This is a genomic window from Roseomonas genomospecies 6, assembly GCF_008365375.1.
GTDB lineage: Bacteria > Pseudomonadota > Alphaproteobacteria > Azospirillales > Azospirillaceae > Azospirillum.
Genome location: NZ_QOKW01000018.1, coordinates 1 through 57,671, shown reverse-complemented (window position 1 = coordinate 57,671; position 57,671 = coordinate 1). Strand labels below are relative to the sequence as shown.

Annotated in this window: 38 protein-coding genes and 4 pseudogenes (1 of these 42 running past the window's edge); 30 read left to right on the top strand and 12 right to left on the bottom strand. The window is 68.5% G+C overall.

Annotated features, from left to right (window positions below):
• The 5 genes from rfbG to DS843_RS20600 all read left to right on the top strand — a co-directional run.
• Nucleotides 1-721, top strand: the 3' portion of a protein-coding gene (gene rfbG, locus DS843_RS20620) for a CDP-glucose 4,6-dehydratase (RefSeq protein WP_149470715.1). 359 nt of this gene lie to the left of the window's left edge; the window shows 721 of its 1,080 coding nt (coding positions 360-1,080); the start codon falls outside the window, past its left edge; its stop codon occupies nucleotides 719-721.
• Between the two features lie 20 nt (nucleotides 722-741).
• Complete coding sequence (gene rfbF, locus DS843_RS20615) at nucleotides 742-1,530, top strand: glucose-1-phosphate cytidylyltransferase (RefSeq protein WP_149470714.1); 789 nt, start codon at nucleotides 742-744, stop codon at nucleotides 1,528-1,530.
• Between the two features lie 98 nt (nucleotides 1,531-1,628).
• Nucleotides 1,629-2,876, top strand: a complete 1,248-nt coding sequence (locus DS843_RS20610; RefSeq protein ID WP_149470713.1) for a class I SAM-dependent methyltransferase — start codon at nucleotides 1,629-1,631, stop codon at nucleotides 2,874-2,876.
• Entirely contained in the window at nucleotides 2,876-3,805 is a 930-nt protein-coding gene (locus DS843_RS20605; protein WP_149470712.1) for a Gfo/Idh/MocA family oxidoreductase, read from the top strand. The genes DS843_RS20610 and DS843_RS20605 overlap by 1 nt, the downstream gene beginning before the upstream one ends.
• Before the next feature lie 1,247 nt (nucleotides 3,806-5,052).
• The gene (locus DS843_RS20600; RefSeq protein WP_149470711.1) at nucleotides 5,053-9,663 is read left to right on the top strand and encodes a glycosyltransferase family 2 protein; all 4,611 of its coding nucleotides are present in this window, start codon (nucleotides 5,053-5,055) and stop codon (nucleotides 9,661-9,663) included.
• Here DS843_RS20600 and DS843_RS20595 read toward each other — a convergent pair.
• From DS843_RS20595 to DS843_RS20585, 3 genes are all read right to left on the bottom strand, one after another.
• On the bottom strand, nucleotides 9,651-12,206 hold the full coding sequence (locus DS843_RS20595) for a glycosyltransferase (protein WP_149470710.1): 2,556 nt from the start codon (nucleotides 12,204-12,206) through the stop codon (nucleotides 9,651-9,653). The two genes, DS843_RS20600 and DS843_RS20595, sit on opposite strands and share 13 nt — an antisense overlap.
• Nucleotides 12,207-12,237: 31 nt before the next feature.
• Entirely contained in the window at nucleotides 12,238-13,320 is a 1,083-nt protein-coding gene (locus tag DS843_RS20590) for a glycosyltransferase family 61 protein (protein WP_149470709.1), read from the bottom strand.
• An 86-nt stretch (nucleotides 13,321-13,406) separates the two neighbouring features.
• Nucleotides 13,407-14,849 (bottom strand): mannose-1-phosphate guanylyltransferase/mannose-6-phosphate isomerase, encoded by a 1,443-nt coding sequence (locus tag DS843_RS20585; RefSeq protein WP_149470708.1) that lies wholly within the window; start codon nucleotides 14,847-14,849, stop codon nucleotides 13,407-13,409.
• 189 nt (nucleotides 14,850-15,038) lie between these two features.
• On the opposite strand from DS843_RS20585, the gene DS843_RS20580 reads away from it, so the two are divergent.
• From DS843_RS20580 to DS843_RS20570, 3 genes are read left to right on the top strand one after another with little or no spacing between them, the layout of a single operon-like run.
• On the top strand, nucleotides 15,039-16,049 hold the full coding sequence (locus DS843_RS20580; RefSeq protein ID WP_167525384.1) for a glycosyltransferase family 2 protein: 1,011 nt from the start codon (nucleotides 15,039-15,041) through the stop codon (nucleotides 16,047-16,049).
• 45 nt (nucleotides 16,050-16,094) lie between these two features.
• Nucleotides 16,095-18,965 carry a glycosyltransferase family 4 protein gene (locus DS843_RS31845; RefSeq protein WP_149470706.1) on the top strand — a complete coding sequence of 957 codons (2,871 nt, stop codon included), beginning with the start codon at nucleotides 16,095-16,097 and terminating at the stop codon, nucleotides 18,963-18,965.
• 8 nt (nucleotides 18,966-18,973) lie between these two features.
• Entirely contained in the window at nucleotides 18,974-20,089 is a 1,116-nt protein-coding gene (locus tag DS843_RS20570; RefSeq protein WP_167525383.1) for a glycosyltransferase family 4 protein, read from the top strand.
• 19 nt (nucleotides 20,090-20,108) lie between these two features.
• Here DS843_RS20570 and DS843_RS20565 read toward each other — a convergent pair whose 3' ends face one another.
• From DS843_RS20565 to DS843_RS20545, 5 genes are all read right to left on the bottom strand, one after another.
• Entirely contained in the window at nucleotides 20,109-20,978 is an 870-nt protein-coding gene (locus DS843_RS20565; RefSeq protein WP_167525382.1) for a glycosyltransferase family 2 protein, read from the bottom strand.
• Between the two features lie 163 nt (nucleotides 20,979-21,141).
• Entirely contained in the window at nucleotides 21,142-22,188 is a 1,047-nt protein-coding gene (locus DS843_RS20560; RefSeq protein WP_149470703.1) for a rhamnan synthesis F family protein, read from the bottom strand.
• A 27-nt stretch (nucleotides 22,189-22,215) separates the two neighbouring features.
• Nucleotides 22,216-24,045: a class I SAM-dependent methyltransferase gene (locus tag DS843_RS20555; RefSeq protein ID WP_286192219.1), complete on the bottom strand. Its 1,830-nt coding sequence runs from the start codon at nucleotides 24,043-24,045 to the stop codon at nucleotides 22,216-22,218.
• A gap of 100 nt (nucleotides 24,046-24,145) precedes the next feature.
• Nucleotides 24,146-25,246, bottom strand: coding sequence for a hypothetical protein (locus DS843_RS20550; RefSeq protein ID WP_149470702.1), 1,101 nt, complete (start codon nucleotides 25,244-25,246; stop codon nucleotides 24,146-24,148).
• 109 nt (nucleotides 25,247-25,355) lie between these two features.
• Complete coding sequence (locus DS843_RS20545) at nucleotides 25,356-26,801, bottom strand: DUF2142 domain-containing protein (protein ID WP_149470701.1); 1,446 nt, start codon at nucleotides 26,799-26,801, stop codon at nucleotides 25,356-25,358.
• A 123-nt stretch (nucleotides 26,802-26,924) separates the two neighbouring features.
• Between DS843_RS20545 and DS843_RS20540 the strand changes: the two genes are divergently transcribed.
• From DS843_RS20540 to DS843_RS20500, 9 genes are all read left to right on the top strand, one after another.
• Nucleotides 26,925-27,917, top strand: a complete 993-nt coding sequence (locus tag DS843_RS20540; RefSeq protein WP_149470700.1) for a glycosyltransferase family 2 protein — start codon at nucleotides 26,925-26,927, stop codon at nucleotides 27,915-27,917.
• 15 nt (nucleotides 27,918-27,932) lie between these two features.
• The gene (gene cysD / locus DS843_RS20535) at nucleotides 27,933-28,946 is read left to right on the top strand and encodes a sulfate adenylyltransferase subunit CysD (RefSeq protein WP_475849261.1); all 1,014 of its coding nucleotides are present in this window, start codon (nucleotides 27,933-27,935) and stop codon (nucleotides 28,944-28,946) included.
• Nucleotides 28,946-30,898, top strand: coding sequence for an adenylyl-sulfate kinase (gene cysC / locus DS843_RS20530; RefSeq protein WP_286192218.1), 1,953 nt, complete (start codon nucleotides 28,946-28,948; stop codon nucleotides 30,896-30,898). The genes cysD and cysC overlap by 1 nt, the downstream gene beginning before the upstream one ends.
• Before the next feature lie 149 nt (nucleotides 30,899-31,047).
• Entirely contained in the window at nucleotides 31,048-32,007 is a 960-nt protein-coding gene (locus DS843_RS20525; RefSeq protein WP_149470699.1) for a UDP-glucuronic acid decarboxylase family protein, read from the top strand.
• Between the two features lie 517 nt (nucleotides 32,008-32,524).
• A complete protein-coding gene (locus DS843_RS20520; RefSeq protein ID WP_149470698.1) occupies nucleotides 32,525-33,463 on the top strand; it encodes a replication protein RepA in 939 nt (312 codons plus the stop codon).
• A 104-nt stretch (nucleotides 33,464-33,567) separates the two neighbouring features.
• The gene (gmhB, locus tag DS843_RS20515) at nucleotides 33,568-34,107 is read left to right on the top strand and encodes an HAD family hydrolase (RefSeq protein WP_149470697.1); all 540 of its coding nucleotides are present in this window, start codon (nucleotides 33,568-33,570) and stop codon (nucleotides 34,105-34,107) included.
• A gap of 196 nt (nucleotides 34,108-34,303) precedes the next feature.
• Nucleotides 34,304-34,663: a hypothetical protein gene (locus DS843_RS20510; protein WP_149470696.1), complete on the top strand. Its 360-nt coding sequence runs from the start codon at nucleotides 34,304-34,306 to the stop codon at nucleotides 34,661-34,663.
• Between the two features lie 67 nt (nucleotides 34,664-34,730).
• On the top strand, nucleotides 34,731-37,355 hold the full coding sequence (locus DS843_RS20505) for a glycosyltransferase family protein (protein ID WP_149470695.1): 2,625 nt from the start codon (nucleotides 34,731-34,733) through the stop codon (nucleotides 37,353-37,355).
• Between the two features lie 83 nt (nucleotides 37,356-37,438).
• The gene (locus DS843_RS20500; protein WP_149470694.1) at nucleotides 37,439-39,016 is read left to right on the top strand and encodes a class I SAM-dependent methyltransferase; all 1,578 of its coding nucleotides are present in this window, start codon (nucleotides 37,439-37,441) and stop codon (nucleotides 39,014-39,016) included.
• A 185-nt stretch (nucleotides 39,017-39,201) separates the two neighbouring features.
• Here DS843_RS20500 and DS843_RS20495 read toward each other — a convergent pair whose 3' ends face one another.
• On the bottom strand, nucleotides 39,202-40,185 hold the full coding sequence (locus DS843_RS20495) for an SDR family NAD(P)-dependent oxidoreductase (protein ID WP_149470693.1): 984 nt from the start codon (nucleotides 40,183-40,185) through the stop codon (nucleotides 39,202-39,204).
• Between the two features lie 386 nt (nucleotides 40,186-40,571).
• On the opposite strand from DS843_RS20495, the gene DS843_RS20490 reads away from it, so the two are divergent.
• From DS843_RS20490 to DS843_RS20465, 6 genes and pseudogenes are all read left to right on the top strand, one after another.
• Nucleotides 40,572-40,997 carry a hypothetical protein gene (locus DS843_RS20490; protein ID WP_149470692.1) on the top strand — a complete coding sequence of 142 codons (426 nt, stop codon included), beginning with the start codon at nucleotides 40,572-40,574 and terminating at the stop codon, nucleotides 40,995-40,997.
• A complete protein-coding gene (locus DS843_RS20485; protein ID WP_149470691.1) occupies nucleotides 40,997-41,284 on the top strand; it encodes a hypothetical protein in 288 nt (95 codons plus the stop codon). The genes DS843_RS20490 and DS843_RS20485 overlap by 1 nt, the downstream gene beginning before the upstream one ends.
• 7 nt (nucleotides 41,285-41,291) lie before the next feature.
• Nucleotides 41,292-42,703: pseudogene (locus DS843_RS20480) on the top strand (IS3 family transposase); the annotation flags it as partial.
• A 320-nt stretch (nucleotides 42,704-43,023) separates the two neighbouring features.
• The gene (locus DS843_RS20475; RefSeq protein ID WP_149470690.1) at nucleotides 43,024-44,028 is read left to right on the top strand and encodes a Mu transposase C-terminal domain-containing protein; all 1,005 of its coding nucleotides are present in this window, start codon (nucleotides 43,024-43,026) and stop codon (nucleotides 44,026-44,028) included.
• Nucleotides 44,025-44,957, top strand: coding sequence for a TniB family NTP-binding protein (locus DS843_RS20470; protein ID WP_208852282.1), 933 nt, complete (start codon nucleotides 44,025-44,027; stop codon nucleotides 44,955-44,957). The genes DS843_RS20475 and DS843_RS20470 overlap by 4 nt, the downstream gene beginning before the upstream one ends.
• Nucleotides 44,958-44,959: 2 nt before the next feature.
• A complete protein-coding gene (locus DS843_RS20465) occupies nucleotides 44,960-46,468 on the top strand; it encodes a TniQ family protein (RefSeq protein ID WP_167525381.1) in 1,509 nt (502 codons plus the stop codon).
• Here DS843_RS20465 and DS843_RS31840 read toward each other — a convergent pair.
• Nucleotides 46,398-47,084: pseudogene (locus tag DS843_RS31840) on the bottom strand (recombinase family protein); the annotation flags it as partial. The gene DS843_RS20465 and the pseudogene DS843_RS31840 overlap by 71 nt on opposite strands.
• A gap of 485 nt (nucleotides 47,085-47,569) precedes the next feature.
• Complete coding sequence (locus DS843_RS31835) at nucleotides 47,570-48,469, bottom strand: hypothetical protein (RefSeq protein ID WP_286192217.1); 900 nt, start codon at nucleotides 48,467-48,469, stop codon at nucleotides 47,570-47,572.
• Here DS843_RS31835 and DS843_RS32065 point away from each other — a divergent pair.
• The 3 genes and pseudogenes from DS843_RS32065 to DS843_RS31825 form a co-directional block, all read left to right on the top strand.
• Nucleotides 48,440-48,514 (top strand): annotated as a pseudogene (locus DS843_RS32065) (hypothetical protein); the annotation flags it as partial. The gene DS843_RS31835 and the pseudogene DS843_RS32065 sit on opposite strands and share 30 nt — an antisense overlap.
• Nucleotides 48,515-48,764: 250 nt before the next feature.
• Nucleotides 48,765-49,520, top strand: a pseudogene (locus tag DS843_RS31830) (TniB family NTP-binding protein); the annotation flags it as partial.
• Complete coding sequence (locus DS843_RS31825) at nucleotides 49,517-50,524, top strand: TniQ family protein (RefSeq protein ID WP_286192215.1); 1,008 nt, start codon at nucleotides 49,517-49,519, stop codon at nucleotides 50,522-50,524. The pseudogene DS843_RS31830 and the gene DS843_RS31825, both read left to right, overlap by 4 nt.
• A gap of 3 nt (nucleotides 50,525-50,527) precedes the next feature.
• Here DS843_RS31825 and DS843_RS20450 read toward each other — a convergent pair whose 3' ends face one another.
• A complete protein-coding gene (locus DS843_RS20450) occupies nucleotides 50,528-51,472 on the bottom strand; it encodes a recombinase family protein (RefSeq protein WP_149470686.1) in 945 nt (314 codons plus the stop codon).
• A gap of 1,017 nt (nucleotides 51,473-52,489) precedes the next feature.
• On the opposite strand from DS843_RS20450, the gene DS843_RS20445 reads away from it, so the two are divergent.
• From DS843_RS20445 to DS843_RS20440, 4 genes are all read left to right on the top strand, one after another.
• Complete coding sequence (locus tag DS843_RS20445) at nucleotides 52,490-53,851, top strand: hypothetical protein (RefSeq protein ID WP_149470685.1); 1,362 nt, start codon at nucleotides 52,490-52,492, stop codon at nucleotides 53,849-53,851.
• A 328-nt stretch (nucleotides 53,852-54,179) separates the two neighbouring features.
• Nucleotides 54,180-54,311 carry a hypothetical protein gene (locus DS843_RS31820; protein ID WP_286192214.1) on the top strand — a complete coding sequence of 44 codons (132 nt, stop codon included), beginning with the start codon at nucleotides 54,180-54,182 and terminating at the stop codon, nucleotides 54,309-54,311.
• A 42-nt stretch (nucleotides 54,312-54,353) separates the two neighbouring features.
• Entirely contained in the window at nucleotides 54,354-54,482 is a 129-nt protein-coding gene (locus tag DS843_RS31815) for a hypothetical protein (RefSeq protein ID WP_286192213.1), read from the top strand.
• A gap of 588 nt (nucleotides 54,483-55,070) precedes the next feature.
• Nucleotides 55,071-57,671, top strand: a 2,601-nt coding sequence (locus DS843_RS20440) for a DUF4347 domain-containing protein (RefSeq protein ID WP_149470684.1), incomplete at its 3' end; no start/stop codon positions are given.

Genomic DNA, 57,671 nt, shown 5'->3' with positions numbered 1-57,671 from the left:
GTCCGAGACGGTCCGGGCCTTCGTCTGCGTCACCACCGACAAGTGCTATGAGAACAACGAGTGGGTATGGGGGTACCGGGAAACCGACCGCCTGGGCGGCAAGGACCCCTACAGCCTCAGCAAGGCTGCCGCGGAACTCGTCGCCAAGGCTTATTACGAGCGGAAGTTTGTCTGCAACGGCATGAACATCGCAACCGCGCGGGGCGGAAACGTCATTGGCGGCGGCGACTGGGCGGAAGACCGGATCATCCCTGATCTGGTGCGGGCGATCCAGGCCGGAAAGCCGCTCGTCCTGCGCAATCCCAAGGCGATCCGCCCGTGGCAGCATGTCCTGGAGTTGGTCCGGGGCTACATCGTCCTTGCCAAGGCTCTGCTCGGCGATCGGGCGGACGGCGCGGCCGGGGCTTGGAATTTCGGGCCGCGCCGCGGCAACGAGGTCGAGGTGGGAACGCTCGTGGCCGATTTCTGCCAAGTCTGGGGGGGCCTGCAGACTCCGGTGGTCGTCGAGCCGAGCGGTCTTCCGGAATCGCACTTCCTGAAACTTGACATTGCCAAGGCGGAAGCCGGCCTCGGCTGGCAGCCCGCCATCGATTTCAAGACGACGCTGGAGCTGACCGCCGGCTGGTACAGGGATTATCTGGCCGATCCATCCATCGCCAGCCAGCTCGTCAACCGGCAGATCGCACAGTATCGGCAACTGTGTTCCGCTGCCGGTCAGTGACCAATTTATAGGAGATTGATATGAAGGCAATGATTCTCGCCGGCGGTCTTGGTACTCGTCTTGCCGAGGAAACCACTATGCGGCCCAAGCCAATGGTCGAAATCGGCGGCCGCCCAATTATCTGGCATATTCTGAATATGTATTCGGCCCACGGCATCAATGATTTCGTGATTTGTGTCGGATACAAGGGGTATATGATCAAAGAGTATTTTGCAAACTACGCCCTCCATATGTCTGACCTGACGATCAGCAACAAGGACAGGGCGATCACCTATCACGCCAGCTACGCCGAGGACTGGCGCATCACGGTGGTCGACACCGGCGAGACGACGATGACCGGCGGGCGCATCAAGCGCGCCCTGCGCTACGTCGCCGACGACGAGGCGTTCTGCATGACCTATGGGGATGGCTTGTCCGACGTCAACATCTCGGAGCTGGTCGATTTCCACCGCTCCCGGAACCGGTTGGCGACGGTCACCGCCGTCCACCCCACGGCGCGCTTCGGCCGATTGGAGATCGTCGACGACGAGGTTCGCAGCTTCGTCGAAAAGCCCGTCACCGAGGGCGGCTGGATCAACGGCGGCTTCTTCGTGCTGTCGCCGAAGGTGGCCGAATGCATCGACGGCGACGAGACGATTTGGGAATACGGGCCGCTCGACAAGCTTGCGCAGAGCGGGCAGCTCAACGCCTACCGCCATGAAGGGTTCTGGCAACCGATGGACACGCTGCGGGATCGCCAGCACCTCGAGGAACTCTGGAAAGGCGGCAAGGCTCCGTGGCAAATCTGGCAGAAATCCACCGGCCGGTGATCCCGGCGTTGTCTTAAGCCAAGCGCGAACACATCGACGATCGCAGCGGTGCCGTGGACAGCATCGGTCGGTCTTCAATCATTCAGGAGTTTACAGACATGGCCGGATCGATCCCCGAAATCACAAGCTGCGAAGTCTGCGGCAACACACGACTTGAGGCCGCCATCGACCTTGGCCTGCATCCGATGTGCGACGACCTCGTGAAGGTGGGCGACGGCCGGATTTGCCGCGAGTACCCGATCGACATCCTCTTCTGCGACGTCTGCCGGACCGCTCACCAGCGTTTCCAGGTTCCCAAGCGCGAGCTTTTCCCGCAGGACTACCATTACCGCTCGCGTTTCACGGCCGACGTCCTGCGCGGAATGGAGCAGCTCGCGCAGTCGGTCGAGCAGGAACTCGGCTCACTCAAGGGCCTCAAGGTGCTCGACATCGGCTGCAACGATGGCAGCCTGCTCGGCATGTTCCAGGCGCACGGCGCCTCGACGATTGGGATCGAACCGACCGGGGCGGCGCAGGACGCCATCGAACGGGGGCACGCGGTCTACAACGACTATCTCGGCGACGCCGTCGCAGAGCGGATCGTGGCGGAACACGGCAAGCCCGACATCATCACCTTCACCAACGTCTTCGCCCACATCGAGAATCTCGGCGAAGTGATCGGTTCGCTCAAGCTTCTGATGAAGCCCGAGACGCTGCTGGTGATCGAGAACCACTATCTGGGCGCTGTTCTGGACGGCAACCAGTTCGACACCTTCTACCACGAGCACCCGCGCACCTACAGCATGACGTCGTTCGAGCACATCGCCCGCTCGCTCGGCGTCGTGGTGGCGAAGGCCGAATTCGTCGTCCGCTACGGCGGCAACATCCGGGTGTTCATGCGCGCGGCCCCGCTGCCGGGAACCGCCAACGCCAGCAACCTCGACGAGGTGCGGCAGCGCGAGGCTGGCTTCGGCGCGCGGTTCGAACAGATGCGGGCGAACGTCCTGAACTGGCAGACCCGCAAGAAGCGGGAGATCGAGGCGCTGGTCAAGGAGCACGGCCCGCTGTACGGCAAGGCGTTCCCCGGGCGGGCCGCCATCCTCGTCAAGCTGCTCGGCCTCGACGAGACCGTCATCGCCGGGGTGTTCGAGAAGCCGGGCTCGCTGAAGATCGGCCATTATCTGCCCGGCACCCGCATCCCCATCCTCTCCGACGACGACCTGTTCGCCATGGCCAAGCAGCCGCCCGTCCTGGTGAACTTCGCTTGGCACATTCCCGCCGAGATCCACGGCTACCTGAAGAACAATGGCTTCAGCGGGACGGTGGTCGACATCATCTCGGCGGACGACTTCAAGACGGTTGATTGATGCGGCGGGTCGGCATCTTCGGGGCGGGTTTCGGTCTCTACGGCTATCTGCCGGCCATGATCCGGGCGGGGGCTGACCGCATCGTCATGCCCTCCCGCTATCGTGAGACCTTTGCCAGACGTTCCGAACTGCAACCCTTCGCTTCCTGCATCGACTGGGCAGAGAGCGACGACGCGGTGCTGCACGGGGCCGACGCGGTGGTGATCGCGCGGGTTCCGGTGCAGCAGCCGCGCATCGTGGAAAGGGCGTTCGCGGCTCACGGTGTGCGCCGTTTCATTCTGGAAAAGCCGCTCGCCCCGTCTCCCGCCGCCGCCCTCGCTCTGCAAGAGACGTTGCGCGCCTCCGGCAGCCGCTGGCGGATCGCCTATGTCTTCCGCTTCACCCGGTGGGGAAAAAGCCTCCGGACGCTCTGCCACGCGACGGAGGCTGGTGAAAAGGCCGAGCGGGTCCGCCTGCAGTGGACCTTCCACGCGCATCACTTCCGGCACAATCTCGACAATTGGAAGCGGCATCACGAGGAAGGAGGCGGCGTCCTTCGCTTCTACGGAATCCATGTGATCGCCCTTCTGGCGGAGCTTGGCTACGACGATGTCCTCCGCTCGCACATGACTGGCTCGCCTGGGCAGCCGGAGCGCTGGTCCGCGGCGTTCTCCGGCCCGGGAATGCCGCTCTTCGAACTCGAAGTCGATACGCGTGCTGAATCCACCTGCTTCGAAGTGATGGCGGACGGCGGCGGCCGCTCTCACGTCATCGCGCACCTGCCCGATCCCTTTGCGGAAGTCGCCGGCGAGGGAGACCTCGACCCGCGGATCACCCCCCTGGCTGAGCTGTGCCGCTCGCTGTGGGACGAGCAGGCCGCTCCCGTCGCTTGGTACGGGGCTGCGCTGGATCTGTGGTCTCGCACCGAGGCGGCAACCCTCGCCGAATGAACCGCGCTGCTGCTTCTTGAAAGTCATCCGGCTTGAGGGCATGCCGCCGAAGCTCTTGATCCTGACGGCTTGGGATCAAGAGCCGCTGCTGCAACAGCGCAAGATCTGCGGCGCCGGATCACTCCGATCCCGGAGGGGCTGTTGCTCGTCGCGGCCAAAGCGCTGCTCCCCGCAAATGCGGAGCAGAGACTTTTGTCCTTTTATCAGCTTATAATCCCCGAGGAAGCGGGAAAAATTTTCCCCAATTGCAGACTCAATGGTGCTTTGCTAAGAATATCGAAATATTGATCCACCAAGGTGGTGGCATGGCAACAAGCATATTTCATTAATGGAATATTTTGCGCGGGGCATCGCCTAAAATTTGCTATCGCGCAAGCCGATTCCCTCTGTTTCTGGCGAATACGGTGGATGTCTAACATTTTGTACTCCTCAGGTGTAGGCTATCGCTCGACAACACCCGTACCACCGCACCAACTTCAACCGGCAGGCTCATCCCGACATGATGCGAACCCCTCTCGCTCCAGGCAGTGGCGCCCTATTCCGCGCTGTTTGTGCAAAGGCGGATCGGCACGCGCTCACATCTGGCCCCAGGCGACAGGCCGGACGACACATCGCGTCGTATGACAGTGCTGTGGAAGCTTGCCACTGAAATGAACAAAGCTTTCAAGTTTCGAGGAGCGGCGGTGCTCCCGCACGCACCGAACCATTGGAATGCATGATGTACCATCGCATCTCCGGCTCTCCTTCAAAGCGTGCAGAGACGGCATACTTAGCAGGCATATAGGCTCTGAAATGTCCCGGATATCTATGAATATTTCTGCATTCATTGCTCACTTCACTTGCAAGAATCAGCATGAACTTTCTGAATATTCATGATGATCCAAGGACCCATACATCATCGGCAGGAAGGTTTCCGGAACACGTTCCACCCACCCCACCTTGATGGATCTAAGGCTCGGAAACCAGGAAAGCTGAACAGAGCCATCTCCATCACGACAGAAGACGAACAGCGACATGTATAATCACTGCACTTTTATAGAAAAATACGGCTGATTTGAACTACAGAAGGCGCACACCCAGTGGCCTTCTCGACCAAGACCCGTGGACTTTTCAAGAAGAAGGTTAAGCTTTCTCGTTAATCTTTGGATTTTCATGGACTGACCCCAATGTAAACGTCAGTCAAAAAATCTATCCAAGCAACGGGAAAATACCAACGCTCGTTTTTTTAAGAAAAAAGGTGAAAACAGATGGCCCAGCGCAGGACCGTGACCGGCAACTTGGACAGTGTGGATCTCAACAACGGCTTCGGCTACGTCCTGTCCGGTTGGGCCGTCTCCAACAACGACACCAACCATAAGACTAGCATAACCATCGTCGCCGACGGGCAACGGGTTGCGGCCTCGTCGGCACGCTATTACCGGAGCGACCTGTTCCATGCGGGGAAGGGCTGCGGCTTCAATGCCTTTTCCATCCTGATCCCCGTCGAGTGGGTGCCCGATCAGGAGGCGCGGCTCTTCCACGTCCTTGCCGACGGGGAACTGATCGGCGGCGCCTCGATCGGCCCGTCCCCCCGGCTCTCCCCGCTCCGCGCGCTGTTCGGCGGGCAGGCCCGGTGCCCGGCGTCCCTGTCCGAGGCGGGAATCGCCCCGGAGGACCAACCGGTCGACGTCATCGGCGATGTGGCCATGCTGGCGGGCGGCGGGATATTCGACGCCCACTGGTATTCCCAGATCTACCCCGACGCCGCCGAATGGTGCCATGGAACCGGGGGGTCTCCCCATCTGCACTATCTGTTCATCGGCCGCGCCCAGGAACGTCTGCCCCACATTCCCATAAACGAGTCGTGGTATGTGGAGCGGTACGGGACCATCATCCGCGGCATGCGCGGGGTTCGCGCGGCCAACCCGGTCGATCATTACTATGTCGCCGGGAGCGTGTTCGGCTTCGACGCGGTTCCGGGGTTCGACGAACAGACCTACCTGCGCATCAACGACGACGTCGCCGATCTGGTGGAAGACCGCCATCTGATCAGCGGCTACCGCCATTACGTCATGTTCGGCGCCGCCGAAGGCCGCTGCACGGCGCCGTGGAGCGCGCTGCCGCGGCTCCACGCCCATGAACTACCGAGCCGCCCCGAATTCGCCGCCATGATAAGCGGCGAACTCATCGGTGCCCCGGCAGCACCCGGCCCGACCGGACGGGACTGGGCGATGATCAACGCCAGGAGCTTTTCCGCGGGCCCGGCGACGGGCAGCTTCGCCGAGGGACTCTACCGCGCCCACCGCCCCGACGTGGCCCACGTCATCGCGGGCCGGCAGCTTCCCTCCGCCGCCGTGCACTGGCGCGACCACGGGCTGATCGAAGATCTGGCCGGAACCGCGCCCCGCATCCCCGGCTATTGCGAGAACCGCTACCTTTCGAACAATCCCGACGTGTCGGAGGCGGTGTCGAACCGCGCGATTCCCTCGGGATATCACCACTTCCTCAGCCACGGTCATCTGGAGACGCGCAAGGGCGGGATCGATCACGGCGAGCCGGCCCCGCGGACCATCGCGACCAACGACATCCTGCGGCGGATCGCCGCCCGGGACGGCTGGCCGACGATCTCCATCGTCATGCCGGTCTATCAGACGCCGGAACGCTGGCTGCGGGCGACGGTCGATTCCGTGCTCGCCCAGCTCTACCCGTTCTGGGAGCTGTGCATCGCCGATGACGCCTCGCCCGGCCCCCATGTCCAGGAACTGCTGGCCGAGTTCGCCGCGCGCGACCCCCGCATCCGCGTCACGACCCTGCCGGCCAACGGCGGCATCTCCGCCGCGTCGAACGCCGCCCTGTCTCTGGCCAAGGGCGAATGGATCGCGCTGCTCGACCATGACGACCTGCTGACGCCGGACGCGCTCTACGAGATCGCCGCGGCCGTCGTCGAGCACGACCCGGACGCCGTCTATTCCGACGAAGACAAGATGAGCGTCGACGGGCGCTTCTACGACGCGACGCACAAGCCCGGCTGGTCGCCCGACCTGCTGCGCGGCACGATGTACATCGGGCACCTGACCTGCTACCGCGCCTCCGTCGTCCGCTCGGTCGGCGGCTTCCGCAGCGCCTATGACGGGACCCAGGACTACGATCTGGCGCTCCGCGTCGCGGCGGTGACCGACCGCTTCGTCCATGTGCCGAAGATCCTCTACCACTGGGTGGCCATTCCGGGCTCCACCGCCGAGGTCCTGTCGGCCAAGAGCTACGCGGTGGAGCGGCAGAGGAAGGCCATCGAGGAGACCCTGGCCCAGCAGGCGGCCACGCCCTTCGAGGTGCACCCCCACTGGTCCACGGGCAACTGGCGCGTGGTCTACGCACCGCCCGAACAAGCCCCCTCCGTCAGCGTCGTGATCCCCACGGCGGGCCGCAAGGGTGAGATCTTCGGGATGACCGTCGATCTCGTGACGAACTGCGTGATGAGCCTCTTCGGCAGCGAATGCTACGGCAACTTCGAGGTCGTCGTCGTGCACAACGGCGAACTGGAGGATTCCACGCTGCGCTTCCTGCGTGCCTTCCCGAACGTGCGCGAGTTCAACGCCCAGCGCCCGCTGTTCAATTTCTCCGAGCGCGTGAACATCGGCGTGGAGCAGGCGCGCGGCGACTATGTCCTTCTGCTCAACGACGACATCCAGGCCATCTCCAAGCATTTCCTGCGCGACATGGTCGGGCTGGCCTCGCAGCCGGGGGTCGGCATCGTCGGCCCGCGCCTGCTGTTCGCCAACGGCACGATCCAGCATGTTGGGATCACGCTGCTGAACGGCAGCCCGACCCACGCCATGATCGGCGAGCACCGCCTGTCGCCGGGTCCGCAGGGAATCGCGCAGCTCACGCACAACGCCGCCGCGACGACCGCCGCCTGCCTGCTGGTCTCCCGCAGGCTCTACCAGGAGGTGGGGGGCTTCGACACCGGCCTCTGGCTCAACTACAACGACGTCGATTTCTGCAACAAGGTGCGGGCGAAGGGGCTGCGGATCGTCGTCGATCCCGCCATCGAGCTGTATCACTTCGAATCCCTGTCGAAGGAAGGAACCTTCAACTGGGAACTGCAGAACTTCATCCGGCGCTGGGGCATCGAACGGGACCCGAACGTCAACCCGAACTTCTCCACCGCCAACCCCTTCTACGAGATCGCGCGCACCCCCGCGGACCGGCCCGTGCGCGACGTGGAGGAGCAGATCATGACGCGCATCGCAGCGTCGCGCACCCGGCCGCCCGTCGATGAGTCGATCCGCTTCTCCTTCTTCATGAGCACCTACAAGCAGCCGATCCGGTTCCTGCGCGAGATCGAGAAGACGATCCTCAACCAGTTCTACCGGAACTTCGAATGGGTGATCGTCAGCGACGGCGACCACCGGCCGGAGCTTCTGGACTGGCTGCGCAGCGTCGCCGTGCACGACAATGTGAAGGTCATCGTCAGCCCGGAGAACCGCGGCATTATGGCCGGATACGGGCTGGCCTTCCGGGAGACGTCCGGCGATTACGTCCTGCCGGTCGATGCCGACGATTTCCTGACGCTCGACGCGCTCCAGGTGATGGCGGAGCACATCCACGCCCACGGCTTCCCCGCCGTGCTCTATTCCGACGAGTTCAAGAGCAACCCGCAGTCCCGGCTGTTCTCGCCGTTCCACAAGCCGGACTTCGACTGGGTCCTGCACATGAACATCTGCTTCACCTGCCACCTCTGCGCCCTGCGGCGCGACGTGGCGGTGGAGATCGGCGCCTACACCGACCTGCGGGCGACCTGGAGCCACGATTGGGACACCTTCACCCGCGTCGAGCGGGCGGGCCACACGATCGTGCATGTCCCGCATCTGCTCTACGCGTGGCGGATCAACCCCGGCTCGACGGCATCCGTCGAAACCAGCATGAAGCCGGAGGCGCTGGACAGCCAGCGGCACGTCCTGGAACAGCATCTGGCCCTGACCGGGCGCGACCGGACGCTCGCCGTCGTCGAGAACACGCTGTTCCCCCATCCCGGAATCTGGCGGCTGGCCCCCGTGGACGGGACATCCCTCCCCATGACGATGGTGATCGAGGCCGGACGGGTCGACGAGACGGCGGCGGAAGCCATCACCGCCATCCTGGTACGGCGCAGCCAGTCGTCCGGCCCGATCCGGGTTCGGGTGGCTTCCCCCGAGGACGCGGAGCGGCTGAAGTATGATCTCGATCGGCGGGGGGCCGGCTGGGTCCTGGCGAACCTGACCCTGCACGACGCTCCGCTCGTCTCCCTGCTCGCCGACGCCTGCGCGGAGAGCGATTTCGTCGCCTTCGCCCAGGCCGGCTGCATGCCGGAAAAGGCAGGGACCCTACGCGAACTCGCGGGGCTGCTGAACGGGGTGGAGGACGCGGCGGCCATCGGTGGGCGCGTCCTGGACCCGGATGGCCGCGTCGCCTGGGCCGGCGGCTTCTTCGGGTTCGGCGGGTTCCTGGCCACCGCGGATTACGGGCGCGACGCGGACGACGGCGGTTATCACGGCATGGCCTTCTGCCAGCGGACCGTGGACGGCGTCTCGCCCAGTCACTGGCTGGCCCGCAGCGGCTTCCTGAGCGGCCTCCTGCGGCGGATTCCGCGCGATGCCACCGCCGGACAGATCGCGAGCGCCATCGCGCTGCGCGCCCACGGAGACGGCAAGCGGGTTCTCTACACACCGTTCAGCACCTGGAAACTGACGAAGCGCTCCTGCGTCCAGCCGCCGCCGCCCGGCGGGGCGCTGCTGGCCGCTCTCGACGTGGCGGTGCCGCCGCGAGCGAGCCGCTGGTACAACCCCCGCCTCCACCCGCAGACGGAGCGGAGCTACCTGCCCCGCGGCTACGACACCTGAAGCGGTATGAAACCGTCGGCGCCCTCAGGCGCCGACGGTTTCATACCGCCGTACGGCGTGGGCGCCGCTCCCCCGCCACTCACGGAGTTCGCCGGCATCGCATGGCCGGTCACGCGCAGCAGGGCGGACAAGGCCGCCTCCGGGGTGATGGAGGAGACGATGAAGCCGTTCGGCCAGTGGCGCAGCCGCTCGGCGGGCGCGCCGATGTCGAAGACGCCGACCGGCAGCCCCAGCCCGACCACCTCGTCCAGCACGTAGCAGTGGGTTTCCGGCCAGACCGACGGTAGGAAGATAGCGTTGCAGCCGCGGGCGGCGAGCAGGCCGGCCAGCCGCTCCGGCTCGTAGCGGCCGTTGTCGCGCAGGTGCGGGGAAACGATCGGCTGGTCGCTGTCGCCGAACAGCTCGAACAGGACCGGCAGCCGCTGCGTCTCCGCCAGCCGCACCATGGCCTTCAGGATTCCCGACCCCTTGGCGACGTTGATGCCGCCGACCACCGCCACGCGGGCGAACCGGTCCGGAGCGGGCGGCGGCAGGGGCGTCACGGTCACATGGTCGGCCAGATGCGGGATGATCCGCAGACGGTCGTCGCGCAGGGAGAAGGCCCGCCGGAGCGTGGCGAGCGCGCTCCGGGAAAAGGTGACGTGGCGGTCGGCAAGGTCGAACAGCGCCTGCCACGCCCGGCGGTGCTCCGCGATGTCGAAGCCCTCGACGGGAACGCCTTCCCCGTCGGGCCGGCGGAAATGCCGGTTGGCCGGCGCGCAGGTCCGGCAGCGTGCCGGCTCCGGCACACCGCAGAACCGGTCCTCCGCGTCGATCAGGTTCAGCGAGGGGCAGACCGGGAAATAGTCGTGGTGCATCAGGCGCAGCGGCACCCCATGGTCCCGCCGCAGGGTCCGCAGGAAGACCATCACCGCGTCCGGCGCCGCGTGGCCGACCAGCGAGTTGACCACCACCTCCGCCGGCGGCAGGGCGGAGACGAGGGCGCCGAGATCGGACAGGTCGTTCGCGGGAAAGCGGAAGGTGGCCTCGCGGTGCAGAAGCTCGATGTCGAGCGCATGTTCCGGCATCGCCAGAGCCGGTTCCGTGGAGGGCCGCACCAGAAGCACCGTCCGTCCCTGCGCGTGCAGGCGCGCGATCTCCTTGACGCGGAAGGCGGCGGCCCCGCCGCGCCCGGCATGGTCGAAGAGAAGCACCGTCTGCGGACGGCCTGCCGCCGCCGCGCCCAGGATGCGGACCGCCGCCGCGGCGCGGATGGGGCGCAGCGGGTCGGCGCGGATGAAGTCCTGCACCTCCGCGTCGAACTCCGGGTAGCGCTGCCGGATGATGTCGCCCGACGCCTGGATCTGGGCCTGCTTCTCCTCGCTGGAGAAACTGCCGCCGTGCCGGTGGTGGACGTAGAGGTTGGGCACCACGGCGTTGGTGAAGCCGCGCCGCATGGCGCGCCGGCACCAGTCCACCTCCTCCCCATAGCCGCGCCCGAAGGCCTCCAGATCGAAGACGCCGACCTCGCGCAGCGCCCGCCGGTTCAGCGCCATGCAGAAGCCGACGCCCGTCGGCACCTCCACCGGGGGCAGATCCCCCAGGGCCGCGAAGCCCATGTCGATCTCCGCCGCCGTGGCGCCGAGGAAGGGCTCGTTGTCCTCCGGCATGGCCGGGAAGCCGCAGATGGTGCCGGCGTTGGTGAAGGGGGTGGTGCTGGCGATGGACGGCGTCGCCTCGATCGGCCCGACCAGCCGCTCCAGCCAGCCCGGCGGCACCTCCACATCGGTGTTCAGCAGGACGACATGCCCGTCGGAATTCAGCCGCTCCGCCACCTCCAGCCCGGTGAGCACGGCCTTCAGATACCCCTCGTTGCGCGGCTTGGCGACGACCGTCACATGATCGAGCGCGGTGCCGAGCGCCACCAGGAAGGCCGAGATGCTGCGGTCGGGATTGCCGTCGTCGATGAAGACGATGCGGTGCCGGGGATCGACCGTCTCGATCAGCGCGTGCACCAGCGGGGTCAGGAAGTGTTTTCCGCCATAGACCGGCACGATGATCGTTACGGGGGCGATCGTAACCGGAGCGACCGTGACGGGAGGACCACCACCCACCGCGTTCCGCGCCCGTGTCAGCGGCGCCGGCAGGGCGGCGGCGTAGCGCAGGCCGCGTTCGGTCAGGAAGCGGTACTCGACCGCCGCCGGGGCGCGGTCGCAGGCGACCTGCCAACTGCGCAGCGACAACCCCTCGCGCAGCATCAGGGGAATGATGCACTCCTCCCCCCCGGCGGTCAGCCGCAGGACGACCGCCGACGTGCTGAGCGGCACGGCCGCGGCCACCACGAAGCCCGAACGGTCGGCCAGAGGGTTGCCGAGGGCGAGGCCGACGTCGTGCCGGTCGATTCCCCTCCGGACATGGAGAGCGGACGGGGGATTCCCCCGGTCGATCACCACGCCAAAGCCGCACAGGCCGTGCGTCCGGTGAAAGGCCCAGCCCTCGATCCGAAGCTCGCTGCCGACCTCGATGCGTTCGATGTAGTAGTCGAATGGCTCAGGCGTCGTCATCCCCGCATCCCCCGTCGTTCCGCGTCCGGCGTCAGCCGCCAAAGATGATGTCCCGGTCGTCCGGGGAAAGGATCAGGTCGGTGTCCCAGGGCATGACGCCGCGGACCGGGCCGTCCTGCGCGCAGCGGACCTCGGTGTAGTCGAGGCCGCGCAGGGTCGCGATGAACCAGAAGAAGGTGTCCGGCATGCCCGCGGGCGCCAGATTGACCACGCGCGCGCCGGGCGGGGCGAAGGCGATGTTGGTCATCGCCGCCCCCATCACCCCGACGATCCGCGAGGCCCCCTTGAACAGGGCGACCTGCTCCGGCAGGGACAGCATCCCCGGTTCGACCAGCCGGTAGCCGCAGGCCTCCGCATGGGCGGCGAGCGCGTCCTCGTCCACGACGCGGCGGAAGCCGGTGGAGCGGCGGGTGACGAACAGCCGCTCCGCGCCGGCGGGCGCCGTATCCCGGGCCACGGCGTCCACCCCCTCCAGGACGAGCGGCGACATGTATCCTCCATGCTCGCTCAAGCCGTCCACCACAAGCAGGTCGGCGAAGCGGCGCGGCGTGTCGTCGGCGACGATGGTCCGGGCGAGGTCGATCCCCAGCATCGACAGGGAGAAGGCCATGGCGTTGTTCAGATGCTCGGGCGCCTGCGCCACGAGGAACCGCGCGTCCAGCTCCGGCAGCCGGCTGTGGACGAGATGCGCCTTGGGCAGCATCTCCATCATCCAATGCCCGTAATTGCCGACGCCGCGCTTCTTGCACAGCAGGACCGGCCCCTTGCCGCCGGTGTTCTCCCCCCGCTCCGGCCCGTCCGCCATGGCGGCCAGAACGGCGGCGTGGGCCTCCTCGATCTCCGCGCCGGAATGCTGGGTGATGGTTTCGTGGTAGAGATTGCCGTCGCGGTCGAAGACCAGCCCCTCCTTGGCCACCCAGACGTCGGACAGGCGCGCCACGCGCACCGGCCGTTCGGGAAAACGCGGCGTTCTCCACGCCCATTCCATGACGTCGAGGACGGGCGGGGGGATCAGGTACTTGTGGAGAATCCGGGGATAGCCGGCGTCGAAGCCCGGCGAGGCGAGGGTCAGGATGACGGAATCATCGGGCAGGCTGATCTGTGTCGGAGACATCCGGGAGGCATTCCGTCGCAGGCCGTGCGCCGCGCCATCCGATGGAAGAGCCCCCCGGCATGGCGCCGGGGAGCCTCCGGATGGGGCTAGGAGCGGCCGTAATGGTCGTCGAAACGGACGATGTCGTCCTCGCCCAGATAGGAGCCGGACTGCACCTCGATCAGGTTCAGCGGCACCTTGCCGGGATTCTCCAGCCGGTGCGGGGTGCCCAGCGGGATGTAGACGGACTCGTTCTCGCGCAGCAGGATCTGCTCGTCGCCGCGGGTGACCAGCGCGGTGCCGTTCACCACCACCCAATGCTCGGCGCGGTGATAATGCTTCTGCAGCGACAGGCGGGCGCCCGGCGCCACCGTCAGGCGCTTCACCTGGAAGCGATCGCCGGCGTGCAGCGACTGGTAGAAGCCCCAGGGGCGGTGCACCCGGCGGTGCAGCAGCGGTTCGCTGCGGCCCTGCGTCTTCAGATGCTCGACCAGCGGCTTGATGTCCTGCGCCCGGTCCTTGGCGGCGACCAGGATGGCGTCCTCGGTGGCGACCACCACCGCGTTCTCCATGCCGAGCAGGGCGACGAGCGCGCCGTCCTCGCTGCGGACGTAGCAGCCGCGGCTGTCCCAGGCGACGGCGTCGCCGTGGCAGACGTTGCCGCCCTGGTCCTTCTCGCCGATCTCCCACAGCGCCGACCAGGCGCCGACGTCGGTCCAGCCGATGCTGCAAGGCACCACGGCGGCGGCCTCGGTGCGCTCCATCACCGCATAGTCGATGGAGATGTTGGGGGAGGCGGCGAAGGCCTCCTCGTCCAGGCGGAAGAAGTCGAGGTCGGAGCGGCCGCGGGCGAGCGCCGCCCGGCAGGCGTCCAGGACCGCCGGCGCCCAGCGTTCCAGCTCGGCTAGATACTGGCGCACCGGCAGCAGGAACATGCCGCTATTCCAGAAGAAGTCCTTCTCCGCCAGATAGCGCTCGGCCTGCTCGCGCGGGGGCTTCTCCACGAAGGCGGCGACGCGGAAGGCACCATCGTGGCCGGCCACCGCGTCGCCGCGCCGGATGTAGCCGTAGCCGGTCTCCGGCGCGGTCGGGACGATGCCGAAGGTGGTCAGAAGCCCGGAGGACGCGGCGGCGGACGCCGTGGCGATGGCCTGGAGGAAGGCGTCCCGGTCCTGGATCGCGTGATCGGCCGGCAGCAGCAGGATCTGCCCGTCGGGGTCCTGCTCCGCCACGATCAGGGCGGCGACCGCGGCGGCGGGGGCGGTGTTGCGCCCGACCGGCTCCAGGACGATCCGGGCCGCGCCGCGCCCGGCCTGGCGTATCTGCTCGGCGATGACGAAGCGGTGTTCCTGGTTGCAGACGATCAGCGGATCGGCGAAGCGCGCCGCGTCCGAGACCCGCCCGGCGGTGTCCTGCAGCATCGAGCGTTCCGAGCAGAGCGGCAGGAACTGCTTGGGATACTGCTCCCGCGACATCGGCCAGAGCCGGACCCCGGCACCACCGGACAAGATCACGGGGTGTATCCGGCTGTTCTGGGAGGTGTTCGTCATGGCTGGCGAAACTGCACCATTGGTTAAGGAATCAACTCCCTGTGTAGAGGTTTTGCCGCAGGCATGCTAGAGCGAAATCCGGCACCCCGCGCCCGCGCCGGCGGCAGGGCCGCCGCGTCCGCGGGCCGGCGTTCCGGAGCCCGAATCCAGGGGGAAGCGACAATCACGGGCATGCTTGGAGGACGTCCTATGGAGACCGGCGGCGGAGAGTCCGCGCCGGGCGTGCCGGAACAGGACGCCACCCCCCTCTTCACCATCATCACCCCCTGCCTGAACCGGGCCGCCCTGGTCGCGGAAGCCGTGGACAGCGTGCTGGCCCAGGACGGAGTGGCCCAGGACGGGGTGACGGTGGAGCACATCCTGGTGGACGGCGGCTCCACCGACGGCACGCTGGAGGTGCTGGCGCGCTACCCGCACCTGCGCGTGCTCAGCGGCCCCGACCGGGGTGTCTACGACGCCATCAACCGCGGGCTGGCCATCGCGCGCGGGGCGGTCATCGGGCATCTCAACAGCGACGATCTGCTGCTGCCGGGGGCGCTGTCCGCCGTGGCCCGCGCCCTGGCCGCGGCACCGGACGCCGACGCGGCCTGCGGGGGCGCCACCGTCGTCGAAGCCCACGGGACCGGACGGATGCGCACATCCTGCGGCTACGACGATCCGGGCATGAAGACGCTGCGCCCGGCCGACCTGTGCCGCGGCGTGCCGATCATCAACGCCCGCTTCTTCCGGCGCGGCCTGTACGAGCGGGTCGGCCTCTACGACCCGTCCTACCGTTACGCCGGGGACCGCGAGTTCCTGATCCGCGCCTGGACCGCCGGCATGAAGACCGTTCCGGTGCCGGAGCGCGTCTACGTCTACCGCCAGCATGCCGGTTCGATGACCATCGTCGGCGGCATGCGGCAGATGGTCCCGTGGCTCGACGAGCATCTGCGGCTGGCCCGCCGGGTGATGGACGATCCGGCCAGCCCGCCGGCCCTGCGCCGCGAGGCGCGGAACTGGCACGCCTTCGAGGTGGGGCGGGCCGCCGGGCGCGCCCTGGCCGCGGGCGCTCCCGGGCAGGCCGCCCGGCTGGCGCTCGGCGGGGCCGCCACGGACCCCGTCTGGCCGGCCCGCTTCGCCTGGCAGGCAACCGGCTATTGCGTTCGCCACTATTGCCTTCCCCGTCTTGAACGGGCAAAGGAACGCTCCGGTACACCCTGATACCCCCCGATACCCCTTGTGCGCCCTTCCAGCCGAGTCCTGTCCATGTCCTCATCCCAGTCCGCGCCCGCCCCCGGCTTCGCCGATTTCGTCGAGCGGCTTGCGAGCACCGAGCCGGTCGCCCGGATTCTGGCGGTCGGCTCCGGGCCGGGCCGGGACGCCCTGCGGCGCGGGCTGGAACGCAACCCGCTGCGCCCGTCCCTGGCGGAGGCCGAGGCTGGGGCCGAGAGCGGGAGCGGCATCGCCCTTCCGCTCCCCAACGCCCACGAGATCGGTGAGACCTGGCTGCGGTTCCGCAACGACGCGGACCTGCCGCCGCTCGCCGGCCTGCTCGCCGAACTCGAAGAGGATCTGAAGCGCCATCCCGCCGCATCGCCCGAGCCCGGCGCGCGGCGGGCGCGCGGCGGCTTCGGGCTGCTGCTGATCGAGGACGCCGGCTTCGCCGGGCTGCGCGCGCTGGACCGGGCCGACGACACCGCCACCGTCGTGATCGCCGCCCCCGCCGGCAGCGGCAGCGGCTGGCTGATGCGCCGCCGCCTGCGCGACGAGCCGGGCTGGGAGCCGGTCGCGGAGGGCGAGGGCTGGATCGCCTTCCGGCGCCGCCCGCTGGAGTCCGGGGCGGGGCTGCCGATCCATTTCTTCACCATCGTCCTGAACGGCGAGCCCTTCATCCGCTACCACGAGGCGGTCTTCGCCTCGCTGCCCCTGCGGTGGCACTGGCACATCGTGGAGGGCGTGGCCTCGCTGTCCCACGACACCGGCTGGAGCCTGGCGTCGGGCGGGCGGGTGCTGGACAGCGTGCACGACCGGGGCCGCAGCAACGACGGCACCTCCGCCTATCTGGACGAGCTGGCCGCCCGTCACCCCGACCGCATCACCATCCACCGCAAGCCGCTGGACTCCTTCTGGGACGGCAAGCGCGAGATGGTCAACGCCCCCCTGCCCCACATCCGCGAGCCCGGGCTGCTGTGGCAGGTGGACGCCGACGAGCTGTGGACGGCGGAGCAGATCCGCACCGTCCACGCCATGTTCCAGGCCAACCCGAAGCGCACCGCCGCCTTCTACTGGTGCGACTACTTCGTCGGGCCGGAGCGGATCATCAGCACGCGGCACAACTACGCCCAGAACCCGCGGCAGGAATGGCTGCGCACCTGGCGTTTCGAGCCCGGCATGGCCTGGGCGGCGCACGAGCCGCCGACCCTCGTCGGCGCCGACGGCAAGGACCTCGCCCAGATCGACCCCTTCACCCAGGACGAGATGGAGGAGGCCGGCGCCGTCTTCCAGCATTTCGCCTACGCGACCGAGGCGCAGGCCGCCTTCAAGGAAAGCTATTACGGCTACAAGGACGCCCGCGCCCACTGGCGCCGCCTGCAGGAGGAGGTGACGGGGTCGGCGCTGCTGCGCGACTACCTGCCCTGGGTGAGCGACGAGACCCTGGCCGACACCGCCGCCGCCCGCGGCGTGGTGCCGATCGCCGTGCCGGACGATGCGGCGGGCAACGGGGCCTGGCGCTTCCTCGACCCCGCGGAGGCCGCCGAGCGGCGCAAGGCCCTGGCGCCGGTGCGCCCGAAGATCCTGGTGGACGGGGTCTTCTACCAGCATCTCGGCTCCGGCATCGCGCGGGTCTGGACGGCGGTGCTTCAGGCCTGGGCGGCTTCCGGCTTCGCGGAGCATGTCGTCCTGCTCGACCGCGCCGGCACCGCGCCGCGCATTCCCGGCATCCACACCCGGACCATCCGCGCCCACGACAAGGCGTCCCCCGGCGCCGACAGCCTCTATCTGGAGCGGATCTGCCGGGAGGAAGGGGCCGACCTCTTCGTCTCCACCTACTACACGGCGCCGACCGCCACGCCCTCCGTCTTCATGGGCTACGACATGATCCCGGAGGCGCTGGGCTTCCCCCTCGCCGACGAGACGTGGCGGGAGAAGCACCGGGCGATCCTGCACGCCTCGGCCCACATCATGATCTCGAAGAACTCCGCCCGCGATTTGGAGCGGCTGTTCCCCTCGGTGCCGGCGGGCAGCACGGCGGTGGCCTATTGCGGGGCGGGCGACGCCTTCCGCCCGGCGGACGCGGCGGAGGTGGACGCCTTCCGCAAGGCGCACGGGCTGACCGGCCCCTATGTGCTGATGGTGGGCGAGCGGTCCGGCTACCAGGGCTACAAGAACGGCCTGCTGCTGTTCCGCGCGCTCGGCCTGAGAGATCCGACGACGGGCGGCCCGGCGGCGCGCGATCTGATCGTGCTGTGCGTGGGAGGCGGCAAGGATGTGGAGCCGATGTTCCGCGCCCTGGCTCCCGACACCCGCACGCTGCGCCTGTCGCTGAGCGACGAGGAGCTGCGGCTGGCCTACGCCGGGGCGGAGGCGCTCGCCTACCCGTCGCGCTACGAGGGCTTCGGCATGCCGGTGGTGGAGGCGATGGCCTGCGGCTGCCCGGTCATCACCTGCGCCAACTCCTCGCTGATCGAGGTGGCCGGCGACGCCGCGCTGTTCGTGGACGAGGACGACGCCGCGGGCATGGCGGCGGCCATCGCCGCGGCCCGCGATCCGGAGCGCCGCGCCGAGCTGGTCCGCCGCGGGCTGGCCCAGGCCGCCCGCTTCACCTTCGGCGCGATGGCCGAGACCATGGCCGCCCATCTGCTGGACAGCGCGGCGAAGCTGAAGGACGGGCGCCTCGCCCCGCCGCCCCCGGTGTGGCAGGAACTGCGGGCCACCCAGGCGGCGGGCATGGCCGCCGGAGCCGGCGACGAGGAGGACGAATCTCCCTGGGTGCTGCGCCGCCGCCTGCAACGAAGCGAGCAGCATCTGCGCACGGTCCAGAACGAGCTGACCAGCATGCAGAACAGCCCCTTCTGGCGCCTGCGCACGGTCACGCTGGGCATCCTGGTGCGGCTCGGCGTGACATGGCGGCGCTGAGCCGCCGCATGCGCGTTCTCTTCGACGACCACATCTTCTCCATCCAGCGTCACGGCGGCGTGTCGCGTTGCTTCGCCGAGATCGTCACGGAGCTGCGCGCCCGTCCCGGCGTGCAGGTGGTCCTGCCCTTCCGGCAGGTCATCAACAGCCATCTGATGGACCAGCCGGACCTCGACGTCCGGGATTTCCTGGGCAACCGGCATTTCCCCGGCAAGCGCAGCCTTCTGCGCGCCCACAACCGGCGGCTGGTCCGCCGCGCGCTGCGGCATGGGGCCTTCGACGTCTTCCATCAGACCTTCTACGACACCGGCCTGACCGACCTGCTTCACGGACGCCCCATGGTGGTGACCGTCCACGACATGGCGCCGGAGCTGATGCCGGAGATCTTCGTCAAGCCGGAGGAGATCCATCCCGGCAAGCGGGCGCTCTGCGCCGCCGCCGCCGCCATCGTCGCGGTGTCGGAGCACACCAAGGCCGATCTGGTCCGGCTCTACGGCATCGACCCGGCGCGGGTGGAGGTGGTGCATCACGGCCTGTCGCGGGACGCCGTGTGGGTGCCGGGCCGCCGGGCGGGGATCGCGCTGCCGGACCGCTATCTGCTGATCGTGGGACGGCGCGACGGCTATAAGAACTTCGCGGGCGTGGCGCGGCGTCTGGCCGCCCTGCTGGCGCGCCGGCCCGACCTGCATCTGGTCTGCGTCGGCGGGGGCCATCTCCAGGACGAGGAGCGCCAGCCCTTCCTGGAAGCCGGCTGCGCCGCCCGCCTGCACCAGCGCACGCTGGCCGCCGGCGACCTCGCCTACGCCTACGCGCACGCCACCGCCTTCGTCTTCCCGTCGCTGTACGAGGGGTTCGGGCTGCCGATCCTGGAGAGCTTCGCCAACGGCTGCCCGGCGGTGCTGAGCGACCGGAGCTGCTTTCCCGAGATCGCCGGCGACGCCGCCGCCTATTTCGACCCCATGGAGCCCGAAAGCCTGACGGAAGCCCTGGAGCGGGTGCTCGGCGACTCCGCTCTGCGCCACGGGCTGATCGCCAAGGGGCGGCGGCGCGTCCAGGACTTCACATGGCCGGGGGCCGCCGACCGGCTGCTGGCCCTCTACCGCCGCCTGCCCGTCCATCGCTGAGGCGGCGGGACGCCGGCCGTCAGAAGGCGCGGACGGCGCAGCGGGCCAGGAAGCGCGCGGTGCGCGTTGGGGACCAGGAGAAGGCGCGCCCGATGTGGCTGAGCGCCTTCGCGTGGGCGTCCTCGTGCACGGCGGCGACCGCCTGTTCGATGGCGAGGCTGGCGCGGAAACGCCGCAGCCCTTCCGGACCGGCGATGCGCAGCACGCGGTCGGCGTGCAGCCGGTCGAGACGGTCGATAGCGACGGCGACCGGCCCCGAGCGCGCGGGCCGTCCCACATGCACCACCGCCCCCAGCACCGGCAGGCAGTCGAAGGTGAAGCGTTCCATGCAGCGCAGGAGCCAGTCCCAGTCCTCGAGCCGGGGCAGCGTCTCGTCGAGCGGGCCGACGGCGGCGAAACAGTCGCGCCGCACCATGAGGGTGGAGCCGGGGGAGACGTAGCAGCCGTCGAGGATCGTCTCGAACCAGGTCCCCTCGGGCTTCGGCCACCGCTTCATGCGGCGTCCGGTCTCCTCCCGGTGCAGAAGGAAGCCGGTGCACAGCGCCTGCGGCGCGTCCGGCCCGCCTTCCAGCACGTCGATCTGGGCACGCAGCTTGCCCGGCAGCCATTCGTCGTCGGAGTCGAGGAAGGCGATGTAGCGGCCGCGCGACGCCTCCAGCCCGGTGTTGCGCGCCGCCGCCGCCCCGCGGTTGGTTTCGTGCCGGATCGACCGGATACGCGCGTCGCCGAAGGAATCGGGTATATCCGGGCTGCCGTCGGTGGAGCCGTCGTCCACGACGATCAATTCCCAGGACGCGACGTCCTGCGTCAGCACGCTGTCGATGGCACGGCGCAGCGTGTGAGCCCGGTTGAAGACCGGTATGACGACGCTGACCAGAGGCTCTTCCATCGACGATCTCGTTCGGGGCACGGCAACCGTTGCGTTCCGACCATAAGGCAGCACCCTGCGCGACGGGAAGGGGCGACGCGCAGGGGGCATCGATTTCCGGAGCGGTGTGCCCCCCATCCCTCACAGGGGCCATCCCTCACCAAGGGCTGACCGGTGAAACGCCTCAGACGCTTCGGTTCTTCAAGGACAATTCGAGATGACGCAGGATCAGCTCGGTGTCGTAGTCGCTCGACTGCTTCACCACCCGTTCCCAATAGTTCAGCAGCGGAATGCGCGCCGGATTCTTCTGCAGCAGGTCGCGTTTCAGGAACGGGAAGTCCATCTGGGCGATCAGATAGTCCCAGAAGAAATGCGTCCCGTTCAGCGGAACGCCGGCGTTGATCGTCCGGAAAACCTGCTGGATGAAGGATTTGCGCACCGGGTCCATGCCGTCGCCGGCGATGTTGCGCTCCACCACCGCCTCGATCAGGGCGGTCGCCGCCTGACGGTAGGGGAAGGCGGCACGGCAACGCAGGCCGGCGCGGCGCAGCGCGCGGGTCAGCCCGATCTCGTACTTGCGCACGATCCAGGTCTTGGACTGGACGTAGCGCAGCCGGTCCCAGAAGGCTCCGAAGGCGGGAGAGGCGAGCGCCGCCTTGTGGAACAGCAGGAAGTAGCTCTGCAGGTGGAAGGCGAACTCCCAACTGTCCGACGCGCCCCAGACGTCGGCGTCCTGCGGGTCCATCCGCTCCAGCAGCCCCGCCAGATGGTGCAGCGGGCCGTAGACGCTGTCGTTGGCGAGCAGCAGCGCGTCGAGCGCGGTCCGATCCGGAATCGCGGCGATGCCTTCCTTGTAGGCGCCGAAGTCGTAGCCGACGTTGTCGCGCCGGAGGATGAGCGCGCAGATGTCCCGCAGCGGCTCGATCTGGGACTCGGCCAGACGCGGCGCGTTGCTGGCGAAGACGATGGCGAAGCCCAGCGCGTGGAGCTGGCGCAGGTAATGCCACACGAAATCGTGGACGACGCCCTGCCGGTCGTAATGAACGAACACCACCACGCGGCGCGCCCCGGCGAGCGGCACCCGCCCGTCCCAGCGTTCGCGCACATAGCTGTCCTTGCGGAAGCCGCTGATCCAGTAGGAGACGTAGCCCGCCATGATCTTGCATTGCACGATCGCCCAGGCGATCACGAAACGCAGGCGGAAGGGAAGACGGATCAGGGTGCTCAGCATGGGGGCGTTTCCGTCCTCTGGCTCGCGTCAGGTGGGCAGGCGCTGGGTGCGGACCAGAAGCTCCGTCCGCGCCCGCAGGTCGAGCGGCACGGACGGCAGGCCGGCCTCGGGCTTCAGCAGGCCGCGCAGGGCCTCGCCCGCCTCGTCCTTCCGTCCGGCGTTGACCAGCGCCTGCCCCTGGTGGAACAGCGACGGCCACAGCAGGGCTTGGACGATCGGCGCGGTGGCGCGGTCGGGCAGGTCCAGACAGGCCCGGTGGGCGCGCCCGAAGAAGGCCGCGGCGCTGCGCGGCGCCTTGCGGTGGTTCAGCGTCAGGATGCCGAGCGCGAAGGCGGTGGAGGCTAGGACGGCGCCGCTCTCCGGCAGGGCGGCTTCCACCCCCGCGGCCAGCCGGTCCGCCGCCTTGTACTGGCCGAGATTGACCAGATCCACGAAGATCTTGCGCTGCGCGTCCTCCAGGATGCCGGCGGGAATGCGCTCGCCGAGCTGCGGACTGGGGGTGTGGGCAAGCGTCTGCAGCTCCTCCACGGCCCGGTCCGGCTGGCTCCAGACGAGCAGGTGGCTGGCGTAGCAGCGGGCCCGCCACATCAGCTCCTCGCTTTCCTCGTCGTCGGCTCCGATGATGTGCAGGGTCGCGCGCATCTGCTCACCGGCGAACGCCGCCGCCTGGAACCACTGCCGGGCCAGATCGCGCTGTCCGTCGGCCAGCCACGCCACGATGCCGCTGAAATACAGGATGCTGCCCAGGCAGAACGGATAGGCGCCGTGATGCTCCTCGATGCTCTTCGGCTTCGGGGCCGCCGACAGATCGGCGAGCAGACGGGCGGGGTCGGTGAAATCGAGGTTCCAGTGCTGCCGGCAGGCCGCGAACACGTCCGCCTGCGCGGCGCGCGCGGCTTCGAAGTTCCCGGCGTTGGTCATTTCCTTCAGAAGCCGGTAGCGATACCCCACGCCGAGGGGCGTGACCGGATCGGTCGTTCCGACGCGCGTGCGCAGATAATCATGGTAGGGGCGCCGGTTGAAGGACCGGGTCAGATCGGCCCGCAGTTCCTCGCCGACCGACGCCGCCACTCTCAGCGTGTGTCCACGGTCCACCACCATGACGCTCTTGAACCCGACCCTCCGCAGGAGGGCCTCGATCCCCTTGGGGCTGTAGAGCGCGTAGTGATAGCCCGGGCACAGCATCGACAACAGCGTGCCCGGCTGCGTTTCCGGACGGATGCCGGTGGCGCTGGGCGTGGTGAGCAGCAGCGTGCCCTCGATCGTCAGCGCATCGCGCAGGACGACGAGCAGCTTTTCCGGTTCGAAGACATGCTCGATCAGTTCGGCGCACAGAGCGAGATCGTAGGGTTCCGGCCCCGCATCGGCCGCCGAATGCAGATAGACGTGCTGGATGTCGACGCCGAGCGCTTCCCGTCCGAAGCGGGCGCTGTATCCCGGATCGAAGCCCCGGGCGTCCCAGCCGAACGCCACACGGGCGTAATCGAGCAGGAAGCCGAAGCCGCAGCCGATCTCGATGTAGCGGCGCACCGCGGTGGGATCGATCGCCGCCAGAAGCTCGGCCATCACGTCGATGCCCGCGTTCTGCTCCAGATAGACGTCCACCAGCGGGTCCAGCACGGCCTCGTAAGGCGGCTGCCCCATGGTCGGATGGAAGGCGGTCCCGCAGGCCGGGCAGGACACCAGCGGCTGCTCCGGATGCGGGGGCCAGGGAGAGCGGACCCGCAGACGGACCTGCTTGGCCCCGCCGTCGCCACAGGCCGGGCAGACGGCGTCCAGGTGATTGTCCCCGGCTTCCCAAACGATCGTCCGAGTCCAGTCGATGATTTCCGTACCGCCCATGTCGATCTTGTTCATTCCGTCCCCACCATCGTCCCGATCCGCCCTGTCGTCTTAACAAGCCGGTCTTCCAACCACAAGACGCGCCGCGCCGGACCGGCGCGGCACCGGCTTTTCCTCAACCACGCTGCGGATAGTGGCGGGCAAGATCCTCCGAAATCCTGCGGTCGGTCGGCCATGTCACCACGCCGTCCGGCAGCTCCCGCACTTTGCGGGCCAGGACGAAGGAACCGCCGAAGGAGGAAACGAGCGGCATGAGCGCATGCGCCGGAACACAATGCTCCATGTATATCCGAACCTTCTGATTCATCCCGGCGGCGATGATCTCGAACCCCATGGCCGGGCCGAACAGGATCTTGAGCCCCTCGTCGCTGAAGCGCCAGAAATCGTTCGGCTCTTCGTGCACGGGCCAGGACTGGTGGGTCGTGTGGAAGGTGAGGCCGCCGATCTGCAGCGCCCGGTTCACGCCGTAGGCGAAGAGCCAGGGATGGGCGAGATGCTCCATCACCGACAGCGAGAAGACCGCCCCGGCCGCTGCCGTCCCGATCAGGTCGTGGATGTAATGGGCGTCGCCGACCACATCGACGTTGGGGGCGGCGTGGATGTCCATGCCGATGTAGCGCTCCGCCCCGGAGAAGGCGGCGCGCAGCGGGCTCATCTGCGAGCTGACCACGCGGGCGCCGACCTCGGCGACGACCAGCCGGCGTTCGTTCACTTCGCGCTGGAAATCCTCGAACGCCCGCTCCGCGGCGCCGTGCTCCGGCTTGGGGTCCTGCCAGACGCTGCCGTCGGTCAGGCAGTAGGGCTTGCGGGCGGCCTCGGGGGAGCGGGGAAGCTCCACCGTCTCGACGAAGCGGTCGTCGGCGGTGATCACCTCGAAGGTCACCGGGGTGCCCGCCCGCCAGGGGAGATAGAGCTTGAAGCCGCTCTCCGCGCTGTTGGGGAACTCCGCGTAATGGGGCAGCACGTCCGGGCGGGGCGCGAAGCCGGCGATCTCGTAGGCGTCCTCCCCCGCGGCGACGCGCAGGGTCAGGATGCGCCGCTCATAGGCGTGAATCCAGCCTTCCAGATAGAGGCCGTTGCGGTCGCACCAGAAGACCTCGATGGCGTAGACGAAGGGCTTGCGAGGGGGCGGCGGCGGTTCGACCAGGCCGGTCCGCGTCAGGGCGGTGCGGAGGGTCCTGGCGGCGAGGCGGAGGGCGGAAGGGCGCTGTTCCATGCGACTGTCCTGGAAAGCTCCGCAGGCGGCACCGCCACCAGCGCGGGAAGGAGAAAACGGGCCGCAACAGATAGGCGCTGCACGCAGCCGCTGTCAATTCACGCTGGCCTCAATTCACGCCGCCCGCCGGAACCCACAGCCGCCCCCAGGCGGCCAGCACGTCCAGCAGAACCGCACCGTTCAGCGCCATGAAAAGGGCGAACAGCCCGAACCGCAGCCCGTGGCGCAGGCCCGCCGGGGTCCAGGGCCCCGCCGCCGCCGCGAGCGCCAGGACGACCAGAACCTGGGCCGGCAGGAAGTAGCGGCCCTGAAGCCCCAGCACCATGTTCGCCCCGACCGGGGTGAAGCCGACCCAGAAGGCCGCCATGACGACCAGCACGTAGGCCGGGGCCGGCAGCAGATAGCCCACCCCGATCACCGGATCGCGGCGGCGGGCGCCGTCGCACAGGGCCAGGGCCGGCAGGACCCACAGGGCCGCCAGGATCAGCCGGTCGTCGGCGTAGCCGCTCCAGGGCGGCGGGTGGCCGCCGTAGCGCCCGTAGCCGTCGCGCCACCACATGATCGCCCAGTCCCGCGTGGTGGTGGCGAAGATCCGCAGCGTCTCCAGCGGGTCGGCGCGCATGGCCGCGATCTGCGCCGCCGGGTCGGCGGCGGTTCCCCAATAGGGACCGGGGACGAAGGGATAGGCCATGTTCCACGAGAGCGCGATGCCCAGAGCGAGGCCGAGGCAGAGCGCGGTCAGCGCGATCCGTCCCCGCGTCCCGCCCGCCACCGTCCCCGGCAGGTAGAGCAACGCCGCGGCGAAGGGCGCCATGGTCAGCTTCAGGAAGCCGAGCGCGGCCGACAGGGCCAGCAGCCCCGCCACCTCCCAGGCCCCGAGCGGCGTGCCGCGGTCGCGGAACCGCCAGACCAGGGCCAGAAGCAGGGCGGGAATCGTCAGGTTCAGGGGGTCGGCGCTGAGCGAGCAGGCGCTCTGCAGGGCGAAGGGCGACAGGGCGAGCGCGGCGAAGACCAGCCGCCCGCCGGGCAGCGCCCACAGGACCGCCAGCACCATCAGCCCGTAGGCCACGGCGTTGCCGATCCGCCCCGCGTGCATCTGGTCGAGCGGACCCAGCCCCCAGGCGCGCGCGGCGGCGGTGAAGGCCGCCTGCGGCAGGTAGGCGAGCGGCGCGAAGCTGGCCGAGCTGGGGAAGGGCACCACCTCGTCCCGCGGCGGCAGGGTGGCGAGATGGTCGGACAACGCGCGGGCCTGCACCGCATCGACCGGGGCGTGCTTCTGGATCAGCTCGATGTAATGGAGCATGTGGAGGTAGCTGGCCCGGTCGATCGGCCCGCCCCAGGAGTTGGGTCCCAGCTCCTCCGCCAGGAAGTGCCCTTGGGCGATCTGCAGCACCCGCTGCCAGTGGAACGGCTCGTCCAGTCCGGCGTAGGGCGGGGTCTTCACCAGAAGCTGCGCGCCGAACACCACGTAGAAGAGCGCGGCGGCGGCATAGAGAAGGACGGCGGCCAGCCGCGGCCCGGTCCGGGCCGGCTCGTGCCGGGAGATCGTGCGCATGCGGCCGGGCATCCTCTCTTTTTTCTTCCTTCACGCCGGACAGACGTTGCCCCGCACGGGGAGAGCGCGGTAACAGACCACATTCCCCCGGCGGCTGGAACGCCGAATCGCCCCGCACTGGCCATGATCCCGAGCGTCCGCATCATCACCGTGAACTGGAACGCCGGGGACCTGCTGCGCGCCTGCGCCGCCTCGGTGCCTTCGGCGCTGACCGGCGCCGCCCCACTGGAAGGCGTGACGCTGGAAGCCATGGTGGTGGTGGACAACGCATCCGCCGACGGATCGGCGGACGGGCTGGAGACCGGCGCCCTGGTCGCGGGCGGCGGGCCGCTGACCGTCCTGCGCAACCCGGAGAACCGCGGCTTCGCCGCCGCCTGCAACCAGGGCGCCGCCGGATCGCGGGCGGACTGGCTGCTGTTCCTGAACCCGGACACCCGGCTGTCGGACCGGTCGCTCGCCCCGGCCTTCGCCTTCCTGGCGGAGCCGTCGCAGGCGCGCACCGGAATCCTCGGCATCCGGCTGGTGGACGAGGCGGGGCGGACCCAGCGGTCCTGCGCGCGGGTGCCGACGCCGGGCCGCATCCTCGCCCAGGCGGTGGGGCTGGACCGGCTGGCGCCCGGCCTGTTCCCGCCGCATTTCATGACGGAGTGGGACCATCTGGACAGCCGCCCCGTCGATCAGGTGATGGGCGCCTTCCTGCTGATCCGCCGCTCCCTGTTCGAGGCGCTGGGCGGCTTCGACGAGCGCTTCTTCGTCTATTTCGACGACGTGGACCTGTGCCTGCGCGCGCGCCGCGCCGGCTGGGAGGTGGTGCATTTCGCCGGGGCGGAAGCGTTCCACAAGGGTTGCGGCACCACCGACCAGGTGCGCGACCGGCGGCTATTCTACGCCCTGCGCAGCCGAATCCTGTTCGCGGCGAAGCATTTCCACCCCGTAGCCGCCGCCCTGGTGGCGGCGGCTACCCTGACGGTGGAGCCGCTGGCGCGGCTGGCCCACGCGCTCGCCGCCCGTTCCCCGACGGACGCCCGCGCGGTGCTGCGCGGCAGCGCCCTGCTGTGGCGGTCCCTGCCCGGCCTTCCGGCATCCCGGCCGCCCTGCGGCGGATCAAAGACATGACAAGAAGCGTCCTTCATGTTTCGGCAACGGATCGGTCGCATCGTCCACATGGCGGGACGCGACGACGCTCCGCCTGCCCACACCGACCGGCTGCCCCCGCCTGGCCCCACCCATGTGAAGCCCATGCCGAACCTGCCCGACGACCTCAGGCTCCTCGAAGCGGAATCCATTGCCATCCTGCGTGAAACCGCCGCCGGTTTCGGCAGGCCGGTGCTGCTCTATTCCATCGGCAAGGACAGCGGCGTGCTGCTGCATCTGGCGCGCAAGGCGTTCCACCCCTCGCCGGTGCCCTTCCCGCTGCTGCATGTGGACACCGGCTGGAAGTTCCGGGAGATGATCGCTTTCCGGGACGAGACGGCGCGGCGGCTGGGGCTGAACCTGCTCGTCCACACGAACCAGGACGGGGTGGCCCAGGGCATCGACCCGATCCGCTCCGGCTCCGCCGTCCACACCCGCGTCATGAAGACCGAGGCGCTCCGCCAGGCGCTCGACCGGCACGGCTTCGACGCGGCCATCGGCGGCGCCCGGCGCGACGAGGAGAAGAGCCGCGCCAAGGAGCGCGTCTTCTCCATCCGCAACGCCGCCCACGCCTGGGACCCGCGGGACCAGCGGCCCGAGCTGTGGCGCCTGTGGAACACCCGCATCCAGCCGGGGGAGTCGGTCCGCGTCTTCCCGCTGTCGAACTGGACCGAGCTGGACGTCTGGCGCTACGTCGCCGCGGAGGCCATCCCCGTGGTGCCGCTCTATTTCGCGGCGGAGCGCCCGGTGGTCCGCCGCGCGGGCGCGCTCATCATGGTGGACGACGGACGGCTGCCTCTGAACCCCGGCGAGGTCCCGGAAAGGCGCCGGGTGCGCTTCCGGACGCTGGGCTGCTACCCGCTGAGCGGCGCCATCGACTCCGATGCCGCGACCGTGGAGGACATCATCGCGGAGATGCGGGCCTCACGGACCTCCGAGCGTCAGGGCCGCCTGATCGACGGCGACGAGCCGGCCTCCATGGAGCGCAAGAAGCGGGAGGGGTATTTCTGATGGCGGACTCTCCGATGGGCGACACCGGGCCGATGGGCGACACCGGGCCGATGGCCGACACCGGGCCGATGGCCGGCACCGGGCAGAGCCTGCTGCGCTTCCTCACCTGCGGGTCGGTGGACGACGGCAAGTCCACGCTGATCGGGCGGCTCCTGCACGATGCCGGGCTGGTCCCCGACGACCAGATGGAGCAGGTCCGGCGCGACAGCCGCGGCCGGACGGACCGGGAGGGGGAGATCGACTTCTCCCTGCTGGTGGACGGGCTGGAGGCCGAACGCGAGCAGGGCATCACCATCGACGTCGCGCACCGCTACTTCGCCACCCCGCGCCGCAGCTTCATCGTCGCCGACGCGCCGGGGCACGAGCAGTACACGCGCAACATGGCGACCGCCGCGTCGGGCGCGTCGCTCGCCGTGCTTCTGGTGGACGCGCGCAAGGGGCTGCTGACCCAGACGCGGCGGCACGCCATCGTCGCCTCCCTGATGGGCATCCGCCATGTCGTTCTGGCCATCAACAAGATGGATCTGGTGGAGGACGGCGAGGCCGTCTTCACCGCTGTCCTGAAAGAGTTCACGGCCTTCGCCGGTTCCCTGAAATTCCTGTCGGTGACGGCGATCCCGCTGTCGGCGCGGCGCGGCGACAACGTCGTCCACCGCTCCGCGGCCATGCCCTGGTACCGGGGCCCCACCCTGCTGGAGCTTCTGGAGAGCGCCGCGGTGGAGGACGGAGCGGCGGCGGACGGTCCGCTGCGCTTCCTGGTGGAGTGGGTGAACCGTCCCGGCCCGAATGTGGACCCGGATTTCCGCGGCCTGTCCGGAACGGTCCTGTCGGGACGGCTGGAGACGGGCGGCACGGTGACGGTGTGGCCGTCGGGCCGGTCCGCCCGGATCGCCCGGATCGTGACCTTCGACGGCGACGCGGCAGGGGCGCGGGCCGGCGACGCGGTGACCGTGACCTTGGAAGAGGCGGTGGACGCCGGGCGCGGCGACCTGCTGAGCGGCCCGGACGAAACGCTTGGCGGCGCGCCGGAGGTGGCCGACCAGTTCGCCGCGCATCTTCTGTGGATGGCGGAGGAGCCACTGATCCCCGGCCGTTCCTACCTGCTGCGCGCGGGTGCGCGGTGGATTCCGGCGACCGTCACCGCGCTGCGGCACACGCTGAACGTGGAAACGCTGGAGCATGGGGCGGCCACGGTCCTGGGGCTGAACGCGGTCGGGCTGTGCAACCTGTCCACCGCGGCGCCGCTCGCCTTCGACGCTTACGAGGCCAACCGCCACACCGGCTCCTTCATCCTGGTGGACCGCTTCTCCAACCGGACCGTCGGCGCGGGGATGATCCGGCACCCCCTGCGCCGCGCCGCCAATCTGCACCGGCAGGAGCTGGCGGTGTCCGCGGAGGAGCGCGCGGCCCTCAAGCGGCAGCGCCCGGCGGTCCTGTGGTTCACGGGCCTGTCGGGGTCCGGCAAGTCAACCATCGCCAACCGGGTGGAGCGGAGGCTGCATGCGCTCGGCCACCACTCGATGATGCTGGACGGCGACAATGTCCGGCTGGGGCTGAACCGCGACCTGGGCTTCACCGACGCCGACCGGGTGGAAAACATCCGGCGCGTCGGCGAGGTGGCGAAGCTGATGACCGAGGCCGGGCTGATCGTGCTGTGCGCCTTCATCGCCCCCTTCCGGGCGGAACGGGAGGCGGTGCGCGCCCTGCTGCCCGACGGTGCCTTCCTGGAGATCTTCGTGGACACGCCGCTGACGGAATGCATGCGGCGCGACCCCAAGGGGCTGTACGCCAAGGCGCAGGCCGGAACCCTGCGCAACTTCACCGGGGTGGACTCCCCCTACGAGGCGCCGGATGCGCCCGAACTGCGGCTGGACACGGTGGCGGAGGACGCCGACGCGCTTGCCGAACGGGTGGTGGAGCTTCTGCGCCGGCAAGGCATCGCCGGAGTCTGACCGGCCTCCGCCTCCGGAACGGCGGTCGCGGCATAATCGCTTGCCAAAGCTGCGGACTTGCGGCCATGTGCAGGAGTGTTTTCCAATCGGGCACCGGCGGTGACGCCCGGTGAGCCGAACCGCCCAGAGAAACTCTCCAGAGACACTCCATGACCGGAATTCGTAGCTTCAATCGACGCGTCCTGGTGACCGGCGGCGCCGGCTTCCTCGGCTCCCACCTCTGCGAGCGGCTGCTCGCCCGCGGCGACGAGGTGGTGTGCGTCGACAACTACTTCACCGGATCACGGCGGAACATCGCCCATCTGATGGGCAACCCGAACTTCGAGACGATCCGCCACGACGTCACCTTCCCGCTGTACGTCGAGGTGGACCAGATCTTCAACCTCGCCTGCCCGGCGTCCCCGGTCCATTACCAGCACGATCCCGTGCAGACGACCAAGACCAGCGTGCATGGCGCCATCAACATGCTGGGGCTGGCGAAGCGGCTGAACGCCCGCATCCTCCAGGCCTCCACCAGCGAGGTCTACGGCGACCCCGCCGTCCATCCGCAGCCCGAGGAATATTGGGGCAACGTCAACCCGATTGGGCCGCGCTCCTGCTACGACGAGGGCAAGCGCTGCGCGGAGACGCTGTTCTTCGACTATCACCGCCAGCACAAGCTGCCGATCAAGGTGATGCGGATATTTAACACCTACGGGCCGCGCATGCATCCCAACGACGGCCGCGTGGTGTCGAACTTCATCATGCAGGCGCTGAAGGGCGAGCCGATCACCGTCTATGGCGATGGGTCCCAGACCCGCTCCTTCTGCTACGTCGACGACCTGATCGAAGGCATGATCCGGCTGATGGACTCGCCCGCCGAGGTCACCGGCCCGATCAACATCGGGAACCCCGGCGAATTCACCATGCTGGAACTGGCCGAGCATGTGGTCGCGCTGACCGGATCGCGCTCCGTCATCGAGCACCGCCCGCTGCCCCAGGACGACCCCAAGCAGCGCCGCCCCGACATCACCAAGGCCAAGAGCCTTCTGGAGTGGGAGCCCACCATCCCCCTGCGCGACGGGCTGGAACGGACCATCCACTATTTCCGCAGCCACTTCTTCGGCTGAGGCGGACGACGCCCCCCGGGAAGCGGGGTGGAAAGGGGGAGGGTGCCATCGGGCGCCCTCCCCCTTTTTCTTGCCGCGGATTTCATGCCATGGACGCCGCCGTGCCGCCCCGCGCGGACCGGTCCGGGTTTGGAGTCTTGTCGCGCCCCCTTCCCGACTCGCCCTGGTCCACCCGGCCCCCCGGGGCATGGCTGGCGCTCCCGGCACCCAAATCGCCGAGTCGCAAACCGAATCGCTCCGGAAAGCGATTCGGAAACGTAGAACTGGAGTTTTGTCGCGTCGATCCAAGCTTCCACAGGATGAACGGGTTATCCCCTGGAATGTTGTCGCGCGATTCCTGGACTCTTGTCGCGCGACTCGCGATTCTCTACTGGAGTCTTGTCGCTCAAACTAATAGGTGAATCTAGTAACCTTACTAATAGTCTGCGCGACAAGATTCCAAATTGCGGGTGTCAACCTGCCGTGTTATGGATCGGACCATAAGTGGACCCGGAACAAACGGCGAGAACAGCGTGCTATGGGCCAGTTGCATCGCCTGATCAGCCAAGTGGGCCGTGAGCAGGCCAAAGCACTCCAGACCGACCCTGATCAGCGGTCGCTGATCGACATCGCGGCCGCGGTACTGGAGGAGGAACGCCAGGACCTTGGCATTACCTATTCAGGCTTTGCCTTGACCGCGCTTCCGCATCGACGCCTTCCCGACGACCAGCCCTGGGAAAGGCGCGGCCATCGGATTCGTTTGCTGATCGAGCCGGGCCGACTGCCTGTTCGTGGCGGCGGCTTCAAACTCTATGGCGTTCCCTATGGCAGCCGGGCACGCATGATCCTGCTTTATCTGCAGACCCGTGCCCTTCAGACCGACAGCCGGGAGGTCGAGCTGGGCCGCAGCATGCACGACTGGCTCGACCGCATGGGCCTGTCGGTCGGCGGCCAGACCTACCGCGACATCCGGGAGCAGGCGTCGCGCATCGCCGCCTGCAACCTGACCTTCGCCTGGGAAGACGCCAACAGCCTGGGCTTCGAGAAGGATTCGATCGTCAAGGGCGGCATTCATTTCTCGTCGGAACACAATTCCCCGCAAGGCACTCTGTGGGAAGACCGTGTCCTGCTTTCCGAAGCGTTCTTCCGCGAGCTGAAAGCCCATCCGGTTCCGATCTGGGAACCGGCGCTGCGCCACATCCAGAACAACAGCACCAGCATCGATATCTACATCTGGCTGGCCTACCGGCTGCACAGCCTGAACAAGTCCACGACCATCACTTGGCCCGCGGTGTTCGAACAGTTCGGGGCTGGCTACGCGCGCCTGCGCGACTTCCGGAAGCGCTTCATCGAAGCGCTTCAGCTCGCGCTTGCCGTCTATCCGGAAGCGCGGGTCGACGTGGAGGATCACGGGCTGCTCCTGCATCCCTCCCCTCCCCCGATTCCCGAGCGGAAGATGACCCAGTTCATGCGCTGAGCCGGGCCTCCCTCCGCGCCCGGGGACACGCGACAAGACTCCAAACGCCGCCGCGCAACGCGTCGCGACAACACTCCAAACCCCGCACCCGATCAGGGGACGTCATGGCTTGCAAGGCCCTGCTGCTGGACCGCGACGGGGTTGTGAACGTCGACCACGGCTATGTCGGTGACATCGGCCGCTTCACGTTCATGGACGGCATCGTCACCCTGACGCGGCACGCGGTGGACCGCGGTTTCCGGGTCGCCGTCATCACCAACCAGTCCGGCATCGCGCGAGGCTACTTCACCGAAGCCGCGTTCCTGGAACTGAGCGACTGGATGCGGGGAATGTTCCTGGCCCAGGGTGTGGAACTCGCCGGGGTTTTCCACTGCCCCTACCACCGCAGCGGCACGGTCGGGCGCTACGCCCGCGACAGCTTCTGGCGCAAGCCCAACCCCGGCATGATCCTGGAAGCGGCCCGGAGGCTGGACCTCGACCTGTCCCGATCGGTGTTTCTGGGCGACCAAACGACCGACATGGCCGCCGCGCAAGCCGCGGGCGTCCCCCGGCGGATCATGCTGGCGGAAGCCGGCGCGGCCCCGGAAAGCGCGGCGACGCTGACCATCCGGCACCTCGCGGACCTGATCCCCCACCTGGCCTGACGGCCATGCCGGGAAACCGGCGAACCGCTCAGGACAGGCGAAAACGGGCAGGCGTGTTCAAGCGCTCGGAAGGCTCGCTCTTCCATAGCCGGCGCGACAATCATACAGCCTGCGCGTGGATATAAATGATTCGTTAGTCAACTTATGGGTATCTGCGCGCATCACCAAGGTATGCAACGAGCCGAGCCGGTCTCTTATGTCCCAGATCATGCCGAGCGCCATTTCCATACCCACCCGTCACGACGCGCCGAGTGCTCCGGACTTCCTCTCGAGTGTCTTGCGGTGGATCGAGGAGGACAGTCTGACGGTCGCCTGCCAGCAGGCATCCGCACGCCTCGCCACCGGGCTCGACATCCAGGACGAAGACCGCGACGCCCTGATGCTTCTGTTGAACGCCGTCGCCACAGCCCTGTCGGCTCCCAAGCGAACGACCGATCAGGCGGAATGGAGCTTCGACGATCGGGCTTTCCAGGCCTTTGCCGACATGATCGACGTCCTTCGGATACAGGATCAGCAGATCGCCGAAGTCATGGCCATCGCCAACGAAGTCGTCTGACCGGTTCCTATCCTTGCGTGCAGGCCGATGCGCCTGCCCCTTTCTTGCCCAGCAGCGGAATACACGAATGGCGCGCGTTCTCGTCTTCGCAATCGATTGGCTGCCCGATGACGGCGACATTGGAACCGGGGGCGGCCTGCGCTCCCGCCAGATCGCGGACATGCTGCGCGGGGCCGGGCACGAGACCGTCGTGGCCGTTCCCGCCGCCAGCAAGATGGTGACGCTGCTGCGGCGCCAGGAACCGGCCCGGCTCGACGGCGTCCTTCTGTATGACGCCAGGAACCAGTCCGGCCTGATCCGCCGGGTTCGTCCGGACGCGATCGTCTGGCAGTGGCCGACCACCCGCGCGGTTCCGATGACCGGCTGCGGGGACGTCGTGCAGATTTGCGACCTGAACGGCTTGCAGGACCACGAGATCGCCCATGGCATCCCGGGCCTTCTGCCGTTTGCGGAAGGCAAGGTGATCGCCGCCACGGCGGGGGCGGATCTCGCCCTCACCGGCTCGGAGGAGCAGAACGGCTACTGGATCGCCAAGTTCGGGTCCAGGCTGGGCGGCACGCCCACCGCCGTCGTTCCCTATTGCACCCCGCGTCCGCTGGTGCCGAACGATGACTCCGGCGCGGAATCGCCCAAGCGCCTGTGTCTGGCCGGGACCATCTATCCCTGGAACTCCTCCCTGGCCTATCTGGACGGGATCGTCGCCTGGGCGGAGCGGCGCGGCGACGTGCGCATCGACATCGTGGGGACGATCGATCCGGCAAGCCGCGACCACATCGCCGTGCGCGCCCAGTTGGAACGGCTCCGCCACTCGCCGCAGGTCTCCCTCTCCTTCGGGCGCAGCGTGGGGGAACTGTTCCGCAGGCTCGGCGCGGGAGGCTTCGCGCTCGACGTCTACCCGGACACGACCGAGCGGCGGATGGCGGTTCCCATCCGCACCGTCAACGCGCTCGCCTGTGGTCTCCCGATTCTCGGCAACCTGCCGACCGTGCTGAACCGTCGGCTCGTGGAGGCCGGCTGCGGCCTGATCCTGCCGCAGGGCGGGGCGACCGACGACGGGATGCCGGACCTGGAACGCGCGCTCGACGCCGCCGTGGATCTCGACCCGGACCGCTACACCGCCATGCGCGCCGCCGCGCGCCGCATGGCCGAGGATGGGCCGTTCCAATGGGAGGCCGCGGCCGACCGGCTGGGCGACGGTCTGGACCGCGCGCTCGCGCGGCTGAAGCGGAAGATCGCCTGGACACCGGGCCGGCTGTCCGACCGGAAGGTTTCCGACCGGGAGGTTTCCGGGCCGGCATCCGGCGATGCTCCCCGCCATGTCCTCGTTCTGTCCGACGAACCGGAAAACCTGCGGGAACTGCGGCTGCATGCGCCGTTCGGCGAGCTGTACCGGCGGGGCGATATCGGCGGCTACAGCGTCTGGTCGCGCGACCGCATGGTGATGAGCACCCTGAACGACCCGGACCGGACACCGGTGGACGCGATCTGGCTGCAGCGCCGTCCGTCCTCCGCCACCGTCCTGGCGCTGCATGTGCTGGGAAAACCCTTCGCTCTGGACCTCGACGACCATCTCCTGGTGTCGCCCACCTACCGGGAGTCCTTCCCGCCGGAGCACATGCAGATGGGCCGGTTGCTGGTGCGCCAGTGCGCCGTCCTGTCCTGCTCCACCGCCCGTCTGGCCACCCAGCTTGGCTACTACGCCGCCACGGATGTGGTGACCAAGTCCGTCGTCACCCCGAACCTGGCTCTGGGTCCCGCCGTTCCGCGGCCGTCCGGTCCGCCGGGCGCGGTGGTCTGGGTGTCGAGCGATATGCCGGCGCTCACCGTCTCCACCGCACCGGTCCTGAAGGCCCTTCGGGATTTCTGCCTCGCCTTCGACCTCACGCTCGTCTGTGTCGGCCACACGCCCCCCGTGCTGATCACCGAAAGCGGCGTGCGCGTCCGCAGGCTGCCGATGCAGCGTTATGCGGATTATCTCCGGCTGCTGTCCTCCCTGGCCCCGGCCATCCTGTTCTGCCCGCTGGAAACCCACGCCGATCCGGCTACCCAGGACTTCTTCGACGGCAAGAGCGACATCAAGATGCTGGAGTGCCTGGCGACCGGCCTGGTCGGCGCCTTCAGCGCCGCGGCGCCCTTCGCCGACAGCACCCTGCGGGCCGGTGCGCTGTGCGACAACACGTACCAGTCCTGGTACGACGGCCTGTGCATGGCGCGCGAGACGCTCATCGCGGGAAGCGAGGAGCCGGTGATCCCGGACGACCGCCAGATCGGGCGCCGGGGGGTGGCTCCCTGGCTGGACGCGCTGCGGGCGGCGCGGCTGGACGCCCCCTTCCACCTGCGCGCGCTGAAGGACGCCTATGCCTTCGTCTTCAACCGCATGACCCGGCGGATGCTGAGTCCGGACGAGTTCAACGAGGCCGCCTATCTGGAGATCAACGGAGACGTGGATCAGGCTTTGCGCGACGGCGTCTTCGAGAATGCCTATGAGCATTACAGGCTGCGCGGCTTCTTCGAGAAGCGCGGCCATGGCGGTGTCCAGCAGATGGCCGACGGGCTTCAGATGTTCACCAACCTGATCGGCAGCCTGAACGACCTGCGCACCACGGCGAACAACCGCGCGCCGCAAATCGAGCATCTGAAGGCGGCCCGCGCCGTCCGCGCGGCCGCTCTCGCCCGGCGAGGCGAGCGGTGATCGCTTGGTCCGATCCCAGCCGGAGCCGCCGTCATGCCTGTCCGGTCTGCGGGAAGAACGGGGATCATCCGGAGGTGCTGACGGTGACCGAGACGCACAGGACCCATGTCCTGCTGCGTTGCGGGGTCTGCACGGCGCATTTCTACGAGGACCGTACGCCGCCGTCCTACGAGGACGATCCGTCCGACGACTACACCGCCTATTACGCCGAGCAGGGCGCGGATGTCTGGGGCATGACCGACACCCTGTCGCGGCTGCGGGCGCACCGTCCGGCCAGCCTGCTGGACGTGGGCTGCGGCTTCGGCTTCACCGTGGACATGGCGGCCCGCTGTTTCGGCTGGCGGGCGGTGGGGGTCGACCCCTGCGGGCTGGCCCAGTCCGGGGCGAAGCTGCTCGACGCGCCGATCGTCACCCGCTACCTGGACCGCGACAGCGGCATCGGAGAACCGTTCGACCTCGTCCACTCCTCGGAAGTGATCGAGCACATCGACGATCCCTACGGCTTCATCGGCATCCTGCGCCATCATCTGGCGCCCGGCGGCATCGTGGTGCTGAAGACGCCGAACGCGGAGGCCGTCACGCCGTCCTTCGCTCCGGGGATGCTCCGGGCCTTGTTGGCCCCGGGCTCCCACCTCATCCTCTACACGCCCCTGTCGATCCGGCGCGCGCTGCGCAAGGCCGGCTTCGACCATGTCGTGGTGGAGGCCAACGGATCGTGCCTGACCGCCTTCGCGTCGGACGCGCCGATCACCCTGTCCTCCTCGGGCGGCGAGGGCGGGCATGCGTCCGTCTACGCCCGTTATCTCGAAGAGCGCATGCGCGTGTCGCCGCCGGGCGGGCCGGTGTGGAACGGCGCCGCGGCGCGGCTCTTCCGGCATCGCACCTTGAACGGCCGGTTCCTGGAGGCGCTCGAACTCTACGGCACGCTGGCCAGGACCTACGAGGAGAGCTTCGGGATCGACCTGCTGCGGCCCCGGCGGATTCCCATCGCGTCCTGCGACCCCACCGGCGGGCCGGGCCGGGCACGGCGTGCGCCGTACAATCTCGCCTCGGTCCTGTTCACGCGGGGGCTGCTGGCGCGGTGCCTGCCGGCGCAGGACCCGCTGGAAACCCTGGCCTTCCTGCGGGTGGCGGAACGGCTGGCGGTGGAGATGGGAGGCGCTCTGCAGGCTGGCGGGCTGTTCGACGGGGATTTGGAAAACACCGCCCTCCAGGCCCGGTGCGAGGCCGTCGACGCGCTCTGGCCGATCGACCCCGACGCCGCCATCGGGGCGTTGGTGTCTCTGGGGCGGCCGACGGGCAGCCGTTTCGACGGCCAGACGGTCGTTCCGCCGGTCCTGCGCCTGCACAAGGCCGCCCCGCTGTTCGTGCGGCTGGTCCATGACGGCGACTACCGGCTGGCCGTCCATCTGTTCGACCTTTTCGAGGATCAGGAGCTGGTGGAGCGGTCCCTGCCGAAGGACGGCACCCTGTTGCATCTGGCCTTCTGCCTGGCGATCCTCGACCTGAACGTCTATGCCCGACGGGACCGCGTCCTGGACCGGCTGCGGTGGCTGCAACGTCTGGCCGAACAGCTCAAGCAGGTGCCTGAGCATGCGGAGAACGCCCGCCACATGATGTCGGTCGCCACCGAACACATGGCTATGATCGCCGCCTCCTGACCAGTCCCCCGGCCTGGATCGCGTCTATCGCGCTCCGTGATGGTCTCTCATACCGACGGCACCTGAAGGCGCCGTCGGTATGACCCTTTCGATCAACGCTAAAGCGTTGATCTGACGGGTTTCACGGTTGGACAATGATGGCAGTGATCATTTTCCAACCGTATCAGATGGCGGGCCCGGCCGGGTCAGGGAATATTATGATAGTCTTTGTACCAAGCGGCGAAGCGGGGGATGCCGACGGCGATCGGCGTGGTCGGCTGGAAGCCGAGGTCGCGGTGGGACGCCTCGATGTCGGCGTAAGTGGCGGGCACGTCGCCAGGCTGCAGAGGCTCCATCCTCTTGTCGGCGCTACGGCCGAGCGCCTGCTCCAGCACGGCGATGAAGTCGAGCAGCCGTTCGGAGTTGTTGTTGCCCAGGTTGTAAACGCGGTGGCGCACGCCGTTGGCGTCCGGTCCCGCCGGCCGGTCGAGCGCCGCCAGAATGCCGGCAACGATGTCGTCGATGTAGGTGAAGTCGCGCTGCATCTCGCCCGCGTTGAAGACACGGATCGGCTGGCCGGCCATGATCGCGTCGGCGAACAGGAAGGCCGCCATGTCCGGTCGTCCCCACGGGCCGTACACGGTGAAGAAGCGCAGCCCGGTCGAGGGGAAGCCGTACAGGTGGCTGTATGCGTGGCTCATCAACTCGTCCGCCTTCTTGGTGGCGGCGTAGAGGGACACCGGGCTGTCGACGCGATCCTCCACCGAGAAGGGCAGCGCCTTGTTGCCGCCGTACACCGAGGAGGAGGAGGCGTAGACGAAGTTCCCGAGCTTCGGCAGGTTGCGCGCCATCTCCAGCATGCAGAGATGGCCCAGCACGTTCGCCTCGATGTAGGCGTACGGGTTCTCCAGCGAGTAGCGGACGCCCGCCTGAGCGGCGAGATGGACGATTCCGGTCACGTCGGCCAGTTCGGGCCGCAGGGCCTCCATGGCGGCACGGTCGGCGATGTCGGCCCGGACGAAGCGGAAGGCCGGGTTGGCGGTCAGGCGGGCCAGCCGGGCTTCCTTGAGCGCCACCGTGTAATAGCTGTTCAGGTTGTCGATGCCGAGCACGGTCTCGCCGCGGGCCATCAGGGCCTCGGCCACGTGATAGCCGATGAAACCGGCGGCGCCGGTGACCACAATCGTCATATCGCTCAGCTCCAGTGGGGCGGACCGGCGCCGTTATGCCTCAGGGCTTCGGTGGCCGCCAGTCCGAAGTGTGAGCCTCCTCCGCTCCCCCGTCGCCTGCGGGAGGCGCCGGAGCCCCACGCAGGACGTTGCGCCCGGCCAGCCGCTCGGTGCGGACGGGGCCGTAGCTCACACATGACGGATCGCCATCAGGATTGTCACTCCGGCTTTATGGGTGGACTCGGGGATGAGGATTTCTGCGCATGGATTCCGGCCTTTGGGCGGACACTCCGGCTTCAGGACCGAACTTTCCGGCTTCATGGGCGGACAAAACGGCAGCGGTTTTGTTGAGCGGATAGCCGCCGCGTGACGGGACCCTCCTCAGCGCTACGGCCGGGGAGGCGGCCATGGCCAAACGCGACAAGCTCGATGTCACGGACGCGGAATGGGAGGAGGCTCGGCGCCGGGAGCCCGTGGTGCGTCGCTTGGCGTCCCTGGATCGCCTGAGCCTGCCCGCCCTGCGGGAGGCTTGCGCGCAGCTCCATCTTGGAAGGACCCGCGTCCGGGAACTGGTCGCCGCCTATCGGGCGGCCCCGGTGACCAGCGCGCTGGTCCGTCCGCAACGCGGCCAGCCCTCCGGGACCAAGCGCCTGCCCGCACCGATCGAGGCGGTTATCGAGGCCGCCATCCGCGACGTCTGGCGGACGCGCCAGAAGCCATCGGTGAGCGCGCTGGTCCGCCACATCGCCCACGACTGCCGCGCCCAGAGCCTGCGCCCACCCTCCTGGGACGCCATCAGGCCCGTCTCGACCGGCTGGACGCCCGAGCGGTGATGACCGACCGCGAAGGCTACCGCAAGGCGGCGGCGCGTTTCCGGCCCGTGACGTCACCTTACACCGCGGAGTGGGCGCTGCAGGTCGTGCAGGTCGACCACACGCTGGTCGATGTCTTCGTCCTCGATGACCGGCACCGCCTTCCCATCCAAAGGCCCTGGCTCACCCTGGCCATCGACATCGCCAGCCGCATGGTCGCCGGTTTTCACCTGACGCTGGAGGCCCCTCTGTGCCAACGTCGGGTGAGACAGGCGCCTCCTGAACTGATCGGTAGAGGGCGCTGTTGAGGACCTGATGAGCATGAAGACCCCGTCGCACTCCGCCGCCCCCCTTTCGCCCCCGGACCCGGAGGTGAGCGAGCGGCCGCAACGCCGGACGTTCAGCGTCGCCGACAAGCTGCGCATCCTGGAGAAGATCGAGCGCGCCCGCCCCGGTGATGTCGGCGCCATTCTGCGCCGCGAAGGGCTGTACTCGTCCAACGTCGGGCGATGGCGCCGGCAGCGCGATGCCGGACAACTGCACGGCCTTACTCCGGCCAAGCCGGGGCCGAAGAGTGCGCCGGCCAATCCCCACAAGAGCGACCTGGAGCGCCTGCAACGCGAGAACGCGCGCCTGCGCGACCAGCTCACGCGCGCCGAGGCGGTCATCGATCTCCAAAAAAAAGTCGCTCAATTGCTGGAGATCCCGCTCGGCTCGACCGACCGCGGCGAGAGCAGGTGATGGCCGCCATTGAACAGGCGGCCCCGGCGGTGGACGTCGCCACCGCCTGCCGGGCGCTCGGCGTGCCGCGCGCCAGCTTCTATCGCCACCGCGAGCGCCAGCGTCGCGTCAGGCCGCCGTGTCCGCCACCGCGGCGCCCCTCACCGCCGCGCACGTTGAGCGCGCCGGAACGCCGCCAGGTGCTCGACCTGCTGCATGGCGAGCGCTTCGTCGATGCCGCTCCGGCCCAGGTCTACGCCACGCTGCTCGACGAAGGGCAGTATCTGTGCTCGGTGCGCACCATGTACCGCCTGCTCGCCGCCAACGACGAGGTGCGCGAGCGCCGCCAGCAGCGCCGGCATCCGGCCTATGCCAAGCCCGAGTTTCTGGCCACCGGGCCCGGCCAGGTATGGAGTTGGGACATCACCAAGCTGAAGGGGCCGGTCAAGGGCACCTGGCTGTGTCTGTACGTCATCCTCGACATCTTCAGCCGCGCCGTGGTCGGCTGGACGGTGGCCTACCGCGAGAGCGCGGCTTTGGCCGAGCGGCTGATCCGGCAGACCGTGCGCAAACATGGCGTCGCCCGCGACCGGCTGACGCTGCACGCCGACCGTGGTGCGGCGATGAAGGCGAAAGCGGTGGTCGAGTTGCTGGCCGACTTCGGCGTGACGCGCAGTCACAGCCGGCCGCAGCAGTCCAACGACAATCCCTTTTCCGAGGCGCAGTTCAGGACGCTCAAGTACCACCGCGACTTCCCCGAGCGCTTCGGCTCGATCCAGGATGCCCGGGCGTTCTGCCGCGCCTTCTTCGCCTGGTACAACACCGGGCACCGCCACTCCGGGCTGGCGCTGATGACGCCGCACCAGGTGCATTACGGCGACACCCGGGCGATCCGGGCCGCCCGCCAGACGGTGCTCGATGAGGGGCACCGCCGCCATCCCGACCGCTTCGTGCGCAAGCCGCCCGAAGCCCCGGCGCCGCCCACGGCGGTGTGGATCAACCCGCCGGCCCTGCCGCTGGACGGCGCATGCACCATTCGACCATCCCGATGTTCGGTTGAAGAGCGGCCATCCCGCCGTCCCGGCCTGCCTACCACCCCGCCGGCGCGTGAGGAAACGGGCAAGGTCCTTCCCGAGGGCCCCCGCCCACGGGGTGGGACGGAAGGGCCTTGTGCGGCCCGAGCGCGCCGGCACGCTGGAAGCAGACGGACGGCCGCCACTCTCGGCAACAGCGCCGCGGTCCAGCCTGAACCCGGAGCTACGATAACCTGACCGGCTGTCTCATTCGCGTTGACACGTACCGGGCCCCCTCGTCGGCGTCGGTGGCCTTGGCTCTTCACCATGCCGTCGCCCCCAAGGAGGCGTGGCTGGCGGCGCGCGACATCACCGCTCCCTGGCCGGTGTCCGGTCTTCCCGATGCCCTGCACCTTGATAATGCCAAGGAATTCCGCGCCCAGGCCCTCAAGCGCGGCGCCGAGGAGCACGGCATTGACCTTCTCCACCGCCCGGTTCGCACGCCGCATTACGGCGGCCACATCGAACGGCTGATCGGCACAATGATGGGCGAGGCTCATCTGCTGCCGGGCACCACCTTTGCCAACGTGGCCGAACGCGGCAACTACGATCCCGAACGGCACGCGGCGCTGACGCTGGCAGAGCTGGAGAAATGGCTGGCGATCCAGATCGTCGGGCCCTATCATGCCGGCGTGCACGACGGCATCGGCCTGCCGCCGTCGGCCGCCTGGACCGGTGCCCTCGCCCGCCGCCCCGAAGCGGTGCGGGTTCCCTCCGACCTCGACGGCTTTCTGGTCGACCTGCTGCCCTGCCAGGAGCGGATGGTTCGGCGCGATGGCATCCGGCTGTTCAACATCCACTACTGGGACGACGTGCTGAGCGTGTGGGCTGGGCGGGTGGAGACGCGCCTGCCCGTGCGTTTCGATCCGCGCGACCTGTCGCGCATCTGGCTGGAGGCGCCCGACGGAACCCGTTGGCCGATCCGCTATCGCGATCTCGCCCGGCCTCCCATCAGCCTGTGGGAGCACCGAGAGGCTCAGCGCCGACTCCGCGAACAGGGTCGGGCCGCGGTCGACGAACAGCTGATTTTCGACGCGGTGGAAGCCCAACGCGCCCTGGTGGCCGAAGCCGCGGCACAGACGAAACGGGCGCGGCGGGCGGCACAGCGGGTTGCGCATCTTACGGACGCCGAGGACCTGCCGTGCCCGCCGCCCATCGCGACCGATCGTCCGCAGACGCTTCCCGAACCGGCCGGGGACGGCGCGGTCGGGCCGGCCCCGATTCCTCTGCTGCCCTACGCCGTGGAGGACTGGTCGTGACCGAGGACTTCGCCCACCTGCACCCCACCTACCGGGCTCTCGCCACCTTGCCCGCCGAAGACCGCATCGCCCGGGTGCGCGCCGACCGCTGGATCCAGTACCCGACCGCCGACGCCGCCTTGGCCCGGCTTGCCGACGTGATGAGCTATCCGCCGCGCGACCGCATGCCCTGCCTGCTCCTGTACGGCGACACGGGCATGGGCAAGACCATGATCGTCCGCTGCTTCACGCGGGCGCACCCCTCCTCCTTCGATCGGACATCCGGCATGACGACCATGCCGGTCGTGGCCTTCCAGATGCCGCCGGAGCCCGATGAGGCGGACTTCTACGGCGAGCTTTTCGCCGCGTTGGGAGCGCCGCAACGGGTGGGCAGCCGTCCCGCCGCCAAGCAAATCCGCGATCTGTGCCGCCACCTGCTGCGCACCATGGGCACGCGCCTGCTGATCATCGACGAGGTGCACACCATGCTGGCCGGGACCTACCGGCAGCAGCGCATCTTCCTGAACACCATCCGCTTCCTGGCCAACGATTTGCGCATCCCGCTGGTCTGCGCCGGGACCGATCTCGCGCGCCAAGCGCTGCTCACCGACCCGCAACTCGCCGAGCGGTTCGACGCGTTCCATTTGCCGCGATGGCGCGATGGAGAACCGCTTCGGTTGCTGCTGGCCAGCCTGTCCGCGGTCTTGCCGTTGCGCAAGGCGTCCCAGCTGGACAACGCCGCCGTGCGCAAACGCGTCTTGGAGCTGACCGACGGGGTCACGGTGCGGATCTGCCGCTTGATCGAAACGGTGGCGGTCGATGCGATCCGGTCCGGTCGGGAGCAACTGGACCTGTCGTCGTTCATCAGCGACGATCTGGTGTTGCCGCTCGTCGCCATGACGATGAAAAGCCTGGCCCGGCCGCCCCGCACACGGGCGGGCACGGGATGAGAATGGTTCAGACCTTTCCCATAGCCCCTCGTCCGATAGCTGGTGAGCTGCTGTCCTCCTGGCGTGCGCGGATCGCCTGTCGCTATGGCTTGGAGGGCTGGGAATTGACCCCGGCCGTTCTGTTCGGCCGACACTCCGAAGGCGCGTATCAACGCGATATTGATTGGGCTCCCTCCGCGGAGGACATCCGGTTCCTGGCCGCATCGAGCCGTCTGGACCGTGAAACCGTGGCGGCCATGGCCCTGTCCCAACGTGGATGGCCACGCCCCTGGGCGTGTTGGGAACGGGCTCCGGACGACACGACGGCCTGGGGGCCTTACGGACGGGTCGAGGTGGCTTGGTGTCCGGCGTGCCTGCGGCATGATCGGCAAGCCGCACGGGACGCGTGGCTTCGACGCGACTGGGCCATCGCCGCCCGGGGGCTGTGCGCCACCCATGGGCTGCCTTTGGAACAGCGCTGTCATTTTTGTGACGGCTGGCAGCCGCAACGGTGGGTGACGCTCGCCGACTCCGCCGTTCTGCTGTGCGGGCATTGCGGTCGATTCCTCGATGAGGCTGTCGGCGATGAGGACAGAGGCGGCGGGTTGACGCGACCGTGTGCCCTCGATGACTGGGCAAACTTGCGAGCGTTCGAAGAGCATCTCGCGGCGGTCCTCGACGGCCACGAACCCGACGATTGCTGGGCCGGCCGCTCAAGCCGGCACGCCTTTCTCGACCTTGTCGAGGATTTGGCCCGGTTGCTCTGCCACTTGAACATGGCCAATGGGGATGATTGGGCTCTCATCAACCGGATCGTGCAGCCGCCATGGCCCACCAGATGGCAGGACCGGCTGCGGTGCTCCTCCGCCTATCCGCTGGCGACGGTCCCGGTTTGGTGGCGCCGGGCCTTGTTGTCGGCCGTGGCCCGTCTGCTGACCGAAAGCGCGTCGGAGCGCGGCTACGGCTTTTCCTGGCTGGAGGATGTGTTGCCGCCCCGTCCTTTGAGCATCGGCATGCTCTATACCGAGTTGGACGATGTGGGCCGCCGCATGCTGGTTGACCGCAGCAGCCGATGGCCGGCGCGCCCGCAGGCCGCCGCGCTCACGGCCGTTCGGACCGTTCAGGAGGAGGCTGCCGCCATCGCTCGGAAGACGCTGCTGGATTGGCAAGCCGCCGCCCATCGGCGACAGGAACGCGAGAGGAAAGCCGCACTCGCCGCCCAACGCCGGGAGCGGCAGCGTCTGCTTCGGATCTTGAACACCCTGTTTCGGGAGGCCCGCCGCGGACCGGTTCAAGGCAACCTTGCCAACCGAGTGATCGGCCGCGCACCCTTGTCCCTCGCCGAAACCGGGGTTCCCGGTTTTGGTTTGCGCTCAGCCTCCGTCTACCGGCGGATGGCCGAAGACATTCTTCGCGGTCCGGTTTGGCAAGCCTCGCGCCGGCTCGAGGCCAAGGACCGGATCAAGCTTCTGGGACGCTTGGCGCGTCAGGCCCTGAACGACGAGCCCGCTTCCCATCGGTCACCGGAATGAACAGTCCGAACCGCTCGGCGCGGTCGAGCAACGCTTTGACCGAAGACGCCGACCAGGTCGTGCCACGGCGCGGCGTGCGGATGTGCATCTCCTCCAAGCGCGCGGCGATCGCGCGCAGGCTGATGGTCGGGTCGGCCCCCTTGATGCCGGCGATGACCAACAGGAGGTCGTCCTTGGGCGGCTTGCGCGGTGCCGGGGCGATCAGGTCCGGCTCGGCCAAGCCTTCCGCGACAAGGCGGTGGACCGCCCGCGACAGCCGGTCGGCGGTCCAGGGCTGGTCGGGCGAGCCGAGCCGGCCGAGTGCCCTGGCTACCTTGCCCCAGGAGTTCCCCGGGCGCAGGGCACGCACCTTGGGCAGCCACGCGTCCATGGTGGCCAGGAGGTCGGCCACATACTGCCGGTCGCGGATGGCGGAGAGCTGGGCGATGGCCTCGGGATCGCGGCGCTTGAGGGCGGGATTGCCTCCCACCCGTCCGCGCGCCTTGGCGGCCCGCAAGCCGGCCTTGGTGCGCTCGCGGATCAGCGCGCGCTCCAGCTCGGCCGCGGCGCCCAGCACCTGGAGGGCGAACTTGCCCTGCGGTGTGGAGGTGTCGATCGGGTCGCGCAGCGACTTGAAGTGGGCGCCGACCGTGTCGCCGTAGAGTCGTTGATGCGAAAAGTGGGTGAGGAATTCTGCGGTGGTTAAGCCCTTTCCTCAGAGCGGTTCATGCGAAAAGCAGAGCTATTCTGGTGAAAAGCCGAGAGTGGATCGGGTGAAACGTGCAGAACCATCCACGCGGGGACCAGCCGCTGACGGGTGTGCCGGACGAGATCTGGGAGATCGCCCGAGAGCGTGAACGCGTGATCCGGCGGCTGGTCCTGGAGCCACCCGCCTACGGTGCCCGCAGCGAAGTGATGGCCGCAGCAGCGGCCGAACTGGGGCTCAGTCCCCACCATCTCTATCGGCTGCTCAAAGCCTACGAAGCCGATCCCCGAACCCGGTCACTGGTGCCGAAGACGCCGGGTCCACAGGTTGGCGCCCGCCGGCTCGCTCTACGCGTCGAAACGATCATCGAGGAGGAGATCCAGACCCGCTACATGGATCTGCTCAAGCCGAAGAAATCACTGCTGATGAAGGGCATCCACGCCCGGTGCGCCGCCGAAGGGCTGGGCAGGCCGGCCCGTGAGACCGTCGAAGCCCGCTTGGCGGTCATCAGCAAGCGGGAGCAGACCAAGCGGCGCCACGGCCCCAAGAAGGCGCGCGAGGACTTCAACCCGATCCGTGGATCGCTGGAAGCCGAACGTGCCTTGGAGATCGTCCAGATCGACCATACCCCGACCGACGTGATGGGGGTGGAGCCCGACACGCTGGAGGTCATCGGGCGCCCGTTCATCACCCTGGCGATGGACATCCGAACCCGGATGTACTGCGGCTTCTACCTGACCTTCGATCCGCCCAGCGTGTCCAGTGTGGCGGCCTGCGTCGCCCACGCGGTGATGGACAAGAGCGACTGGCTGTCGGCGCGCGGTCTTCCGGCCAAATGGCCGGTCGCGGGCCTGTGCGAGGTCATCCACGTCGACAACGGCAAGGAGTTCCACTCCAAGGCCTTCACACGGGCCTGCGAGGATTACGGCATCGAGGTGCGGTACCGGCCGCCGGGAACGCCGCACATGGGCGGCCACGTCGAACGGCGCATCGGCCATCTCATGCAGGAGTTGCACCTCTTGCCCGGCACCACCTTCTCCACCATCAAGGAGCGGGGCATCTACGATCCGGCCGGCAACGCCTGCCTCACCATTGCCGAGATCGAGTGGCTGATAGCCAGCATCATCCTGGAGCATCACGCCAGCTTCCACGAAGGCATCGGCACGGCACCGCTCGCCAAATGGACCGCCGACACGGAGGGGCGGACTTTCCGCACCCCGGCCGACCTGCGGACGTTCCACCGTGACTTCCTGCCGTTCGAGGATCGGAAGGTCCAGCAGGACGGCATCCACCTCTTCAACGTCCTCTACTGGCATGAGGCGCTGACGCCCTTCCTTCACAACAACGCGTGGGTGACGGTCCACTACGATCCGGCCAACCTGTCCAAGGTCTTCGTCCGGGGCGTGTCGGGGGAGTACCTGGAGGTGCCCTACCGGAACCTGCGCCGTCCGGCCATCTCCAAGTGGGAGCTGAAGGCGGCCACCCGCGCGCTGCGCCGGCAGGGACGAGCCGGCGTCGACGAGGCGATGATCTTCGAGATGGTGCTGGCGCGGCGCAAGCTGGTCGACGAGGCCCGCGGCGCCCGACCGGGATCGGGACCCGCGCTGCCGTTATGTGCTGGATGTCATGACGGAACAGCTCGAGCGACCGAGAGGCTCGATCAAGCTCAACCTGCTGGTCTGGGGCGAGTCCGGACAGGGCAAGACCACCATCGTCCGCAAGCACCTGCGGGACCATCCTCCCATGTCCGAGCGCACGGCGGGCGTACGGCGGACACCGGTCATCGGCATCGAGATGCCGCCGCTGTGCGACATCAAATGGTTCTACACGGACCTGTTGCGGGCCATCGATGCCCCGCCCCGGACCGGCCGATCGGACCTGCCGCTCATGGCGGAGCGGATCATTCATCTCTACCGCCTGATGGACGTCCGACAGATCGTCATCGACGAATCCCACAACATGCTGATGGGGACGGTCCGTCAGCAGCGGACCATGCTGGCGGTCATCCGCCATCTGTCCAACACGTTGGAAATTCCTCTCGTGCTGTTCGGCACCCAGGACGCCCGCGAGGCGTTGCTGCACGACCGCCAGCTCGCCCGCCGGTTCCGGTTCATCGACCTGCCGACCTGGGCGCCGGGCGAGGAATTCGACGCGCTGGTCGGCGGGGTGTTGCGCTCCCTGCCGCTGCGCCGGCCCTCGGTACTGACGGCACGGGCGGTCAAGGCGTTGGCGGCGCACAGCCAGGGGGTGACCGCCAGCGTGTTCGAGACGCTGGTCGACCTCGGCGTGCGCGCGATCCAGTCGGAGGAGGAACGGATCACCGCCACCGCCGTGATCGGGCACACAACGCTTCCTGCCATCGCATGACCGCTCCCCCCAGCGGTCCCTTCACGGCCGTCCGCTCTTGGCCGGTCGTTCCGCCGCTCCGACCCGGCGAGTGCCTGTCGAGTTGGCTGGCCCGGATTGGCCGGGAATATGGTCTGGCCGGCGAGCAGCTATTTGGGAGCGACGGTCCCGCGGCGACGGAGACCGGCGTGGCTCTCGACGAGGCCCCGCCAGACGAACTGGTCGCGTGGCTGGCGCGCAAGACCGGGCAAGCGCCGCGCCGCATCCGGGCGATGACCCTGTCGGGCCATGTGCCGTTCCTGCTCGACGGCGTAACGCCGCCCGCCGCGTGCTTGGTCGCCTACGTCGCCGGCACGCGGTTGATCACCAGGCCCGACGAACCGATCGTCAGAACGAAGACGCTGCCATGGATCGACCGGACCTGGATGGGCCAATGGGCGTGCCGTGCCTGTCTGGAGGCGGATGAGGCGCCGTACCGGCGTCTGTCCTGGCACCTGCCATGGACGCTGACCTGCCCCGTCCACAAGATCTTCCTGATGCGCGCCCTGGTGCTTCCGGGCCGCACCTGGAGTGTCATCGAGGAGCGGCCGTTCGAGCGCGCGACCCCGGAGGCCGATTTGCTGCGGCTGGATCGCACCACGCATCAGGCGGTCACGCGCGGCATCGCCGAGACGCCGGCCGGCCGGATCGCCGGCGGGACGTGGGTTCGGCTGTTGCGGGCTGTGATCGAGGAACTGGCCTCCGTCGTGCCCGATGGCTCGCCGCGTGGTGCGGGGATCGCCGAACTGTGGGCCGATGTGGGCGTGACCCCGCCCACGGCCAGGGAGCGGGCCTGCCCCTACGAAGCGTTGCCGCCCCGGTTCAAGCTCCGCCGCATGCGGGCTGCGGCGCTGGTGCTGGAACGGGCCCGATCGGTTCTGACCGACTGGATGGACGGGAACGCGCTGCCCTGGCTCGACCCCGAAGCCGATGCTGTGCGCCGCGGTCTCACCACGCAAGGGGCCGGATTGATGTGGCCGGCGTAACCGCTACGGCACCGCGGGGCTGTCCTCCTGGTCGAGCAAGCCCTGTTCGCGGGCGCGGTCGAGCAGTGCCTTGACGCTCGACGGCGCCCAGGTCCGCGCCCCGGTTTTGGTGAGAACGCCTTGGCGTTCCAACTGCCGGCCGATGCGGGTGAGGGTCGGCTTTTCGCCGGCGGCGGCGTTGTGGATGGTCGCGACCAGTTCCACCAAGCGCTTGTCCTGCGCGATTGCCTTTTTGGCGCGGCGTGGTGCGGCCTTGAGCAGATCGGGTTCGGCCAGGCCGTCGGCAACCAGGCGGCGGACGGCACGGATCAGCGCGTCGCGCGTCCAGGGCGCCGGGTTGTCGCCGGGGCGCTTCTTAACGGCGGTGTTGAGGACGTCGACGACACGGTCCCAGGGCTGGGCCGGCCGCAGGCGGCGCACGACGGGAAGGAACTCGCCGGCGCCAGCGGCCACCCGCTCGCTCCGGCGGTCGTCCCGCGCCCGGGCGACCCGCCGGCGGGTGAGCGGGTCTTTGGCGACCAGGCCGGGGTTGCCCGGCTGCTTGCCAACCGCCTTGGCCGCCCGCACACCGGCCTTGGTGCGCTCGCGGATCAGGGAGCGCTCGAACTCAGCCACCGCGCCGAGAATCTGCAGGGTGAACTTGCCCTGCGGGCTGCCGGTGTCGATGGGATCGCCGAGAGACTTGAAGGCCACCCCCTTGCGCTCCAGTGTGTCGATGACCGCCAGCAGGTGGGCGAGCGAGCGGGCCAGACGGTCGATGCGCACGACGACCAGCGTGTCGCCCTTCTTCACCCGGGTCAGCACGGCCTTGAGTTGCGGGCGCTCGCGGTCGGCGCCCGAGGCGTTCTCGCGAAAAATCTCGGTGCAGCCGACTTTCCTCAGATCGAGGATCTGCGCCTCGGTCGACTGGTCCTCGGTGGAAACGCGCGCGTAGCCGATGAGCGCCATGGGGCCTGCCTTTTCCTGTCCATGCGGCGCATCCGGCCCAGAGTTCGGTCATCAAGCCGGACCACCGCGCAAGCCGTACCGCCACCCCCTTTCATTTTCAAGCTCTGCGCAGAGCATCAACCGGGCGGTTAAAAACCAGCGGAAAAAATTTGGCCGCCCACACCCCTGTCCAGGAACGACCGGAACCCAGCCCATGGCGAGGGGCAGCAGGGGGGTGATGGCGCCGTCGAAAGCACCGGAAACTGGGGTCCGCTTGGTTGCCGCAGAGAGAGAGCCGGCATTGATGAAACAGGTTGAGCCCAAGAGAGGCAAAGGAGCTCTGACTTGTCGTCTGATCAACCCGCAGCTTTTCGCATCATTAGCCCAGCAAAACAGGACTGGTGATGACAGGAAGCGGCTGAAACGCTGCTTTTCAACTGATTAACCCAGCAACGTCACCCAAGCCGGGAAAAAAGACCTCCGGACACCCCTTTGTAAAGTTATGGAGAATGAGAGTAAACGACCGTTTCGGAGCGCGCCAATTTCTTTACAGCGACCGCGCGGGCGGCCGTCCCATGATCGGAAGCGCCCCGGAGGAGATCTGCGACATGGATCAGGGCGCCGGATCGCGGACTGCAAAACCGGGCTGCGGACATGTGCGGAATGGCCCGGCGATCCGGCTGGGATCGAGCGTCATGGCGCGCCTGGAGCGGCCGACCTCGGTGTCGGCGGTCCGGTTCTAAACCGATCCACTCTCTTCTAAACGGATCTGGTCTGCAAAACGCCGGCCGGGACAGGTCGGAAGCCGCGGAAAGCCGGCTTCTAAACTGATCCACCCGACAACGACAGACAGCGGAGCTATCAGCCGGCACGACGGACCGTGGCAAGCGTGCGGAGTTCATCGTCCGTCCAATCCCATTTTGAGCGGTTAAATGTTGAACAATGCCTTCCAACCCACCGGACCGCCGGCTAACCTGGAACGGAGCGGAAGCGGCGCCGACCGACTGCCGAAGGCTTTGGATCTGCGGAAAGGTGACGATGACGGAGCCTCCCTCGGCACCCCCCCGGCGACACCCGGATACCCCCGCGAGCACCCCTGCGGCTGGCGGCAGCGGTCACCGCTGGATCGACGACATCGACGCCCTGCTTGCGGGCGGCGGCGAGGATGATTCCAATGACCGCCCGCCCGCCGCCGCGGTGGACGGCCTTGCCAGCCTTATCGGCAGCGCCGTTCTGACGGCGGCCTGCGCGGCCACAGCCGCGGTCACCCGGCTCGACGAGCGGTTGGCGGCCGCGCCGCCGCACCGGCGCCGGGGCTGGCACGAGCGTTGGTTGTTGCGCTCCGCCGTCGCCTCGATGGCGCTCGACGGACGCGGTGTCGATGAGGACGACCTGCGGCTCGACGGCATCGACGCGCTGCCCCGCGGCACCGACGAGGATCTGCGGATGGCGCGGGAAACTCTGAGCCTCAGCCGGCGCGCGGCGCGACGGACCGCCACGAAGAACCTGTACGCGGCACCCCGCCTGATGGCGCTGCTGCGCCCGCCCGCCACGGTGGTCGAGCGCCGCCTGTGGAACCGCCGCGCCCAGGTCGAGGCCGCCATCGAGGCCGGTTCCGACGAGCGCTTCCTGGAGGTCATCGGACAGCCGGTCGACCGCGCGTTGGCCCGCCGGCGGCTGGAGGACGCGCTGGACCCGGCCGCTCTGCGCGTCTTCGCGGCGATGCCGCCGGTGCTTGGCGCGGTGATGCTCCTCGCCCATTGGCACGCCACCGCGGCACCGTCCCTGGGAGCGGCCCCCGGTCGCATCCTCGCCGACATCTGGCTGCGCCACGCCGGCCTGACGCGCGCCGCCATCGGCGGCATCGCCATGGGGTTCGGGCGGGGGGTGCGGCAAGACTACGCCCCCCGCCGCACGGAAGCCTGGGCCGTAGCCGGCCTCGCCGCCGTCCGGCGTTCCGCCGAGGCCGGGCTGGCGCTGCTGCACCGTCTGGAAAGCACCGAACGCGCCGTGCTGGAGCACGACGTCCACGCAATCGAACAGGCTTTGGAAAAGGGAGAGCGCACCCGCGCCGGACGCCGGGACCGCGTCTTCGAAGACCTCTTGCGGGTTCTCGTGGAACGCCCGGCGGCGAGCCTTCCGCAGATCCAGGCGGTGTTGGGCACCACCCGTCCGCACTATCAACGGCGCCCGGTGGGGGAGGCGGCGGATACGGCGGCCGATCCCGATCGGTGGGCCGAAGACCCCGAGCCGCCCCCGCCGCCCCGCAAGCGCGCCGGTGAAGAGGTGGTGCGCCGGCACATCACCACTCTGGAGAGGCGGGGCCAAATCATCCAGATGCGCCACCGCGAGGATGGGAAGCGGGCGGTCATGCGGATCTACCGCTTGGCCGGTTGCTGACCGGTGACGGTGGAGGTGCGCATCGGCGCTCGGCTCCGGCCGGGAGAAACAGGGACCGTGAGCGGGGCAACACGCCGATCCGCCGTTCGCTGCCGAGGCGAGGCATCACGTCCTGATCTCCCGATCTCGAGCAGGAGCATACCGGCTCACCTCATCGGTTTCCCAAGTGTCATTTGATTGGAATACCCAGCAATCTGGAAATCGATCAGTAAGGATGGGAAGTCATCCGTGCGGCCGTAATTTTTCGGCATCGCCGGTTTGCGGCCTTTGCTCTTCTGGTATTTGGTATACCACGATACCTTCTCTTCAGCAGACGACGGAGAGAGCAATGACCACCCTCACCTTCTCGAACACCGAAACCACCGCCTCGCAGGGCCGCCCGGCCATCCGTGACTTCCTGGTGTCGTGGTTCCGGGCCACCCCGGCCTTCCTCATCTTCCAGGCCCTGACCACCCGCTGAGCCTCGGCTCACCCCCTTCCCCGCACATGACGGAGACTGACAATGGCCTACGCGAACCTCTCTGATTTCCGTGCCCGCAACGACAACCGTTCCTCGGGCGGCTTCCTCAAGGGCTTCGTTGCCTTCATGAACGCCTGGATCGAAAAGTCCCGCCTTTTCGCCGTCATCTGATCACGGATCAGCACGGACGACATCCAGTTGCCGGGTTGGCCTGTCGCCAACCACACCGACAAGAGCGCCGCCCGCCCGGACGGCGCTTTGTCGTTTTTGGGACTCCTGTCGCCTCAGCGCGGGTCCCGCGGAAGCACCAAACTCTCCTGGCCCCGGGACCGCTGTGCTTCGGCCGCTCCGAAGCGGGTGACGCCATCCGCTCATCTCATCATGACGCCATCACCCGGAATTTCGCGCCGCCTCCCCGAACAGGGAGTTGGGGCATCCGTGTCAGCGCCGTCCGTGCGTCCGCCTCCCGGAATGCGCCGTGGCGCTATCGATTGCGCCTGCCCTTCTCCTCAAGGAGGTTCAGGAGCAACCAAAGGATTTAAGTTCAGATGGAGTTGATTGCCTAAAGAATTCCTCCGGTTGGCATGCATATCAATAGAACTGGCGCTTATTATGAGGACTAGGAGTTATTCCTTATTAGGCAGTTGCAGGAATATGCCCCGTAAAATCATGTCATAGGAAGTCGCACGCTTTGCCGTATACGCGGGCGGGGCGCTTGGGCATCCCAACGATCACAACAAAATTTACGGAGAGTCTCCCTTGAACGAAGTCATCATCGCGGACGCTGGGCTTGAGGATCTCGACGGGCTGCTCAGCCACCGCCGTCCCGACGTTCAGGTTACGCTCGTCTCCGCCACCGACGATGGCCATGCCGTGCTGGCCGCCGCTCTCGCCGCGCGTCCGTCCGTCCTGCATGTGGTCGCCCATGGCGAGCCGGGACGGGTCCTGCTGGGTGCCCGGCCGCTGGACGCACGGTCGCTGCTCGACCGCTCCTGGCCGGACGCGCGCGGCACCGAAATCCACATCCACGCCTGCCACGCCGGTGCGGGCGAGGCGGGCCGTCTGCTCCTCGACCGGCTGGCCGCCGCCACGGGTGCCGCGGTCGCGGCCTCCTCGGGTCCCGTCGGTCCGGCGGCGCGGGGCGCCTCCTGGAAACTCGACGTGCGCACCGCGCCCGTGTTCACCCCCTCCCCCTTCGCCGGTGTCGAGGGCGCCGGGGCCCGGGGCTGGGCCCATGAGCTGGCCGTGACCGGCACGCCGACCGACGGCAACGACACCCTGACCAGCGATGACGCCGCCGACCTCGTGAACGGCGGGGCCGGCAACGACATCCTGATCGGCAACGGCGGCAACGACACGCTGGTCGGCGGCGTCGGCCACGACACCATGGACGGCGGGGCCGGGGCCGACGTGTTCGACGGCGGCGACGGATTCGACGTCGTCACCTACGAGAACGCCACCTCCGGCATGACCATCGACATCGGCAACCCGGCGAACAGCACGGGCGACGCCGCGGGCGACAGCTTCACCGGCATCGAGCGCTGGATCGGCTCCAACTACAACGACAGCATGGTGGCCGGAAACGACCCCGTGTGGTTCTGGGGCCATGCGGGCGACGACGTGCAGATCGGCAGCGCCGGCAACGACACGCTGGAGAGCGGCGACGGCAACGACACCATCTACGCCGGGGCCGGCGACGACCAGATCTACAGCCGCGCCGACAACGACGTGCTCTATGGCGAAGCCGGCAACGATCTGATCCACGGCGGCTGGGGCAACGACCTGCTCGACGGCGGGGCCGGCAACGACACCCTGTTCGGCGAAGGCGATGCCGACACCATCAACGGCGGCGACGGCGACGACAGCCTGGACGGCGGCCAGGGCAACGACCTGATGAACGGCGGTGCCGGCAACGACACGCTGACCGGCGGCATCGGCCACGACACCATGGAGGGCGGCGCCGGGGCCGACGTGTTCGACGGCGGCGACGGCTTCGACGAGGTGACCTACGCGAACTCGACCGCGGGCGTCGTTCTGGATCTGCGCAACCCGGGGAACAGCACGGGCGACGCCGCCGGTGACAGCTTCTCCAACATCGAGCGCTGGATCGGCAGCGAGTTCGACGACCGCATGGTCGCCAACGACGACGGCGTCTGGTTCTGGGGCCATGGCGGCAACGATGTCGAGATCGGCGGCGCCGGCAACGACACGATGGAAAGCGGCACCGGAAACGACACGATCTACGGCGGCGGCGGCGACGACCGGGCCTTCGGGCGGGCCGACGACGACATGCTGTACGGCGAGGCCGGCAACGATCTTCTGGCCGGCGGCGGCGGCAACGACCTGCTCGACGGCGGCACCGGCAACGACACGCTGATCGGCGACTGGGGCGTCGACACGATGATCGGCGGCGACGGCGACGACGTCTTCTACAGCGGCACCCACGATCCCCTGCCGGAGGCCGACATCATCCAGGGCGGGGCCGGCAACGACACCTTCATCATCGCCGCGCAGAGCGACGCGGGCACGGTGTCCTACGACGGCGGCGCCGGCACCGACACGCTGCGCATCAGTTCCGACAACGTGACCGATCCGGAGGGCAAGGTCACCACGGCGACGCCGCAGATCGACATCTCCGGCATGACGCTGACCAGCGTGGAGAACCTGGATCTGGTCGGCGGCGTCCGCCACACGGTGACGATGACCGCCGCCCAGGCCAACGGCTTCGCCAGCATCACCGGCGCCACCGGCGGCGACGTCTTCACCATCGCCGGGACGGCGATGTCGGGTGCGGTCACCGCCGGCAACGGCAGCCAGCTCACCGCCGGGCAGGTGCAGGCCGAGACGGTGAACGGCGTCACCTTCCTGCGCATCGGCACCGACGCCACGGCGGGCGCCGACGTGACCCTGCGCTTCGCCGGCGGCTTCTCGGCGGACCAGTTCCAGGTCAGCGGCAGCGGCATCACCCTGACCGGAACTCCCGCGACCCAACCCCCGACCACGACGCCCCCGACCACGGAACCGCCGACCACCACCCCGCCGGTGGACAACCGCCCCTCCACCGCCATGCAGCGCATCGTGGACGGCGTGACGGAGGACGTGAAGGCCTTCGCCTACGAAGGGCCGGTCTCCACCCTGCAATGGACCTTCCTGGGCGACGCCCGCAGCGAGGTGCTGGGCGGGTCGGACGGCAACGACTTCCTGAACCTGCTGGGTGGTGACGATGCCGCGGCGGGCGGGTCGGGCGACGACGTGCTGGACGGCGGGTCGGGCTCCAACTGGCTGATCGGCGGGTCGGGCAAGGACACCTTCTTCGTCGATGGCCGCGGCACCGAGGTCACCTGGTCCACCGTCACCGAC

Coding starts and splice junctions, on each gene's coding strand:
- DS843_RS20580 (WP_167525384.1), top strand. CDS start 15,039: ATGGAGACCGGCGGCGGAGAGTCCGCGCCGGGCGTGCCGGAACAGGAC.
- DS843_RS20490 (WP_149470692.1), top strand. CDS start 40,572: ATGGCCAAACGCGACAAGCTCGATGTCACGGACGCGGAATGGGAGGAG.
- DS843_RS31825 (WP_286192215.1), top strand. CDS start 49,517: ATGACCGCTCCCCCCAGCGGTCCCTTCACGGCCGTCCGCTCTTGGCCG.
- DS843_RS31835 (WP_286192217.1), bottom strand. CDS start 48,469: ATGCCAGTAGAGGACGTTGAAGAGGTGGATGCCGTCCTGCTGGACCTT.
- DS843_RS20510 (WP_149470696.1), top strand. CDS start 34,304: ATGTCCCAGATCATGCCGAGCGCCATTTCCATACCCACCCGTCACGAC.
- DS843_RS31845 (WP_149470706.1), top strand. CDS start 16,095: ATGTCCTCATCCCAGTCCGCGCCCGCCCCCGGCTTCGCCGATTTCGTC.
- DS843_RS20465 (WP_167525381.1), top strand. CDS start 44,960: ATGGTTCAGACCTTTCCCATAGCCCCTCGTCCGATAGCTGGTGAGCTG.
- DS843_RS20450 (WP_149470686.1), bottom strand. CDS start 51,472: ATGGCGCTCATCGGCTACGCGCGCGTTTCCACCGAGGACCAGTCGACC.
- rfbF (WP_149470714.1), top strand. CDS start 742: ATGAAGGCAATGATTCTCGCCGGCGGTCTTGGTACTCGTCTTGCCGAG.
- DS843_RS20600 (WP_149470711.1), top strand. CDS start 5,053: ATGGCCCAGCGCAGGACCGTGACCGGCAACTTGGACAGTGTGGATCTC.
- DS843_RS20545 (WP_149470701.1), bottom strand. CDS start 26,801: ATGCGCACGATCTCCCGGCACGAGCCGGCCCGGACCGGGCCGCGGCTG.
- DS843_RS20445 (WP_149470685.1), top strand. CDS start 52,490: ATGACGGAGCCTCCCTCGGCACCCCCCCGGCGACACCCGGATACCCCC.
- DS843_RS20525 (WP_149470699.1), top strand. CDS start 31,048: ATGACCGGAATTCGTAGCTTCAATCGACGCGTCCTGGTGACCGGCGGC.
- DS843_RS20495 (WP_149470693.1), bottom strand. CDS start 40,185: ATGACGATTGTGGTCACCGGCGCCGCCGGTTTCATCGGCTATCACGTG.
- DS843_RS20570 (WP_167525383.1), top strand. CDS start 18,974: ATGCGCGTTCTCTTCGACGACCACATCTTCTCCATCCAGCGTCACGGC.
- DS843_RS31820 (WP_286192214.1), top strand. CDS start 54,180: ATGACCACCCTCACCTTCTCGAACACCGAAACCACCGCCTCGCAGGGC.
- DS843_RS31815 (WP_286192213.1), top strand. CDS start 54,354: ATGGCCTACGCGAACCTCTCTGATTTCCGTGCCCGCAACGACAACCGT.
- DS843_RS20485 (WP_149470691.1), top strand. CDS start 40,997: ATGACCGACCGCGAAGGCTACCGCAAGGCGGCGGCGCGTTTCCGGCCC.
- DS843_RS20505 (WP_149470695.1), top strand. CDS start 34,731: ATGGCGCGCGTTCTCGTCTTCGCAATCGATTGGCTGCCCGATGACGGC.
- gmhB (WP_149470697.1), top strand. CDS start 33,568: ATGGCTTGCAAGGCCCTGCTGCTGGACCGCGACGGGGTTGTGAACGTC.
- DS843_RS20540 (WP_149470700.1), top strand. CDS start 26,925: ATGATCCCGAGCGTCCGCATCATCACCGTGAACTGGAACGCCGGGGAC.
- DS843_RS20610 (WP_149470713.1), top strand. CDS start 1,629: ATGGCCGGATCGATCCCCGAAATCACAAGCTGCGAAGTCTGCGGCAAC.
- DS843_RS20520 (WP_149470698.1), top strand. CDS start 32,525: ATGGGCCAGTTGCATCGCCTGATCAGCCAAGTGGGCCGTGAGCAGGCC.
- DS843_RS20560 (WP_149470703.1), bottom strand. CDS start 22,188: ATGCTGAGCACCCTGATCCGTCTTCCCTTCCGCCTGCGTTTCGTGATC.
- DS843_RS20605 (WP_149470712.1), top strand. CDS start 2,876: ATGCGGCGGGTCGGCATCTTCGGGGCGGGTTTCGGTCTCTACGGCTAT.
- DS843_RS20590 (WP_149470709.1), bottom strand. CDS start 13,320: ATGTCTCCGACACAGATCAGCCTGCCCGATGATTCCGTCATCCTGACC.
- DS843_RS20565 (WP_167525382.1), bottom strand. CDS start 20,978: ATGGAAGAGCCTCTGGTCAGCGTCGTCATACCGGTCTTCAACCGGGCT.
- DS843_RS20555 (WP_286192219.1), bottom strand. CDS start 24,045: ATGAACAAGATCGACATGGGCGGTACGGAAATCATCGACTGGACTCGG.
- DS843_RS20585 (WP_149470708.1), bottom strand. CDS start 14,849: ATGACGAACACCTCCCAGAACAGCCGGATACACCCCGTGATCTTGTCC.
- DS843_RS20550 (WP_149470702.1), bottom strand. CDS start 25,246: ATGGAACAGCGCCCTTCCGCCCTCCGCCTCGCCGCCAGGACCCTCCGC.
- cysD (WP_475849261.1), top strand. CDS start 27,933: ATGTTTCGGCAACGGATCGGTCGCATCGTCCACATGGCGGGACGCGAC.
- DS843_RS20595 (WP_149470710.1), bottom strand. CDS start 12,206: ATGACGACGCCTGAGCCATTCGACTACTACATCGAACGCATCGAGGTC.
- cysC (WP_286192218.1), top strand. CDS start 28,946: ATGGCGGACTCTCCGATGGGCGACACCGGGCCGATGGGCGACACCGGG.